We start from the raw sequence: 54832 nt of genomic DNA, 5'->3' as shown, positions 1-54832 counted from the left end.
CGGTCCACCTTGATGTCGGGATAATCCTGCTGGTTGCGGTTGAGCGCATTGAGCGCCCGCTGGAGGAAGCCGGTCGCGGCGGCGACGCCCATATTGACGCCGGTGTCGAACAATTCGGCGGCGATCGGCCCGCTCATCTCGGCGACGAAGGCATAGCCGGGCCGTTCCCAGTAAATTCGGCGGTAGATGTCCTGGGCCACGCTGCGCGGCATCGCCTGCATATCGCCAGCATAGCCATTGGCGCGAGCGACGCCCAAGGTGATGCCCATATTGGTCGGGCCGCCGCGATCGGCGGGGTGATTGCTATAGCCGCCTTCGCGGGCGATGACCTCTTCGATCAGGTCGTCAATATCCATATTCGCCTCCTTCATAGATGAGGCGAATCATTTATCCCATATGGTTCGTTGTAGGACAGGGGAAATGTGGCCCTGTTCGGAGCGATCAGTCGCGGGGTTTGCGATCATCATCTTTCGATGTGACTTCGATATGGCGCTTCATCCAACGCTGAATATGCGTCAGGCTGAGCCGCAGGAGGATCAGCAGGATGGCGCCAAGCGCGGCGCCGGTCATCATATACATAAGGCTGTTTTCCCGGCACCACGGGCGAGGCCGCAACGCCACCGCCATCGTCGCATGGTGGCGTGACCATGTCGATCGACTGTCGGTCATATAGGCGTGCCGGTCGTAAGGCCCAAATGAAAACGCCGCCTTCTGCATATGCGCAGAAAGCGGCGGCTTTCTTGGTCGGGACGAGAGGATTCGAACCTCCGACCCCCACACCCCCAGTGTGATGCGCTACCAGGCTGCGCTACGTCCCGACCGGAGGGCGCCCAATAGTAGCACAAATGGGAAGTTGCAAGCGCTCAATCGCATCTCTTTGCGCCGACCGCCGCAATCCCTAATCATATTGCCTCTGCGCCCCCATCTGTGTTAGCCGCCCGCCCTTGATCCGTGGACGCCGAGAGGGCGTGCGCGACCGACAGACAATGAGGCAGTCCCACCCATGTTCATTACCCCAGCCTTTGCCCAGACCGCGGGCGGGCAAGCCTCCGGCGCCGGAATCCTGGTGCAGATGGCGCCGCTGGTCCTGATCTTCGTCGTCTTCTATTTCCTGCTGATCCGTCCGCAACAAAAGAAGATGAAGGCGCATAAGGCGAAGATCGACGCCGTGAAGAAGGGCGATCAGGTCATCACCGGCGGCGGCCTGGTCGGCAAGGTGGCGCGCGTGGACGAAATTTACGCCGACATCGAACTGGCGCCGGGCCTGAAGGTCAAGGCGGTCAAGGCGACCCTGACCGAGGTGATCGATCCGACCGCCGCCAAGCCCGCGAACGACTGAGCGCCTTCATGCTGAACTTCTCGCGCTGGGCGGTCTTCGCGATCATCCTGCCTCTGGCGATCGGCGTGTTGTGCGCCGTGCCCAGTTTCCTGCCCGACAGCGTCGTGACGAAACTGCCCGGCTTCATGCAGACGCGCGTCAATCTGGGCCTCGACCTGTCGGGCGGCAGCCATCTGCTGCTGGAAGCGTCGACGCAGGATGTGGCCAAGCAGCGCCTCACCAACATGGAAGAGCAGGTCCGCACCGAATTGCGCCGGGGCGATCCCAGGATCGCGATCGGTGATATTTCGAGCCGCGACGGGAAGCTGAGCTTCATGGTGCGTGACCCGTCGCAGGTCGATGCCGCCGTCGAGCGCATCCGCCCGCTGACGCAGGGCGCGGGCCTGACCGGGCAGCGCGATTTCAATGTCGAGGTGGTCAACAGCTCCACCATCGTCATCACGCCGACTGAGGCGGGCATCAAGAATGCGGTCAAGAGCGCGATGGAGGTTTCGACCGAAGTCATCCGCCGCCGCATCGACGAAATGGGCACGCGCGAACCGACGATCCAGCAGCAGGGCGACAATCGCATCGTCGTGCAGGTGCCGGGCCTGCAAGATCCCAAGGCATTGAAGGCGCTGCTGGGCCAGACCGCCAAGCTGGAATTCAAGCTGGTCGACACGACCGCCAACCCATCCGAAGTGGCGCAGGGGCGTGCGCCGGTGGGCAGCGAAGTGCTGCCCTATGTCAACAACCCGTCGGGCGTGCCGTTCATCGCGGTCAAGCGCCAGGTGATGGTGTCGGGCGAGGATCTGACCGACGCGACGCAGGGTTATGACCAGAGCAACCAGGCGATCGTCAACATCCGTTTCAACAGTTCGGGTGGCCGCAAGTTCGGGCAGGTGACGTCGCAGAATGTCAACCGCCCCTTCGCCATCATCCTGGACGGCAAGGTGCTGTCGGCGCCGAACATCAACGAACCGATCCTGGGCGGCAGCGCGCAGGTCAGCGGCAGCTTCACCGTGGAAAGCGCCAACCAGCTGGCCATCGCTCTGCGATCGGGCAAGCTGCCGGTGAACTTCGTGGTGGTGGAAGAGCGCACCGTGGGGCCGGGGCTGGGCGCGGATTCGATCCGGGCGGGCCTGATCGCATCGGTGGTCGCGGTGGTCGCGGTCGCGGTCTTCATGTTCGTAAGCTATGGCCGCTTCGGCATGTATGCGAACCTGGCCGTCGCGATCAACGTGCTGGTCATCCTGGGCGTCATGGGCATATTGGGCGCGACGCTGACGTTGCCCGGCATCGCCGGTTTCGTGCTGACCATCGGCACGGCGGTCGACGCCAACGTGCTGATCTACGAACGCATCCGCGAAGAGCGGCGACGGGGGCGCAATGTCGTGGCGGCGATCGAACATGGTTACAAGGAAGCGAGCCGCACGATCTTCGAGGCGAATGTGACCCACGCCATCGCCGGCGGCATCATGCTCGCGCTGGGGTCGGGGCCAGTCAAGGGCTTCGCCATCGTGCTGCTGATCGGCATCGCGACCAGCGTGTTCACCGCCGTCACCTTCACCCGCATGGTCGTCGCGAACTGGGTGCGCCGCACCCGTCCGACCGACATTCACATTTAAGAGGGGCGGGAGGACACACCCATGAAACTTCTCAAGCTCGTCCCCGACAACACCAATATCGGCTTCGTTGCGATCCGCAAATGGGCCTTCGCCCTGACCGCGCTGCTGACCGTGCTGGCCGTGGGCGCGACCGCGCACAAGGGCCTCAATCTGGGCGTCGACTTCGTCGGCGGCCTGATGATCGAGGCGAAATTCCCGCAGGCGGTGGATACCGACAAGGTGCGCTCCACCATCGGCCGTCTGGGCGTGGGCGAAAGCTCGCTCCAGCAGTTCGGCGACGCCAATACCGTGCAGATTCGCCTGCCATTGCCCGATCAGGGCGGGGCCGGCGCGGCCAATGCTGTGGTGGAAAAGACCCGCCAGGCGATGGTCGCGCAATTCCCCGGCGTCACCTTCTCCCGCTACGACACGGTGTCGGGCAAGGTGTCGGGCGAGCTGATCCAGAATGGCGTGCTGGCGGTCGTGCTGGCGATCCTGGGCATCGCGGTGTTCAGCTGGTTCCGCTACGAATGGCAGTTCGGCGTCTCGACCTTCGTCGCGATCGTGCATGACGTGCTGATGACGCTGGGCTTCTTTGCGATCACCCAGCTCGAATTCGACCTCAACATCATCGCCGCGGTGCTGACGATCGTGGGCTATTCGATCAACGACAAGATGGTGATCGACGACCGTATCCGCGAAAATATGCGCAAATATCGCAAGATGGACATGAAGGCGCTGATCGATCTGTCGGTCAACGAGACCCTTCCCCGGACCGTGATGACGTCCGTCACCATCCTGCTGGCGCTGGGCGCGCTGCTGCTGCTGGGCGGCCATGTGCTGCGCGGCTTCACCGCCGCCATGATGCTGGGCATTATCGTTGGCACCTATTCGTCGGTCTATGTGTCGTCTTCGCTGCTGATTTCGCTGGGTCTGACCCCGCAGACATCGGATAAGAAGGCGGCCAAGAAGGGCGACTATGCCGGCACCGCCGAGCGGGTCGGGCCGCGCGACGATGGGGCCAAGCCCTGAGCGACGCCGGGATCAAGGTTCGCCGGGACGATGACGGTCAGGGACCGATCGTCACCGGCTTTCAGGGCCGGGGCTTTCGGGTGCGCGATGACGTGTTTCCCGACGGCCTGCTGCTCAGTCCGGTGCGGGCAATGGCCTGGGCCGATGCGCCGGATGTCGAGGCGCTGACGGTGAAGGCGCTGGGCGACTTGTTCGATGCCGATCCGAAGCCTGAATTCCTGCTGCTGGGCACCGGCGCCGGATTGCGGCAGCCGCCGCGCGCCTTCGTCCGCGCGGTCGAGGCGTTGGGGATCGGCGTGGAGGCGATGGACAGCCGCGCCGCGGCCCGCGCCTGGGGCGTGCTGCGCGCCGAGGAGCGGCAGATCGTGGCGGCGTTGCTGCCTTTGTAATGGATGGTTTCGTGTTCCCGCCTGCGCGGAAACACACACGCTTTGCTAGAAGCCTTGCCGTCCCGTCGCCGCTCCGCCAAGCTGCGCACCTCTTCCATCCAAGGGGCTTTTCCATGGCATTTCGTCGTCCCGCCGCCGCGCTGATCGCGGCGCTTCTCGTCACCACCAGCGCCCACGCCGCGACCCCCGATGCGCAGGCGCGCGGGGGCGAGGCCGCTTTCCGGGGTCTGTACAAGGAACTGGTCGAAACCGATTCGAGCTGGCCCGATGGCAGTTGCACGCTGGCGGCCGAACGGATGGGCGCGCGGTTGAAGGCGGCGGGCTATGGGACAAGCGACGTAGCGATCATCGTCGATCCGGCGCATCCCAAGGAAGGCAATCTGACCGCCATCCTGCGCGGCAGCGACGCCAAGCTGCCCGCCATCCTGCTGCTCGCCCATATCGACGTGGTCGCGGCCAAGCGCAGCGACTGGGAGCGCGATCCGTTCAGCCTGATCGAAGAAGGCGGCTATTTCTACGGGCGTGGCACGTCCGACGACAAGGCGATGGCGGCGGCCTTCACCGACCAGATGGTCCGTTACAAGACCGAGAGCTACACGCCAAAGCGGACGATCAAGCTGGCGCTGACCTGCGGCGAGGAGACGGAGAAGGCGCTGAATGGCGTCGAATATCTGCTCAAGACCAAGCCCGATGCGATGTCGGCCGGATGGGCGCTGAACGAGGGCGGCGGCGGGTCGCTGGACGAGAGCGGCAAGCCGGTGAGCCAGGGCGTGCAGGCGGGCGAGAAAGTCTATCAGGACTTCACCTTGACCGCGACCGCGCCGGGCGGCCATAGTTCGCGCCAGACCCCGCATGTCAATGCGATCGGGTGGATGGCGGCGGCGCTGGCGCGGGTCAACGCCTATGATTTCCCAGTGAACCTGACCCCGGCGGCCAAAGCCTATTTCGGCGCGTCGGCGTCGCTCTATCCCGCCAAGGTGTCGAGCGCGATGGCGGCGATCGGCGCGGGCAAGGCAAGCGCGGCCGACTATGCGACGGTGTCGGCCGAGAGCGCGAGCTGGAACGCGACGCTGCGCACAACCTGCATCCCGACGCTGATTTCCGGCGGCCATGCGCCCAATGCCCAGCCGCAATCGGTGACCGCCAACGTCAATTGCAGGATCATTCCGGGCGAGGCGGTGGACGCCGTGTTGGCGCGGTTGAGCGAGGTGGCGGCCGATTCGAAGGTCAAGGTGACGCTGGCCGATCCGCCGCAGCCCAAATCCTCCGCGCCCGAACTAACGCCGCAGATCATGGGGCCGATTGAAGCGCTGACCAAGGAGATGTGGCCGGGCGTGCCGGTGATCCCGCGCCTCGCCACCGGGGCGACCGACGGGCGTTTCACCAATGCGGCGGGCATCCCCACCTATGGCGTGTCGGGCATGTTCGCCGACCCGGACGGGCAGGGGGTCCATGGCCTGAACGAACGCATCCGCGTCAAGTCGATTCTGGACGGGCGGGCATTCCTGTACCGGCTGGTGAAGCTGTATACGCAGTGAGGTGCGAAAAGCCATCTACGCTCGAAGCGGACGGACGTTCATGATCCTGTCCCACCGCCACCCCAACGAAAAAGGGCCGCCCCATCGGGCGGCCCTTTCCTTTCGGCTGGGAGCCGGAAATCAGAAGCGGAATTTCACCGCGGCGCGATAGCTCTGATATTTCACGTCGCTGCGCCACAAGGTCGTGTCGGCCGACAGGCTGAGATCGACATTGCCCGTGGTGATCGTCAGGCCGCCGCCCACCTCACCCCAATTGCGGTCCGAACCGCCGAGCGCGAAGGGCGCCAGGCTGCCGGTGCCGCCGACCAGATTGGCCAGGAAGAAGGCCGGCTGATCGTTGAATTCATGGACGAAGTTGGCGGTGACATAGGGTTTGAAGCTGCCGGTGTTGGCCTTCACCGTAGCGCCCAGGCGGCCCTGGGCGCTGCGGATGGCGTGACGTTTGATCACCAGCGCGGCGTCGCCGCCATATTCGGCCAGGTTGCCCGAGCTGATGTAAGCGCCACGGATCGAGGCGCGCGGCACGATGCTGAAGGCGTCGCCGCCCAGCGCCTTGCTGAGCCCCAGTTCGCCCGACAGCGCCAGTTCCTGGTCGCTGCCATAAAGGGTGTAGGGGGTGACGCCGACGGCGAAGGAACGGCGCGAGCGGGTGGTGAGGGTGCCGGCGCTGCCGACGCCGTCCAGCTTGACGCCGCCCAGGTCGAAGGCGCCATAGACGGTGCCCTGATAGAGCCGCGCGCGCGCCGTGTCATTGGCGCCCGTATCGCCCTTCAGCTCGCTGAACGAGGCGGCCAGGCCGATCACGCCATTGTCGCCAAACGCCTTTTCGACGCCCGCCGCCGCATACCAGCCATCGAACTGGTCACGGCCGAGCGGGATGGCGGTGCGCATCGGCGCGCTCTTGCCGTCCAGATAGCCGCCCGCCAGAAAGGCGCTCATGTCGTCGGGCAACACGCCTTCGCGGGTCGTCGTGTCGCCGCCGCCGCCCTGGTCCATGCCCAGGTCGATATTGTTGAGGCTGGCGGAGGCGAGCTGGATCGGCTGGCCGGTCATGGTCAGCGTGCCGCCCATCGAACCGCCGTCCAGCTTGGTCAGGCGGTCGCGATAGAAGCGCGCCATATTGTCGTTGAGCACCTCGGCCATCGACGTCTTGAGCGTTTCGGTGCGCGGCGCCATCGCCTCGAACGTCGCCTGCACGCCGGCGACGCTCAGCAGGTCCGCTTCGCCGTAGAGGGCGGCGTAATTGGCGTAGAGCGACCGGTTCTGGTCGAGCAGCTGGGCGAAGCTGGTCTGGTTCTGCGCCGCCGGATTGACGACGTCGGCATAGAGACCCGCGTCGATACGCACGCTGACGGAATTTTCGCCATAGATCAGCACCGGCTTGAGCACCGCGGACAACTGCGCCGGGGCGGTGAAGGTGCCGTCGATGCCGCCTTCCGCCGTTACGAACGTATATTGGTTGCCGAAACGGATCTTGGCGCCGGCAGCCTGGCCGAAGGCGACCTGGCCGCCCAGCGCCGCGATGCCGTCGATCGGATCGCCGACCGCGAGGAGCGACACGTCGCCATCGGCCTGCGCCGCGGTGATCGCAGCGGCGCTGCGCTGTTCCTCCGTGCTGCCGCCGCCATCGCCGCCGCCGGTGTCGGGATTTTCGCCTTCGCCTTCGCCACCATCATCCGTGACGAACTCGGTCGCCTTGACCGCCAGCACGTCCGACACGCCATTGGCGCCCAGGTCGATCTGGAGTGTGCTGCCCGACGTCAGCAGCGCATTGCCCTCGACCGTCAGCGTGCCGATGGTGCCGATGCCACCGGGAGCGACGGTGCCCAATATGTTGGTGAAGAAGGGCGTGCGCAGCGTGCCGCTGCCCGACAACAGGCCGGTCAGCAGGAAATAGTCGCCGGGCGTTTCGATCGTGCCGTTGACATTCACCACCCCGGACAGGTGGGAAATGTCCATCAGGCTGGTCAGCGAGCCGTCCGCCGTGACGTCCAGCGCCGCGCCGGTGCCGGCGATGGTGAAGCGATCGACGGTGACGTCCGTGTCGAGCGTGGTCTTGCCCGCCGCGCTGAGCGTCACGTCATAATAGCGGCCGATAATCCCCTGCGACGCCAATGGGTCGATATTGTTGGGGACGAAATCGGATGCGCCGGGCAGGCCGTTGGCCAGCGTCGGGCTGGGCAGGACGGCCTGGGTAGTGACTTCGCCGTCATCGGCTTGCGCGTCCAGGATGGCGGCGTCGGCCAGGGTGGCGCCGTCGCCATTGGGGCTGCGATCGGCGATGTCCACCTTGCCGATGGCGTTGGTCAGGGTGGCCGATCCGGCCGGGGTCGCGGTGGTGCGGTCATCTTCGGTGACGGGCTGGCCGTTCACGATCAGCGTGTCGGTGCCGACATCGTAGCAGACATCGTCCGGGCTGTAGCAGAGCTGGCCGAATTTCGGGGCGCTGTCTTCGCCAAAGGCGCCCGCGCCGGGCGTGGTGGGCACGCCGTTGACCAGGGCGCCGTTGCTGTCGATGATCCGGTAATTGGGATCGAGCGCCGTGATCCAGTGAGAGGCGTCGCTCCACTTGCCATCGCCAGCCTTGGCGGTGGCGTAGCGGTAGGGGTTGTTCTGCGCGATCCAGTCCCAGAACAGATAGAGCGGCTGGTAGAAGGACGAGCCGCCATAGGAACTGGCGGGCTGTTCGAAGAAGTAGCGGCTGCCGCCCGACAACACGCCCAGCACGACCTGTTCGTTGAACGTCTGGTCGAGAATTAGCGGGCCGCCCGAATCGCCGCCCGCGGTGCTGCCTTCGTTGGGCAGCGCGTCATCCTTGAACAGGTTGAAGTCGAACGGGTTTTCGCGCGTCGGATCGTCGAAATCGGTGTGATAGAGATTCTGGGTATAGCCCCCGCCGCCGCCGAAGAGGAAGGTGTCAACATCGTCGAGCGACCCCAACATGCCCAGGAAATTCTCCGCCGTCTTGCGGCGGAAGTCGATGCCATAGCTGTTGCCGGTGGTGCCGCTGCCGCTGCGGCCATAGCCGGTGATGGTCACATGATAGCCGGTGCCGCTCGTCTCGCTGATCGACGACGGGGCGGGCAGGGCGGAAAACAGCATCGCCCAGGTGGGGACGTCGGACGCGGGCGTGTCCAGCGTCGCCATCGCGACGTCGCCATAGAGGAAGCTGAGCGCCGGGGGATCGAGCGAATCCGGGTGATAGGCGATATTGTTGACATTATAGACGCTGAGCGCCGTGTTGGTCTGGAACCCGTTGCTGAGCCAGTCGATCAGGCCCGGCCGGGCGTCGTTCTGGAACGCGAAGGCAACGGGCACGCCGCCATTGACGGTGCTGTAGTCGGCCGACGTCTGGTCGTTGACGCAGTGGGCGGCGAAGATGACGGTGCGCGGGTTGATCAGCGTGCCGGTGCAGACGAAGCCGTCGGCGCGATACATGATGCCCACGCCGTTGACATCGCTGCCGTCGATGATGTCGGTAGGGCTTTTGTCGTCGGTCGGTACGACCGCCTGCGCCATCGGCGCTACGGCGAGGGCGGCGATGGCCGCGGACGCCAGCAAGGCAGGACGACCGACGCGCGCCAACAGGCCCACGCCATTCTTGCGAATGTGCATGATATAAACTCCCCAAAGACCGAGCGGGAAGCTAATCCACTGTATTGACCAAGACAATCGGCCAATTATGAAAACTTATGTCATGTATCCAAAACGTCACAGCATGTCTGTTTTGTCCTAAAGGATGATGGCGTCGACAGGCGGTCTTGTTCTTTGTTCATCCGAAACGAACCTTCCTTTTTAGGGCTGTGCAGGGCGTATCGCTAATCCTGATCAAGTCTTGCATCAGCGGCCATACCGGCCGCGCCTTGCGCAACGCCCCATATCTGCTTAAGCATGAGGGCAAGTTCCGGTCGCCCTTTGGCGGCTGGCGATTATAGAAGCGAGTTACGGCATGGTGCAGCAGAGCCGCCCATCGCCGCAGAGTTCCGGCCCGACCGGCCGTTATGCGGGCAAGCGCGCCCGCCCCGGTCCGGGCGATGGGAGCAAGGCTGCGGCCATTCCGCCCCCGTCGACGCAACGGGGTTTTCCGCTCCATGGCGGACGTGAGCGGCGGTCCTATGCCGCCATCGACCTGGGCACCAATAATTGTCGCCTGTTGATCGCCAAGCCGTCCGCCGACGGCTTCATCGTTATCGACGCCTTTTCGCGCATCGTCCGGCTGGGCGAGGGGCTGGCCGCGACCGGCCGGATCAGCGATGCGGCGATCGACCGGGCGATCGCGGCGCTGTCCGTCTGCGCCGACAAGCTGCGCCGCCGCCATGTGACGTTGGCGCGATCGGTCGCGACCGAAGCCTGTCGCCGGGCGGCGAACGGGGCGGAGTTCATCCAGCGCGTCTATCGCGAAACCGGCATCGCGCTCGACATCATCAGCGCGCAGGAAGAAGCGCGGCTGGCGGTGCTGGGGTGCCATGCGTTGCTGGAGCCGGGCGAGGGACCAGCGCTGATCTTCGACATCGGGGGCGGATCGACCGAGTTGGTGCTGGTCGATGCCCATGGCGATGGCGCGCCGCATATCGTCGATTGGGTGAGCGCGCCCTGGGGCGTGGTGTCGCTGACCGAGAGCGAGGCGTTCGAGCATGATGATCCGGCGCAGCGGCGTGCGGCCTATGACCGGATGCGTGCGCGGGTGAGCGAGGCCTTTTCGCCGCTGGCCCGGCGGCTGCCGCAGGGGGCGGAGGATATTCGCCTGCTCGGCACGTCGGGCACGGTGACGACGCTGGCCAGCCTGCACCTCAACCTGCCGCGTTACGACCGGCAGGCGATCGACGGGCTGATCGTGCCGTGCGAATCGATGCGCGCCATTTCGGAGCGGCTGTCGACCATGGCGCTGGCGGAGCGGCAGAAGCTGCCCTGCATCGGCACCGAGCGCGCCGACCTGGTGGTGGCGGGCTGCGCCATATTGGAATCGATCCTCGACATATGGCCCGCCGCGCGACTGGGCGTGGCCGACCGGGGGATTCGCGAAGGCATATTGCGCGGGTTGATGGACCGCGACGGGAGAGTGATGTGAGGGGCGCTGGCGCAGGCAGGGTGCGGGTGAAGACCGCCAAGGGGCGCACGGCGCAATCCGTGCGCTGGCTGGAGCGGCATCTGAACGATCCCTATGTCAAAAAGGCCAAGGCGGAAGGGTGGCGCAGCCGCGCCGCGTTCAAGCTGATCGAACTGGACGAGAAATTCCATTTCGTGAAGGGATCGAAGGCGGTCGTAGATTTGGGCGTTGCGCCGGGCGGCTGGGCGCAGGTGGTGCGCAAGCTGGCGCCGAAAGCTGCGGTGGTGGGCATCGACCTGTTGCCGGTCGATCCGATTGCGGGCGTGACGCTGTTCGAAATGGATTTCATGGACGACAAGGCGCCGCAGATGCTGTGTGATGCGCTGGGCGATGCGCCGGACCTGGTGATTTCCGACATGGCGGCCAATACGGTCGGCCATGCCGCGACCGACCATCTGCGCACCATGGGGCTGGTGGAAGCTGCGGCCTGGTTCGCGGTGGAAAATCTGCGCAAGGGCGGGACGTTCGTCGCCAAGGTGTTTGCGGGCGGGACCGATGGCGAGTTGCTGGTGCTGCTGAAGAAGAATTTCACGACGATCAAGCATGCCAAGCCGCCGGCCAGCCGCAAGGGCAGCGTCGAATGGTATGTGGTGGCGCAGGGGTTCAAGGGGCGACCCGACGAGCCTGTGCGGGATCGGACCGGGGAGCCGGTAGAGGAATAGTGCGGCAATAGACTGGCGGGGCAGCGGGAAAAGGCGGGGGCATTTGGTCGCAACGGTATCGACGGTCGCCTATCTGGGGTTGGAGGCGCGCGCCGTGGAGGTGCAGTGCCAGCTAGTGCCGGGCCTGCCCAATTTCATCCTGGTCGGCCTGCCCGACAAGGCGGTGGCGGAGAGCCGCGAGCGGGTGCGCAACGCGATCGCCGCGATCGGGCTGTCATTGCCGCCCAAGCGGATCACGGTGAACCTGTCGCCCGCCGATCTGCCCAAGGAGGGATCGCATTTCGACCTGCCGATCGCGCTGGCTTTGCTGGGCGCGATGGGGGTGATCGATGCCGAAACGCTGGCGGGCTATGTGGTGGTCGGCGAACTGGGGCTGGACGGGCGGACCGCGCCGTCGCCCGGCGTGCTGCTGGCGGCGCTCCATGCGGGCAGCCAGGAGATGGGACTGGTTTGTCCGGTCGCGCAGGGAGCCGAAGCGGCCTGGGCCGGGGAAGTGGAGGTCGTCGCCGCGCCGGATTTGCTGGGTTTGCTCAATCATTTCAAGGGGACGTCGGCGCTGTCGGCGCCGCAGCCGGGCGTCGTGGATGCGCCGGTGCGGGGCGCGGATCTGAAACAGGTCAAGGGGCAGGAGGTCGCCAAGCGCGCGCTGGAGATCGCGGCGGCGGGCGGCCATAATCTGCTGATGGTCGGGCCGCCGGGCGCGGGTAAATCGCTGATGGCGAGTTGCCTGCCGGGGATATTGCCCGACATGACGCCGTCCGAGGCGCTGGAAAGTTCGATGGTGGCGAGCGTCGCCGGCACGCTGGAGGGCGGGCGGATCAGCCGGGCGCGGCCGTTCCGCAATCCGCACCATAGCGCGTCGATGGCGGCTTTGGTCGGCGGCGGATTGAAGGCGCGGCCGGGCGAGGTCAGCATGGCGCATCTGGGCGTGCTGTTCCTGGACGAATTGCCGGAGTTCCAACGGACCGTGCTCGATTCGCTGCGCCAGCCGCTGGAGACGGGCGAGGTCACGGTGGCGCGGGCCAATGCGCATGTGACTTTCCCCGCGCGGGTGCAGTTGATTGCGGCGATGAACCCGTGCCGCTGCGGGCATCTGGGCGATCCGGCGCTGGCCTGCTCGCGCGCGCCGCGCTGCGCGGCGGATTATCAGGCCAAGGTGTCGGGGCCGTTATTGGATCGCATCGACCTGCATGTCGAGGTGCAGGCGGTGACGGCCGCCGATCTGGTGCTGCCGCCGCCCGCCGAAGGATCGGCCGAAGTGGCGGCGCGGGTCGCGGCGGCGCGGCGCGTGCAGACCGCGCGCTATGCCGGGACCAAGGTGCGGACCAATGCCGAGGTGGATGGCGAGCGGCTGGAGGACGTCGCCGGGCCGGACGAGCCGGGGCGGCAATTGCTGGCGCAGGCGGCTGCGGCGATGAAGCTGTCGGCGCGGGGCTATACCCGCGTGCTGCGTGTGGCGCGCACGATCGCCGATCTGGCCGGGTCCGAGCAGGTTGGGCGGGTGCATGTGGCGGAGGCGCTGAGCTATCGGCGCAGGGTGCCGGTGAATTGAGGATGTGCTTGTGGCCGCAATCGACCGGAAGCTGACCTTGGCCGACCCTTGCAATCCGTCGCCCTGAGCGAAGTCGAAGGGCCACACTGAGCATCGGCGAAGTGCCTTCACTGCGTTCAGGCGAGGACTTCGACTTCGCTCAGCCCGAACGGAAGGAGGTGACCCTCTTGTTATCACCGTGGGCCTTACCCCGCGCTGTCGTTGGCGATCAGCTTCAATTCGGCGGTCGGGGCGTCGCTGTCCCTGGGGCGGAAGCGGCCTTCGATGCGGCTGCCCGGCTCGATCGTGATGCGTTCATAGACGACGTCGCCGGTTATCCGGGCGCTGCTTTCCACCACCAGTTCGCCAGCGGCGATCGAGCCGTCGACCAGGCCCGCGAGGCGCGCGCTTTGCGCCGTCACATGGCCGGTGATGCGGCTGTCCGGTCCCTGCACCAGCGCGGCGCAGCTTATGTCGCCCTCGATGGTGCCATCGACATGCAGGTCGACCGACGCGGCGAGATTGCCGGTGATCGTCACGTCGCTGCCGATCAGCGAGAAGGGCGTGTGCTTAGCTCCGGTCGCGGACATCGGCGAAACGGGCCGTGGCGATTTGCTGGACTTGGAGAACATCTTTGCGGGCCTCCAGAAAAGGGCGGGGATTGACGGCCTGGCCGTTCAGGCGGACTTCGAAATGGAGATGGGTGCCGGTCGATCGGCCGGTCGATCCCATGCGGCCGACCGTGTCGCCGCGCGCGACCTTTTGCCCCACATGGGCAGCGAAGCCGGAGAGGTGGGCGTAGCGGGTCATGATGCCATTGCCATGTTCGACCTCGACCACATTGCCATAGCCCTGACGCTGGCCGACATAGCTGACCTTCCCATCGGCAGCGGCGGTGATCGGCTGGCCGTAGCGGCCGGGAAAGTCGAGGCCGGCATGGAAGGCGGCATGGCCGTTGAAGGGATCGCGGCGATAACCGTAGGAGCTGGTCAGCATCGGCGCGGCGGTGGGCTGACCCGACGGGATGGTGAGCAGGCTGCGTTCCAGAAACTCCATCCGCGACATGGCGTCGGCGAGGGTTTCCAGTTCGTTCGTCAGCGCGCCTTTGTCGCCCTTCCACGGAACGAAGGGGCCACCTTGGGCGCGGGCGGCGCTGCGCGCGAGATGGTCGGGGTTGAGGCCGAAGCTGCGGATCGCGGCGGCGGCCTTGTCCGCGCGGCGTTCGACCGCGGCGGTCAGCAGGGTGGCGAATTGCCGCTGGCGCGCTTCCAGCCGGACCAGCGGGGCGGCTTCGGGCGCCAGGCTGATCTTGGCGGTCAGCGCGTCGGATTTATCGGCTTTGGTCGGGGCGGCCATGTCGCTGCCGGGCGCCTTGTCGTCCTGGTCGCCGAAATGCGTCTTGTAGAGATCGTCCATGAAGTCCTGACGGGCTTCCAGATCCTGCGCCAGATCCTGAACCGACTTGCGATAGCCTTCGACCTTGGTGGCGGCGGTGGCGACCGAGCGGCCCTGTTGCGCCAGCGCGGCGCGTTCCTGCGCGATCGATGCGCTGCCGGCCAGCATCGAGAGGGTCATGCCGCCCCAGCCGAGCAGCGCGACGGACGCCACGCCGATCGCGGCCAGCTGCGCGCGGCGGGAAATGCGGACGAACTTCACCTGGCCGCCGGACCGGAGAAAAATCTCCCGCTCAGGGCACAGGGCGAGCAGCCGTTCCCGGAGGGGAGCGATCCCCTTCTTCTTGTGATGCAACAATGCGACCCCGACTCTTTTTAGTGAGGGGGCCGGTAGCAAAGCTCCGCCTTTTCCGCGAATCCGTCGTTGCGGAGTCGTGACGAGTCGAGCGCTGAATGCGGCGAAATGATCGATCGGACCTTTTGTTCCCTATGCCGAACGATCTTTTGCAGATTATTTCAGCTTCGATGGGACTGATCCTGCTGGCCGAGCATGGCTTCCACATCTGCGGCGGGGATGGCGGCGCTGAAATGAAAGCCCTGGGCCATGTGACAGCCGCCCGCGCGCAGATAATCCAGTTGCTGCCGGTTCTCGACCCCCTCCGCCACGGTGCGGATGCCCAGGCTGTAGGCCAGGTTCAGCACGGTGCGGACGATGGCGGCGTCGTCCGGGTCGGTTTCGAGGTCGCGAACGAAGCGCTGGTCGATCTTGATGACATCGATCGGGAATTGCTTGAGGTGCGAGAGGGACGCATAGCCGGTGCCGAAATCATCGAGCGCGATGGCGACGCCCGCTTCGCTCAAGCGCTGGAGCAGGCGGCCGACCCGGTCGGCATTGCGCCCCAGAAACACCGATTCGGTCACTTCCAGTTCGATGATCGACGGCGGCAGGTCGGCGTCCGTCAGACGGCGGAGCAGGCGGTCGGCGAAATCATCGTCATTGAGGTCGGCGCCCGACACGTTGAAGGCGACATGGCCGAAGGGCAGGCCAGCGTCGCGCCAGCGGCGGCAGTCGGCCAGGATGCCGTCGATCATCTGCGCGGTGATGGCGGGGCCAAGTTCGGGATGTTCGAAGGCGGCGGCGATGTCGCCGGGCATGATGGTCGCGCCCGTCGCGGTGGGGCAGCGGAACAGCGCCTCGAACCCGACCGGCGCGCCGGTGGCGAGGTCGATCTTGGGCTGATACCAGGGGCAGGGGCGTTCCTGCGCCAGCAGGTGGCGCGCCCGGTCGAGCATGGTCGCTTCCCGCTCCCAATTGACGAGCAGCGTCGGTTCGAACAGGGTGGCGCGGCCGCGGCCGCTATTCTTGGCATGATAGAGGGCGATGTCGGCATGTTTGATCAAGGCGGTGACATCGCCGCCATGGTCGGGGAACAGCGCCACGCCAATGCTGACCCGCGCCTCGATCGGCCGACCGCGAAAGCTGAGCGGGGGATGGAGATGTTCGGTGATGCGCGCCAATATGGGCGCCAGCGCGTCGACGTCGGGCAGGCGCGTCAGCAGCACCGCAAATTCGTCGCCGCCCATGCGCGCGACCAGGTCGCCCGGCCGCAGCGCCGCGCGCAGGCGATCGGCCACGGCGCAGAGCAGCGCGTCGCCCGCATCATGGCCGGCGGTATCGTTGACCCGCTTGAATTCATCCAGATCGATCAGCAAAATCGCCGATTGGGCCGAATCCACCAGTCGGCTGGCCGGGCCGCTCGTCGCCTGGGTCACGGCAGCCATGAAATGGGCGCGGTTGGCAAGGCCAGTCAGTGCGTCGGTCATGGCCAGCCGCTCGAGATGTTGTTCGGCTTCCTTGCGTTCGGTGATGTCCACGACGCTGGTCACGATGCAGGGCGTGTCGTCGACGACGATCGGGCGCGAGGACAGCAATGTGTCGCGAATCTGTCCGTCCGCCCGGCGCAGGCGGCATTCGAAATTGTCGACGCGCTCTTCCCGCTGCAACATCCCGAACAGCAGGTTGCGGATCGGCAGGTCGACATAGGTCTGCTCCACATGCGCAAGCGGGATGTCGCTGCCGGCGGCAAAGGCGTCCTGCGCGGCCTGGTTCAGGCGCAGGATGCTGCCGTCGCGCCGGGTGACGAGCAGGGGGATGGGCACGGCCATGAACATCCGCTCCAGCGCGTCGAGGCTGTTGGCCAGCGCCGCCTGCGCCACCTGCGCCAGTCGGCCGGCGGTCCATTCCTGCCGTTGCAGCCGGTTGTGCCGGGTGATGGCCATCCACATGCCGCAATGCAGGATCAGCATCGCCAGGATCATGCCGATCGCTGTCTGACTATGCGGCGCAGGGGCAAGATAGCCGGTCAGCATCGCGACCGCGCAGGCGAGGCCGCCGCCGGCATTGCCGCGGAAGCTGGTGGGCACGACGAGGTAGAAGACGAGCGGCAGCATGACCAGCACGAAGAGGGCAATGTCGCTGCGCGAACTGACGAGCAGCGCTACGCCGATGGCGGTGATCCCCTGCCACAGGAAGCAGAGTCGCTCCAGCGCGGAGAAGCTGCGGGTGTAGCGCCACAGAGCGAGGCACAGCAGCGATCCGGCGACCACGGCGAGGCGGGCGGGAATGGCGACCCAGAAATGGGGGGTGCCGGCAAAGCGCCAGTCGCTGATCAGGAAGATGGCGTTCAGCAGCGCCGACAGGGCGAACAAGGTTCTGGCATGGCGGCGGGTTTCGGGGAGTCGTTCGGCCTGGAACGCCGATTCCCGGTCGGGATCGCGAAACTCGCCGGTTAAAGGGGATAATATCGTCACGTCGCGTCCAGGCTCAGCGGGTTGTCATCATAGGACTGTTAAGGTTATCAATTTACTAAGTGCCTGAAAAAGCGTGTACCTGAAAAGCGCCGATCGCCGCCGACGCTGCTCGCTTGACCGGCCGGACGTCGATGGCTATAGGCGCGGCTGCCCAGCGGCCTTGCCGTGCGAAGACTCGTCTCCTCGCGTCATATCAACTGGGCGACACTAGAGCTGAACATTGCCGGGTGCTCTTGCGGCTCCAGGGGGCTTATGCCCACCGGGGCCTTTGCCGTTTGGACGAATCATTCCTCCAGGCGGTGCGAGACGCGGGGATGCCCAGGTAAAGTAACTGAAAAAGGTGAAGGGCTTCATGCCAACAATCAATCAGCTGGTCCGCAAGGGCCGCGAGCTGCAGAAGACCAAGAGCAAGGTCCCTGCAATGGATGCAAACCCGCAAAAGCGCGGCGTTTGCACCCGCGTCTATACGACGACCCCGAAGAAGCCGAACTCGGCGCTTCGCAAGGTGGCCAAGGTTCGCCTGGTCAACCAGCGCGAAGTCATCACCTATATTCCGGGTGAAGGCCATAACCTGCAGGAGCACAGCGTCGTGCTGATCCGCGGCGGCCGTGTGCGAGATCTTCCGGGCGTGCGCTATCACGTTCTTCGCGGCGTTCTGGATACCCAGGGCGTCAAGGATCGCAAGCAGAGCCGTTCGAAGTACGGCGCGAAGCGTCCGAAGTAAGGGGAGAACAATAATATGTCACGTCGTCGTCGCCCCGAAAAGCGCATCATCCTGCCCGATCCCAAATATGGCGATCAGGTTCTGTCCAAGTTCATGAACTCCATCATGCAGGACGGCAAGAAAGCCGTTGCTGAATCGATCGTTTATGGCGCCCTCGAAACCGTCGAGGCCCGCGCCAAGAAGGATCCGATCGGCATGTTCCATGACGCGCTGAACAACATCAAGCCCGGCATCGAGGTCCGCAGCCGCCGCGTCGGCGGCGCCACCTATCAGGTGCCTGTCGAAGTCCGCCCGGAGCGGTCGCAGGCCCTGGCCATCCGCTGGCTGATCACCGCTGCGCGCAATCGCAGCGAGACCACCATGGCCGCTCGCCTGTCGGGCGAGTTGATGGATGCCGCCAACAACCGCGGCAATGCGGTCAAGAAGCGCGAAGACACGCACCGCATGGCGGAAGCGAACCGCGCTTTCTCGCACTATCGCTGGTAAAAATGATCAACGGAACAGGCGCCTTGCGGTGTCTGTCCCGTTTTTCGCTCTAAAAATCCATCCGTTCGTCGTGGGCCTACCCATGGCGGACGGATTGGTTTAGGGGCACGCCCAGATCTAACGAATCCCCAACCGCCGGCGCGCCGGCAACGGAGAAGCATCATGGCCCGCAGCCATCCGCTCGAGAAATATCGCAACTTCGGTATCATGGCGCATATCGACGCCGGCAAGACCACCACGACCGAGCGCATCCTTTACTATACCGGCAAGTCCTACAAGATCGGCGAAGTCCATGACGGCGCCGCGACCATGGACTGGATGGAGCAGGAGCAGGAGCGTGGCATCACCATCACGTCGGCTGCGACGACCTGCATCTGGAACGACCACCGCCTGAACATCATCGATACCCCTGGCCACGTCGATTTCACCATCGAAGTCGAGCGTTCGCTGCGCGTGCTGGACGGCGCGGTCGCCGCGTTCGACGGCGTCGCCGGCGTTGAGCCGCAGTCGGAAACCGTGTGGCGCCAGGCGGACAAGTATAAGGTTCCGCGGATGTGCTTCATCAACAAGCTCGACCGCACCGGCGCCAATTTCTATTATTGCGTGCAGACGATCATCGATCGCCTGGGCGCAACCCCGGCCGTTCTCTATCTCCCCATCGGCGCGGAGAGCGAGTTCAAGGGCCTGGTCGATCTGGTCGAGGACCGCGCCATCATCTGGAAGGATGAGAATCTGGGCGCCGAATTCTCCTATGAAGAGATTCCGGCCGACCTCGCCGACAAGGCCGCCGAATATCGCGAAAAGCTGATCGAACTCGCCGTCGAACAGGACGACGAGGCGATGGAAGCCTATCTCGAAGGCAATCTGCCCGACACCGCGACGCTGAAGGCGCTGATCCGCAAGGGCACGCTGAACCAGTCGTTCGTGCCGGTGCTGTGCGGCTCGGCGTTCAAGAACAAGGGCGTTCAGCCCCTGCTCGACGCGGTCGTGGACTATCTGCCTTCGCCGCTGGACATCGAAGACGTGCAGGGCATCAATCCCGACACCGACGAGCCGGATAGCCGCGCGACGGCGGACGACGCGCCTTTCTCCGGCCTGGCGTTCAAGATCATGAACGATCCGTTCGTAGGCTCGCTGACCTTCCTGCGCGTCTATTCGGGCACCCTGACCAAGGGCACCTATCTGAACTCGGTCAAGGACAAGAAGGAAAAGATCGGTCGTATGCTGTTGATGCATGCGAACAGCCGTGAAGACATTGATGCGGCCTATGCCGGCGATATCGTCGCGCTGGCCGGCATGAAGGAAACCACGACCGGGGACACGCTGTGCGCCGAGCGCAAGCCGATCATCCTGGAGCGAATGGAATTCCCTGAGCCGGTCATCGAACTGTCGGTCGAACCCAAGACCAAGGCCGACCAGGAAAAGATGGGCGTCGCGCTCAACCGCCTGGCCGCCGAAGATCCGTCCTTCCGCGTGTCGACCGACCACGAATCGGGTCAGACCATCATCAAGGGCATGGGCGAGCTTCACCTCGAAATCCTGGTCGACCGCATGAAGCGCGAGTTCAAGGTCGAGGCGAACGTCGGTGCGCCGCAGGTGGCCTATCGCGAATATCTCAAGAAGGCCGTCGACGTCGATTATACCCACAAGAAGCAGTCGGGCGGCACCGGCCAGTTCGGCCGCATCAAGGTGAAGGTCACGCCGGGCGAGCGCGGTGCGGGCATCATCTTCAAGGATGAGATCAAGGGCGGTAATATTCCCAAGGAATATATCCCGGCGATCGAAAAGGGTATGCGCGAAACCGCAGCGACCGGTTCGCTGATCGGCTTCCCGATCATCGATTTTGAGATCAACCTGTATGACGGCGCCTATCATGACGTCGATTCGTCGGCGCTGGCGTTCGAAATCACCGGTCGCGCCGCGATGCGCGAAGTCGCGCAGAAATCGGGCATCACGCTGCTCGAACCGGTCATGAAGGTCGAAGTCGTCACCCCGGAAGAATATCTGGGCGACGTCATCGGTGACATGAACAGCCGTCGCGGTCAGATCCAGGGCACCGATACGCGCGGCAACGCGCAGATCGTGGAAGCGATGGTGCCGCTGGCCAACATGTTCGGCTATGTGAATTCGCTACGTTCGTTCACCCAAGGGCGTGCGAACTATTCGATGACCTTCTCGCATTATGACGAAGTGCCGCAGAATGTGGCGGATGAAGTCAAGGCGAAGATGGCCTGATGACTTTCCCATGCCGAGCCGTGCGAACGGCTCGGTTAGGGGCTGGTAATCTGTAAATTTGCTGCTATGGACGCGCCTTCGCGAGGCGCGGCCGAGCGGTCAGACCCAAGCTGATTTTGATTAGAAGGTAGGATAAAATGGCTAAGGCTAAGTTTGAGCGGAACAAGCCGCACTGCAACATCGGAACCATCGGTCACGTCGACCATGGCAAGACCTCGCTGACCGCAGCGATCACGAAGGTTCTGGCCGAAACCGGCGGCGCGACCTTCACCTCGTACGACAATATCGACAAGGCGCCCGAAGAGCGCGAGCGCGGCATCACCATTTCGACCGCCCACGTCGAATATGAAACTGAAGCCCGCCACTATGCGCATGTCGATTGCCCTGGTCACGCTGACTATGTGAAGAACATGATCACCGGCGCCGCCCAGATGGATGGCGCGATCCTGGTCGTGTCGGCCACCGACGGCCCGATGCCCCAGACCCGTGAGCACATCCTGCTCGCCCGTCAGGTCGGCGTTCCCCAGTTGGTCGTGTTCATGAACAAGGTCGATCTGGTCGACGACGCCGAAATTCTTGAGCTGGTCGAGCTGGAAATCCGCGAACTGCTCAGCAGCTACGATTTCGACGGCGACAACATCCCCGTCATCCCCGGTTCGGCCGTCGCCGCGCTGCAGGATAAGACCCCGGAAATCGGCCATGACGCCGTTCTGGCTCTGATGGCTGCCGTCGATAGCTGGATTCCGCAGCCTGAGCGTCCGGTCGACAAGCCGTTCCTGATGCCGATCGAAGACGTGTTCTCGATTTCCGGTCGCGGCACCGTCGTCACCGGCCGCGTCGAAACCGGCATCATCAAGGTTGGTGAAGAAGTCGAGATCGTCGGCCTCAAGGACACCACCAAGACGACCGTGACCGGCGTGGAAATGTTCCGCAAGCTGCTCGACGAAGGTCGTGCTGGCGACAATATCGGCGCCCTGGTGCGTGGCACGAAGCGTGAAGACGTGGAGCGTGGTCAGGTTCTGGCGAAGCCGGGCACCATCACCCCGCACACCGAGTTCGACGCCGAAGTGTACGTCCTGTCGAAGGAAGAAGGCGGCCGTCACACCCCGTTCTTCGCCAACTATCGCCCTCAGTTCTATTTCCGCACGACGGACGTGACCGGCGAAGTGATCCTTCCCGAAGGCACCGAGATGGTCATGCCTGGCGATAACGTGAAGCTCGGCGTCAAGCTGATCGCTCCGATCGCGATGGATGCCGGTCTGCGCTTCGCGATTCGCGAAGGCGGCCGCACCGTCGGCGCAGGGGTTGTCGGAACGATCTCGAAGTAATATAGGACCGCAGCGGCGCGAATCGCCTGATTCGCGCTGCTCGGAATTTTAACCGCCCCGGATCGCCTTTCTCCGGCTCGCAAGAGCTAGAAGGGTAATATACGGGGCGGATATTTTTTGGTTGGCGCATTTTCACAAATCATCGGCTGCTCCGGCTGATTTTTGAAAATGCTCTGAGTTTTTGGCTCTTTCGCATCGGTACAGGAACTATGGACAGCAACATCCGCATTCGTCTCAAGGCGTTCGATCATCGCGTGCTTGACCAGGCGACCGGCGACATCGCCGACACCGCCCGCCGCACCGGCGCCCTTATCCGCGGTCCGATTCCCCTTCCGACGCGCATCGAAAAGTTCACGGTCAATCGTGGCCCGCACATCGACAAGAAGTCGCGCGAGCAGTTCGAGGTCCGCACTTACAAGCGTATGCTTGACATTGTGCAGCCGACGCCGCAGACGGTCGACGCGCTGATGAAGCTGGACCTGGCTGCCGGCGTGAACGTCGAGATCAAGCTGGCCTAAGCCGGCAAGTCCCTGCTCTCCGTAAGGTGGGCAGGGTATCGGGTATTCCGGGAAACCGGAAGCTCAAACGACACAAGGGATACCGCACAGAGCTGGGCAACCAGAGGGTCTGTGGTTCTGGTCCCCCGTCGCCGTTCCTGAGAAGGAGTGGCATCCAACCCGGACGGGGTGATCTGCACATTGGGTTGGCCGCGAAGGAGAAATCCTGAGCGGTTTTTTCGTTGGATACGCCCGTTGCCCAGAATGACTGGAGCTGCGGGCCTCTATGGGAGTAACAAGTGATGCGCACAGGCGTGATCGCTAAGAAAGTCGGGATGACCCGTCTGTTCCAAGAGGACGGACGTCATATTCCGGTTACGGTTTTGGCCCTTGAGGGCAATCAGGTCGTGGCGCGCAAGGATGTCGACAGCGACGGCTATATCGCCGTTCAGCTCGGCGCCGGTGTCGCCAAGGTGAAGAATGTCGCCAAGCCGCAGCGTGGCCACTTCGCCAAGGCGGAGGTCGAGCCCAAGGCTCGCCTGGTCGAATTCCGCGTCGCCGAGGATGCGCTCCTCGACGTCGGCGCTGAAATCGCCGCTGACCATTTCATCGACGGCCAGCTGGTCGACGTGTCGGGTCACACGCAGGGCAAGGGCTTTGCCGGCGCCATGAAGCGCTGGGGCTTCGGCGGTATGCGCGCCACCCACGGCGTGTCCATCAGCCACCGTGCGCATGGTTCGACCGGCAACCGCCAGGATCCGGGCCGCGTCTTCAAGAACAAGAAGATGGCCGGTCACATGGGCGACCGCGAGCGGACCCAGCAGAATCTCGAAATCGTCCGCACGGACGTCGAGCGTGGTCTGATCTTCGTAAAGGGCAGCGTTCCGGGTGCCAAGGGCACCTGGTTGACCATCAAGGATTCCGTCAAGGTTCCTCGTCCGGCCGACGTTCCCTATCCCGCCAGCCTGAAGAAGGCTGACAACAGCAACGACGCTCCGGCGAACACCCCGGCGGAAGACGCCGCGGCTCCCGAAGCGACCGAAGGCCAGGAGGGCTAAACCATGAAGGTCAAGGTACAGACCCTCGACGCAGCGGAAGCTGGCGATCTGGAGCTTAACGACGCCGTGTTCGGTATCGAGCCCCGCGCCGACATCCTGCACCGCGTCGTCACCTGGCAGCTCGAAAAGCGTCGCGGCACCGCCCGCGGCACCCGCGAGCGTAGCGACGTCGCCCGCACCGGCAAGAAGTTCGGCCGCCAGAAGGGCGGCGGCACCGCCCGTCACGGCGATCGCCGCGCGCCGGTGTTCATCGGTGGTGGTAAGGCGCACGGCGCCCGCGTCCGCGACTTCAACCCCTCGCTGAACAAGAAGGTTCGCGCGCTGGGTCTGAAGATGGCGCTGTCGTCGAAGGTCAAGAGCGGCACGCTCACGATCATCGACAGCTTGGACGTCGCCGACGGCAAGACCAAGGCGCTGGTCGCCAGCCTTGCCAAGCTGAACCTCACCAAGGTGCTGTTCATCGACGGCGACGCGGTGAACGTCAGCTTCGCGAAGGCTTCGGCGAACATCATCGGCGTGGACCTGCTCCCCGCCGTTGGCGCCAATGTCTATGACATCCTGAAAGCCGACTCGCTGGTGCTCACCCGCGCCGCGGTCGAAAAGCTGGAGGCTCGTTTCAATGGCTAAAAAGCAAGCCGGAACCGTCGACAACCGTCATTATGACGTCGTTGTCGCGCCGCACATCACCGAGAAGTCGACCCTTCTCAGCGAAAACAACGCCGTGGTCTTCAAGGTGGCGGGCACTGCCTCCAAGCCTGAGATCAAGGCCGCTGTCGAGGCGATCTGGGGTGTGGACGTCAAGAGCGTCAACACGCTGGTCACGAAGGGCAAGACGAAGCGCTGGAAGGGCAAGCCCTACAAGCGTTCGGACGTGAAGAAGGCGATCGTCCGCCTGGCCGAAGGCCAGTCGATCGATATCACCGAGGGAGTCCGCTGAGATGGCTCTGAAGCATTATAACCCGACGAGCCCCGCTCGCCGCGGCCTGATCCTGGTCGACAAGTCCAGCCTGCACAAGGGCAAGCCCGTCAAGGCGCTGACCGAAGGCAAGCGCAAGACCGGTGGCCGCAACAACAAGGGTCATGTGACCTCGCGCGGGATCGGTGGCGGTCACAAGCAGCGCTATCGCATCATCGACTTCAAGCGTCGCTTGTGGGATGTCGAAGGTACGGTCGAGCGTCTGGAATATGACCCCAACCGCACCGCGTTCATCGCGCTGGTCAACTATCCCGACGGCACCCAGAACTATATATTGGCGCCGCAGCGTCTTGCCCCCGGTGACAAGGTCATCGCGGCCAAGAAGACCGACGTGAAGCCGGGCAACGCGATGGAACTGGGTCAGATGCCGGTCGGCACGATCATCCACAACATCGAGATGAAGCCGGGCAAGGGCGGTCAACTCTGCCGTTCGGCGGGTACTTACGCCCAGCTGGTCGGTCGCGATCGCGGCATGGTGATGGTGCGTTTGTCTTCGGGCGAGCAGCGCTACATCCGTTCGGACTGCATGGGCACCATCGGCGCCGTCAGCAACCCGGACAATGGCAACACCAACCTGGCCAAGGCAGGCCGCAACCGTTGGAACGGCATCCGCCCGCTGACCCGCGGCGTCGCCAAGAACCCGGTCGATCACCCTCATGGTGGTGGTGAAGGCCGGACTTCGGGCGGCCGTCATCCGGTTACCCCATGGGGCAAGCCGACCAAGGGTGCTCGCACTCGTCACAACAAGTCGACCGACAAGATGATCATCCGGTCGCGTCACGCCAAGAAGAAGAGGTAATCCGCGATGGCTCGTTCCGTCTGGAAAGGTCCTTTCGTGGACCTCAGCCTTCTAAAGAAGGCAGAAACGGCGCAGGACGCCGGTGGCCGCGCCCCGATCAAGACCTGGTCGCGTCGTTCCACCATCCTGCCCCAGTTCGTTGGCCTGACGTTCAGCGTCTATAACGGCCGCAAGCATGTTCCGGTGTCCGTGAACGAGGATATGGTGGGTCATAAGCTGGGTGAATTCGCCCCGACCCGCTTCTTCCCCGGCCATGCCGCCGACAAGAAGGGCAAGCGCTGATGAGCAAGGAAAAAGCTCCCCGTCGCGTCGCCGACAATGAGGCGCTGGCCGTTGGCACGCAGATCCGTGGTTCGGCCCAGAAGCTGAACCTGGTCGCGACGCTGATCCGCGGCCGCAAGGTCGAGGACGCGCTGAACATCCTCGCCTTCTCCAAGAAGGCGATGGCTGTCGACGTGCGCAAGGTGCTGGCTTCGGCCATCGCCAACGCGGAAAACAACCATAATCTCGACGTCGATTCGCTGGTCGTCGCGGAAGCATCGGTGGGCAAGGCCTTCACCCTGAAGCGCTTCCACGCTCGCGGCCGCGGCAAGTCGACCCGTATCCTCAAGCCCTACAGCCGCGTGCGCATTGTCGTGCGTGAAGCTGGCGAAGAAGCGGAGGCGTAAGCACATGGGTCACAAGAGCAATCCGATCGGTCTGCGTCTCCAGATCAACCGTACCTGGGACAGCCGCTGGTTCGCCGAAGGCGCCGACTATGGTCGCCTTCTGCTGGAGGATCTCAAGATCCGCCAGTTCATCTTCAAGACGCTGCCGCAGGCCGCGATCTCCAAGGTCGTGATCGAGCGTCCGGCCAAGCTGTGCCGCGTGTCGATCTATGCCGCCCGTCCGGGCGTCATCATCGGCAAGAAGGGTGCGGACATCGAAAAGCTTCGCAAGAAGCTGGGCGCGCTGACCTCGTCCGACGTGTCGCTGAACATCGTCGAGATCCGCAAGCCGGAAGTCGATTCCAAGCTCGTCGCACAGGGCATCGCCGATCAGCTGGAACGCCGCGTGGCATTCCGTCGCGCCATGAAGCGTGCGGTGCAGTCGGCCCTGCGTCTGGGCGCCGAAGGCATCAAGATCACCTGCGGCGGCCGTCTGGGCGGCGCAGAGATCGCGCGCGTCGAATGGTATCGCGAAGGTCGCGTTCCGCTGCACACGCTGCGTGCGAACGTCGACTATGCCGAAGCCACGGCGCATACCGCCTATGGCGTTTGCGGCATCAAGGTCTGGATCTTCAAGGGCGAGATTCTCGGCCATGATCCGTTCGCGACCGACCGGCTGATGCTGGAGGCTCAAACCTCCGGCGTGCGCCCGGCGCGTTGAAGATAAGAAGGTAATAGCGTCATGCTGCAACCGAAGAAAATGAAGTTCCGCAAGACCTTCAAGGGTCGGATCAAGGGCGATGCCAAGGGTGGCTCGGCTCTGAACTTCGGTTCCTATGGTCTCAAGGCCATGGAACCAGAGCGCGTCACCGCGCGCCAGATCGAAGCGGCCCGCCGCGCGATCACCCGCCATATCCGCCGTCAGGGCCGGTTGTGGATCCGCATCTTCCCCGACGTTCCAGTGTCGAAGAAGCCTGCCGAAGTCCGTCAGGGCAAGGGCAAGGGTTCGGTCGAATATTGGGCCGCCCGCGTGAAGCCGGGTCGCATCCTGTTCGAACTGGACGGCGTGCCCGGTCCGCTCGCAGCAGAGGCCTTCTCGCGCGCCGCGATGAAGCTGCCCATCAAGACCAAGGTCGTTGCCCGCCTCGGCGACACCTCGCATCTGGAGGGTTAAGCACATGGCGAATGTTGCAGACCTGAAGACCAAGACGGACGACGAACTGTCGACCGAACTGAACAACCTGAAGCGCGAGCAGTTCAATCTGCGTTTCCAGGCGGCCACCAACCAGCTGGAAAAGCCCAGCCGCGTCAAGGAAGTCCGTCGGTCGATCGCGCAGATCAAGACCCTGCAGACGGAGCGTAACAGCTCCGCTGCCAAGTAAAGGAACCACACGATGCCCAAGCGCGTGCTGACGGGAACTGTGGTTTCCGACAAGACCGACAAGACGGTGGTCGTTCGCGTGGAGCGCAAGGTGAAACATGCGCTCTACGGCAAGATCATCCGCCGTTCGAAGAAGTATCACGCCCATGACGAGGGCAATGTCTACAAGGAAGGCGAGACGGTCCGAATCGAAGAGACCGCCCCGATTTCCAAGCTCAAGACCTGGAAGGTCATCGAGCGCGTGGACACCCACAAGTCGCCGGAAACGGCGTCCTGAGGGACGGCTCGCTGAGCCTTTGACTCTAAATGCGACGCGGGGCTGGCCTTTTCCTTCGGAAAGGGTTACAGGCCCGCGCTTCGCGTAGAGTCACCGGGCTCTAGGCACGAAATTCGGAACCGCCGGGAATAACCCCGGTAGGCCAAATGAGAAGGAACCGGATCTATGATCCAGATGCAATCCAATCTTGACGTCGCTGACAACAGCGGCGCCAAGCGCGTCCAGTGCATCAAGGTGCTGGGCGGCTCGAAGCGTCGCTTCGCGGGCGTTGGCGACATCATCGTCGTCTCGATCAAGGAAGCCGCGCCGCGTGGCAAGGTGAAGAAGGGTGACGTGCATCGCGCCGTCATCGTGCGTACCGCCAAGGATATCCGCCGTGCAGACGGTTCGGTCATCCGCTTCGACGGCAACGCCGCTGTGCTGATCAACAAGAACGAGGAGCCGATCGGCACTCGTATCTTTGGCCCGGTCGTTCGCGAACTGCGCGCCAAGAAGCACATGAAGATCATCAGCCTTGCTCCAGAGGTGCTGTAATGAGCGCTGCTAAGATCAAGAAGGGCGACAAGATCGTCGTCCTGGCTGGCAAGGACAAGGGCCGTACCGGCGCCGTCCTCGCGGTGATGCCCAAGGACGACAAGGTTCTTGTCGAAGGCATCAACGTCCATGCCAAGCATCGCAAGCCCGATCAGGCGAACCCTCAGGGCGGCATCGAGCGCAAGCCTGCGCCGCTGCACATTTCGAATGTCGCTGTCGCTGACAAGGATGGCAAGCCGACCCGCGTTCGTTTCGAGGACCGCGACGGCAAGAAGGTCCGCGTCGCCGTCAAGTCCGGTGAGGTGCTGTAATGAGCGACAAATATATCCCGCGCTCCAAGGCGCAGTATGACGCTGAAATCGCCAAGGCGATGACCGAGAAGTTCGGTTACAAGAACGTCATGGAAGTCCCCAAGATCGACAAGATCACGCTCAACATGGGCGTGGGCGAAGCGACCCAGGACAAGAAGAAGGTCACGCAGGCCGCCGAGGAAATGGAACTGATCGCCGGCCAGAAGCCGGTCATCACCAAGGCGAAGAAGTCGATCGCGCAGTTCAAGCTGCGTGAAGGCATGCCCATCGGCGCCAAGGTCACGCTGCGCCGCGAGCGCATGTATGAATTCCTGGACCGCATGATCAACATCGCTCTGCCCCGCGTCCGCGATTTCCGTGGTCTCAACCCGAAGAGCTTCGATGGCCGTGGCAACTATGCCTTCGGCATCAAGGAGCAGATCATCTTCCCTGAGATCAGCTATGACCGTGTCGACAAGGTGCGCGGCATGGACATCATCGTGACCACCACCGCGAAGACGGACGACGAAGCGCGCGAACTGCTGCGCCTCTTCGGCTTCCCCTTCCCGCAGGAAGAAGAGAAGCAGGCGGCCTAATTTAGGCCCCGCTTCTCTCCCAACGCTAAAGCTAAGGAAGAGAACTTAAGTCATGGCGAAACTGAGTTCGATCAACAAGAATGAGCGCCGCAAGAAGCTGGTCAAGAAATATGCCGGCCGTTATGCGAAGCTCAAGACGATCGCGAACGATACCAGCGCAGACGATAGCGACCGTTTGATGGCGCGTCTGAAGATGGCGGAAATTCCCCGCAACGGCAACCCGACCCGCGTTCGGAACCGCTGCGAGATGACCGGCCGTCCGCGCGCCTATTACCGCAAGTTCCGGCTCTGCCGTATTCAGCTGCGCGATCTGGCCAACAAGGGCCTGATCCCCGGCGTCACCAAGTCGAGCTGGTAAGGATATCATCTCATGGCATTGACCGATCCCTTGGGTGATATGCTCACCCGCATCCGCAACGGGCAGCAGGCGAAGAAGGACAGCGTTATGTCCCCGGCGTCCAAGCTGCGCGCCCGCGTGCTCGACGTGCTTCAGCGTGAAGGCTACATCCGTGGCTATTCCGAAGAAGCCCTTGGCAGCCATCCCGGCTTGCGCATCGAGCTGAAATATTTCGAAGGCCAGCCGGCGATCAAGCATGTCGCCCGCGTGTCCAAGCCTGGTCGCCGCGTCTATTCGGGTTCCAAGGAACTGCCGATCGTGCGCAACGGCCTTGGCATCACCATTGTCTCCACGCCTCGCGGCGTTCTGTCCGATGCCGAAGCGCGCGAACAGAATGTCGGCGGCGAAGTGCTGGCGGAGGTGTTCTAATGAGCCGCATCGGTAAAAAGCCGGTTGCGATCCCTGCAGGGGTGACCGCGACCATCGAAGGCGGGCAGCTGTCGGTCAAGGGTCCCAAGGGCACCCTGGCCCTGCAGATGCGCGACGAGATCAGCTATACGCTCGAAAATGACGGCATTTCGGTGCAGCCCGCCAACAAGACCAAGCAGGCGCGCGCCTTCTGGGGTATGCAGCGGACGCTGGTGCAGAACCTGATCACCGGCGTGACCGAGGGCTTCTCCAAGAAGCTGCTCATCACCGGCGTCGGCTACCGCGCCAACTCGCAGGGCAAGAACCTGAAGCTGCAGCTTGGCTACAGCCATGACGTCGATTTCGCGATCCCCGACGGGATCGAGATCAAGACCCCGGATAACACCACGGTCGAGATCAGCGGCATCGACAAGCAGCAGGTCGGTCAGGTAGCGGCCGAAATCCGTCGCTGGCGCAAGCCCGAACCCTATAAGGGCAAGGGTATCAAATACGCCGGCGAATTCATCTTCCGCAAGGAAGGGAAGAAGAAGTAAGATGGCAAAGCTTTCCCTCTTCGCGCGGCGTCGTCGCCGCGTTCGCACCGCGCTCAAGGCTGTTTCGGGCACCCGCCCGCGCCTCAGCGTTCACCGTTCGGGCCGTCACATCTACGCCCAGGTCATCGATGACGCGCAGGGCAAGACCGTTGCCGCCGCATCGACCCTGGACAAGGACGTGCGCGGCAAGACCGGCGCCACTTCGGAAGCGGCTGCCGATGTCGGAAAGCGCGTCGCCGCCGCGGCGACCGCTGCCGGCGTCACCCGCGTCGTGTTCGACCGTGGTGGCTTCCTGTTCCATGGCCGCGTGAAGGCGCTGGCCGACGCGGCTCGTGAAGCCGGGCTGGAGTTCTGATCATGGCTGACGAAAACACCAACGAAGTCGTCGCACCCGTCGAGGGCGCAGAAGCGACAGCACCGACCGAGGGTCGTGGTCCCGGCCGTGGCCGTGGCAACCGCGGCGGCGGCGGCAATGATCGCAACCGTGGCGATCGCGGCGGCCGTGGTCGGCGCGATGATCGTCGTGGCGGCAACCGCGACGAAGATCAGGGCGAAGAACTGATCGAGAAGCTGGTCCACATCAACCGCGTGTCCAAGACCGTGAAGGGCGGCAAGCGCTTCGGTTTCGCGGCGCTGGTCGTCGTAGGCGATGGCAAGGGCCGTGCAGGCTTTGGCCATGGCAAGGCGCGCGAAGTGCCAGAAGCCATCAGCAAGGCGACCGCCGCCGCCAAGAAGGCGATGGTCCGCGTTCCGCTGAAGGAAGGCCGCACCCTGCATCATGATGGCCTGGGCCATTTCGGTGCGGGCAAGGTGACGGTTCGTTCGGCCCCGGCCGGTACGGGCATCATCGCCGGCGGTCCGATGCGCGCCGTGTTCGAAAGCCTCGGCGTCGCTGACGTCGTGACCAAGTCGAACGGCACGTCGAACCCCTATAACATGATCCGTGCGACCTTCGCGGCGCTGGTCGAACAGACCAGCCCCAAGTCGGTGGCGCAGCGTCGCGGCAAGAAGGTCGCCGACCTTCTGCGTCGTGGTGGTGCATCCGCTGACGTCGCGCAGGCTGATGCCGAAGCGATTGCGGAGTAACTGATATGGCGAAGATCAAGATCAAGCAGATCGGTTCGCCGATCCGCCGTCCCGCCGACCAGAAGAAGATTCTGGTCGGTCTGGGCCTTGGCAAGATGAACCGTGTGGTGGAGCTTGAAGACACGGCGGAAGTCCGCGGTGCGATCAAGAAGCTGCCGCACATGGTTGCGGTCGTCGAAGGCTGAGCCTTTCGACCCGATGAAAAGAGGCGAAGGAGGGGGCGACCCCTCTTTCGTTTTTTTCAGAGGCGCGCTACAGGCGCGCTTCTGAAAATCCCAGCACAGGCTGGGATCTCATGCCGGATGGCGCGTCCTTGCCAAAGGAAACCCCCGGTTCTCAATCGCTGGCTGCATCCGCAAGGGTGCGTCCAGATCAACCCGGCCCCAGCCGTCGCTGGGGCGGCATGATTGTCCAAGGACAACCATGCCTCGCGCGAACCAAGCGAAAGCGAGTGCACGATATGACTTTCAAACTGAACGACATCCGCGACAATGATGGCGCCCGCAAGGGCCGCATGCGCGTTGGACGCGGCATCGGTTCCGGCAAGGGCAAGACCGCCGGTCGCGGCCAGAAGGGCGCCAAGGCGCGTTCCGGCGTTGCCATCAATGGCTTCGAAGGTGGCCAGATGCCGCTCCACATGCGCATCCCGAAGCGCGGCTTCAACAACATCTTCGCGAACGACTATGCGATCGTAAACCTGGGCGCCGTGCAGAAGGCGATCGACGCCGGCAAGCTGGACGCTGCCGCGACCATCGACCAGGCCGCTTTGAACGCCGCCAACCTGACCCGCGGTGGCAAGGACGGCGTCCGTCTGCTGGCCAAGGGCGAACTGACAGCCAAGGTCAGCTTCCTGGTCGCCGGCGCGTCGCAGAGCGCGATCGACGCCGTGGCGAAGGCCGGTGGCAAGGTCGACGTGATCGCAGTCGTTCCGGCCGCCGACAAGGCGAAGGCCAAGAAGGGCGCCACCCTGGCCGCCAAGAAGGCCGCCCATAAGGGCTGATCTGCCTGTCGCAGACTTGCAAGCCCAGACTTGCAACAACGGCCCCGCTGCCCGATATGGGTTGGCGGGGTAATGCGTATCGGGGGGAATCCATTTGTCGCGCAGGCGGCAACTCCCCGTTCGACACGCTGAACCCGTCCCGCTAAGGGATGAGCGATTCCGCTCCGGGGCTTGATGCCCCGGCAAGAGTGATTTGAAGGGCAGCCACCATGGCATCGAGAGCCGACCAGCTCGCATCCAATCTCAGCCTCGCAAAGTTCAGCCAGGCGACCGACCTCAAGAAGCGCCTGTGGTTCACGCTGGGCGCCTTGATCGTCTTCCGTTTCCTCAGCTTCGTGCCGCTGCCCGGCGTCGATCCGACCGCGCTGTCGCAGCTTTACAGCCAGACCAATGGCGGCATTCTCGACATCTTCAACACCTTTTCGGGTGGGTCGCTGTCGCGCATGAGCCTGATCGCGCTGGGCGTGATGCCCTATATCACCGCTTCGATCGTGGTGCAGCTGGGCGCCAGCCTCTCGCCGCAACTCGCGGCGATCAAGAAGGAAGGCGAAAGCGGGCGCAAGAAACTGAACCAATATACCCGTTACGGCACGGTCGGCCTGACTGCGGTACAGGGCTATTTCATCGCCGTTGGCCTGGAAAGCTTTGGCGCGCAGTCGGGCGTCGCGGCGGTGATCGAGCCTGGTGTGTTGTTCCGCCTGACGGCGGTCGTATCGCTGATCGGTGGCACCATGTTCCTGATGTGGCTGGGTGAACAGATCACCTCGCGCGGGATCGGCAACGGCGTGTCGCTCATCATCATGGCGGGCATCGTCGCCCAGTTGCCGGTGACGCTGAGTAACCTGTTCAAATCGGGCAGCGAGGGGTCGATTTCCGGCCTGCTCATCATGTTCGTCATGGTGATGGCGCTGGGCCTGATCCTGCTGATCTGCTTCATGGAGCGGGCGCAGCGCCGTGTGCTGATCCAATATCCCAAGCGCCAGACACGCCAGGGCCTGATGCAGGCCGATCGCAGCCATCTGCCGCTCAAGGTCAATACCGCCGGCGTCATCCCGCCGATCTTCGCGTCGTCGCTGCTGCTGATGCCGCTGACCATTTCGCAGTTCGCGGGGCAGACGGTCGCGGGCGAAAGCAAGTGGGGCGATTTCGTCCTGACGCTGAACCAGTATCTGTCGCATGGCAGCCCTGTCTATATGGGGCTTTATGGCCTGGGCATCGTCTTCTTCTGCTTCTTCTACACCGCCGTGGTGTTCAACCCGGAAGAGACGGCCGATAATCTCAAGCGCAATGGCGGCTTTATTCCGGGCATCCGTCCGGGCAAGAACACCGAACATTATCTGGATTATGTGCTGACGCGCATCACCGTCATCGGCGCGGCCTATCTGGCCTTCATCTGCCTGGTGCCGGAATTCGCCATCGCGCGGGCGGGCATTCCCTTCTACCTTGGTGGGACTAGCCTGTTGATCGTCGTCAATGTTACGGTCGATACCGTGACCCAGATTCAAAGCCATCTGCTCGCTCACCAATATGGGGATCTGATCAAGAAGGCGAAGCTCAAGGGTCGCCTGCGCTAAGGCGACCACAAACAAGGGCGCACAACAGGGGAGTATGCGCGCAATGAACATCATTCTGCTTGGACCGCCGGGGGCGGGCAAGGGAACGCAGGCGAGTCGGCTGGTCGAGCAACGCGGCATGGTGCAACTGTCCACGGGCGACATGCTGCGCGCCGCGGTGAAGGCGGGGACGCCGGTCGGGCTTCAGGCCAAGGTGCTGATGGAATCGGGCGCGCTGGTTCCCGATGAAGTGGTGTCGGGCATCATCGGCGAGGCGCTCGACGCGCTGGCGCCGGAGACGGGCGTCATTTTTGATGGCTATCCGCGGACGGAGGCCCAGGCCCATTCGCTCGACACCATCCTGTCGGACCGCCGCCGCACGCTCGATCATGTGATCGAATTGGAAGTGGATGAGGACGCGCTGGTCGAGCGCATCACTGGCCGCTTCACCTGTGGAACCTGTGGCGCTGGCTATCATGACCTGTTCCACAAGCCCAAGGTCGAAGATACGTGCGACAAATGCGGCGGTCACGAATTCAAGCGTCGGCCGGACGATAATGAGGAAACGGTGCGCACCCGCATGGCCGAATATCGCGCCAAGACCGCGCCGATCCTGCCGATATACGAAGCGCGCGATATCGTATCGCGGGTGGACGGCATGGCCGACATGGGCGATGTGAGCACGGCGATCGCGGCCATATTGGACGGCGAGCCGGCTTGAGCTAAACTCCTCCCTTCGAACGAGGGGACGGCATGACATGCGCATGATCACATTATTGGGATGGGCTGGTGCAGCGATGGCTGCGCCGGCCCATTCCGTCGTTATGGTGACCAGCGACGTCGGTTTCGTTATCGAAAGCGAAGTCGAGATCGCGGCGGACGCCGATGCCGTCTATGCGCTGCTGCTGACGCCCGGCCGCTGGTGGAACGACGCCCACAGCTATAGCGGCGATTCGGCGAATATGACGATCGATGCCCATGCTGGCGGCTGTTTCTGCGAGACGATTCCGGCCAAGGCCGGCGCGGCCGGCTCGGTCGAGCATGGCCGCGTCATCTATGTCGTGCCGGGGCGGCAATTGCGTCTGTCCGGCGCGCTGGGACCTTTGCAGACCGATGCGGCGATCGGCACGCTCGACCTTGTGCTCACGCCGGCAGGCAAGGGAATGACGGTCCGCATGACCTATGTGGCCGGGGGCTATTTGCGTACCCGTCCCGCCCAGATCGCGCCCATGGTCGATCAGGTGCTGGGAGAACAATTGCAGGGCCTGAAACGGGTGGCGGAGACGCCGCTATCCTGATTGGCTTACCTCTGGTGAAGGATGTGGCGCAGCCTGTCGACGCCTTTTGGAAAGGAAGCAGCAAAGAAAAGCGCATTCGCTGCCCTCATTAACCACGATCTTAACGGATTTATTGCTCCGTTGTTGCTAAGAGGCGGCATGGACGGATCGCTGCGTAGTCGTGGCCGCTTGACGGAAATGGACGCATTGCGCGGCATAGGGGCGCTGTGCGTGTTGATCTTCCATTATTCCACCCGCTTCCACGAACTGTTTCCGCAAGCGGCGCATGTGCCGTTCAGTTTTCCCGGCGGCAATTATCGCGTCCTGTTGTTCTTCACCATTTCCGGTTTTGCGATCTTCTTCACGCTCGATCGCATCCGCACCGTGGCCGATTTCGTCGTCAATCGCTTCGCCCGTCTGTATCCCGCCTATCTGGTGGCGATGCTGCTGACGCTGGGCATCGAATATCTGGCGCAGGCGACGCAATTGTTGGTGGGACCAGTCGCGATCCTCGCCAATTTCACCATGCTCCAGGGCTTCGCCTTCATGCCGGAGGTGGACGGCGCCTATTGGACGCTGACGGTCGAGATCGCCTTTTATTTCTGCATGGTCGCGATCTGGAAATTCGTCGGCATTCGGCGGCTGGAGCCGGTGCTGGCACTCTGGCTGGCGGTGCGTTGGCTGTTCTGGCTGTGGCCGGACATGCCGGAACGGATCATCATGCTGCTGGTGCTGCGCTACACGCCCTTCTTCGTGATCGGGATGCTGGCCTACCGCCTCTGGTCGGGGCAGCGGACTCTGGCGCAGCAGGCTCCCTATGCGGCGCTCGCGCTGCTGTCTATCGCGACCATGGAGACATGGGACGTGACGATCGTGGGTTGTGTGCTGATGGCCGCCTTCCTGGCGCTGATCCACGGCCATCTGCGCTTCCTCAGCCTTCGCCCGCTCGTCTGGCTGGGTGGGATCAGCTACAGTTTCTACCTGATCCACCAGCATGTCGGCTTCGTCGTCATGCTGGAATTCGCCAAGGCGGGCTATAGTCCCTGGCTGGGCTTCGCCGCGGCCTTCGCCGTGGCGCTGACATTGGGCACAGTCATCAACCGGTTGGTGGAGCGGCCCGCTGGCGAAGCCATCATCGCTTGGTGGAAGCGCCGCCGCGACGCCCGATTGGCGATAGCGAGCGCAGCGACCATTCAGGGTTGAAGCACAAAAAGCGCAGCCGTTGCCGGCCGCGCCCTTTTTAATCCTATAGCTTTACTGTGCGACGGGCGCCGCGGCGGCCGCATTTTCGGGCAGGCCGCCCATCTGCGTCACCATCTTGGTATAGGCGTCCAGATAGGCCAGCACGATCACCTGGCCGATATCGGTATTCTGATAGCCGCCGCCGCCGACGGCGGCGAGGCCGCCCATCCAGCCAAGGCCGCCGCCACCGCCGAAGCTGAGGTCGGATTTGCGGAAATAGCCCTCGGCCATCACCTCCTCCTCGGTGGTGCGGGCGTTGACGACCGACAGCATGACATTGGCCTCGCTCTTCTTGATCGATATGCCGCCCGCCAGCGCGCCCAAGGTGCGCCCGCCCAGGAAGCCGCCGACCAGACCGCCAAGGGCGTTGCCGCCGCTATTCTTGTTGGTGGTCACGATATCGGGCTGAATGAAATAATCCGCCGCCTTGACCTGGCCCTTGCCCAAATTCGACCCAGCCTGCAGTTCCCCGGAATCCGCCATAGCCCGTTCCATATTGCGGCTCGCCATGGAGCGGCCGCGATTGACGATGCCGAAACAGCCCGATTGCTGCACGAACAACTTGATGATCGCTTCCGGACTGCCCAGGTTCAGTTCGCGCCACCATTGATTGTCGGGCTCGACGATCGCGACGGTGCCCAGGCGCTTGGTGCAGCGGGGAATTTCCATCTGCTTCTTGGTTTGGGCCTGCCGACCCGACGACCCCTTGTCCGCCGCGATCGCCTGCGGCGTCGCCATCGCCAGGCAGACCATGGCCGCCGTCAGCTTGTTCAATCCACGCATTTCAAGAACCCCGTTTGTTGCTTGATAGAGAGAATGTCGCGCGCCCCGTCTTTTGCGAAAGCTTATCACAGGGCAGGGATGCTTCCAAGCAATGCGGGCGGTCTATGACGGTCATTGTCATGGAATGCAGGCCTGGCGCGCGATCCTGCTGACAGGGCGCGCAACTGCTGCTATCGGCGCGCAATGACCGATCTCAGCCATATTCGCAATTTTTCCATCATCGCCCATATCGACCATGGCAAGTCGACGCTGGCCGACCGCCTGATCCAGCGCACGGGCGGCCTGACCGACCGCGAAATGAGCGCACAAGTCCTTGATAATATGGACATTGAGAAAGAGCGCGGCATCACCATCAAGGCGCAGACGGTGCGCCTTGATTATGTCGCGAAGGATGGGCAGACCTATGAACTGAACCTGATGGACACGCCGGGGCATGTCGACTTCGCCTATGAAGTCAGTCGCTCGCTCGCCGCGTGCGAAGGCGCGCTGCTGGTCGTGGACGCGGCGCAGGGCGTGGAGGCGCAGACGCTGGCCAATGTCTATCAGTCGATCGAACATGACCATGAGATCGTGCCGGTGCTCAACAAGATCGACCTGCCTGCCGCAGAACCGGAAAAGGTGCGCAAGGAAATCGAGGATGTGATCGGCCTCGATGCGTCCGAAGCCGTGCTGGCGTCGGCCAAGTCGGGTATCGGTATCGACGAAATCCTTGAAGCCATCGTCCGCAAAATTCCCCCGCCCAAGGGGGACCGCAACGCCCCGCTGGAGGCGATGCTGGTCGATAGCTGGTACGACCCTTATCTGGGCGTCGTCATCCTGGTCCGCGTGGTCAATGGCGTAATCAGGAAGGGCCAGGCGATCAAGTTCATGATCGGCGGCACCGAACATCTGATCGACCGGGTCGGCTGTATGCGCCCCAAGATCGAGCAATTGCCCGAACTGGCGGCGGGCGAAATCGGTTTCATCACCGCGCAGATCAAGGAAATCGCGCAGACCCGCGTCGGCGACACCATCACCACGGTCAAAAATGGCGCGAGCGTGCCGCTGCCGGGCTTCAAGGAAGTGCAGCCGGTGGTCTTCTGTGGCCTGTTCCCGGTCGACGCCAATGATTTCGACAAGCTGCGCGACTCCATCAGCAAGCTGCGCCTGAACGACGCCAGCTTCAGTTTCGAAATGGAAAGCAGCGCCGCGCTGGGCTTCGGCTTCCGCTGTGGGTTCCTGGGGTTGCTCCATCTGGAGATCATCCAGGAGCGGCTGACGCGCGAATATGACCTGGACCTCATCACCACCGCGCCGTCGGTGGTGTACAAGATCCAGTTGACCTATGGCGCGGGCGAGATCGAACTGCACAATCCCGCCGACATGCCCGACCCCACCAAGATCGACGAGATCGAGGAGCCATGGATCGAGGCGATCATTTATTGCCCCGACGAATATCTGGGTTCGATCCTCAAACTCTGCCAGGACCGGCGCGGCATCCAGAAGAACCTGACCTATGTTGGCGGCCGCGCGCAGGTGACTTATGAACTGCCGCTCAACGAAGTGGTGTTCGACTTCTACGATCGCCTGAAAAGCATCAGCCGGGGCTATGCCAGCTTCGACTATCACCAGATCGGCTATCGCGAGGGCGATCTCGTCAAGATGAGCATCATGGTCAATTCAGAGCCGGTCGATGCGCTGTCCATGATCGTCCATCGCGGCACCGCCGAATCGCGTGGTCGCGGCATGTGCGAACGGCTCAAGGATCTGATTCCCCGCCATCTGTTCAAAATCCCGATCCAGGCCGCGATCGGCGGCAAGGTGATCGCGCGCGAAACCATAGCCGCGATGCGCAAGGACGTGACCGCGAAATGCTATGGCGGCGACATCAGCCGCAAGAAGAAGCTGCTCGACAAGCAGAAGGAAGGCAAGAAGCGGATGCGCGAATATGGCAGCGTCCAGATCCCGCAGGAAGCCTTCATTGCCGCGCTGCGCATGGGCGACGAGAACTGATCGACCCGCACGCTGCGCTTCTGGGCCAGTTGGCCCGGATCGAACGGGCGGCGGCGTTTCTGGCCAACGGCATGTCCTGGGGCGTGTGTCCGCAAGCGGCGGGCAGGCGGCGTGACGCCATGCCCGCCAAGCTGATCGGCAATGGCTTGCGCGAACTTGACCTGTTCCTGACCGACCTGATCGTGGAGGCGGGGCGCGTCCACCGACTGGGCGTGGCGGCGGGGCGCGATCCGGGCATCCATCCGGGCCGCCGCATCTATAGCGCGGCGGAAGCCTGGCGGCGGGCCGGGCCGCAACTGGGGTTGGCGGTGGAAGCGCAGGCGCGTTTGCGCGAAATGCGCGCGGCGCAGAACCGCCATTGTTTCGGACGTTTGCGCGGCGAAGGGGCCGAGGCCGCCATGCAGCGCGCTTGCGCCGATTATGCGCGGCTGGCGGGCGAGGTGCTGGCGGCGGTCGGGGCGCGCGGGGGGTAGGGCATATTTCCCGTTCAGTTCGGCGATCAGCCGGCGCACCAGCCGATCGGGGTGCGCGACCAGGCTTTGGCGTGGCCTTTGAGGATCATCAACTGGCCGATCGACACGCCGTCGCGGAGCAGCAACCTGGCGGACGGATCAGGGTCGGCGGTATCTGGCCGGGCTTCGAACGCGCCGCCATTCAGCATCGCGGCCAGCGCGGCGCGGCCCCTCTGCGCGCGGTCGGCTTCGGCCGGACAGCGGGCGTCGGTCGCGCTGGGCACATGGATGTCGGCGATATGATAATGGCGGCCGCGCCAGGCATAAGTGCTGGCGGACAAGACGCAGGCGTCGCCCTTGGCGTCGTCGCACAGCGCGAACTGGTCGGTGATGGTCATCGGCGCAGCGTCCGCGTTCATGGGTTCGCCGTGGGCGGGCAGGATCTTGGCCAGCAACAGGGCCACGGCGATCGCCAGCGCCAGCGCGACTAGCAGAAGGCCGATCGGCACGACGCGCGTGCGCGTTTCCTGCTTCTCGTTCAGCCAGGCGCCGCTCTCGTCCGGGTGGCGATCGCCGACGTCGTACAGATTGCGTGCCATGATTCGTCCCAAATGGAGCGGACGCTTTACCATCGCTTATGGAAAATTTCGGTTAACCAGATGGAACGGCGCCGTGGGACAGCGTGCGCCTTGACGCCCCGACCGAGCCATGGTCAAGTCGCCGGGCTATAGCGACGGAGGCGGCGTGAGCGATACCTGGCTGTATGACGAGCATCCCGCGATGTTCCGGGCGCATCCTTTCCTGTTCCTGTTGCTGCTGGTTTCGGTGGTCGGCATCGTCGCGATCGCGATCTGGTGGGTGCTGCGCAAGGGCGAGCGGCTGGCTCTGAGCGAGCGGGACGTGTTGATGGAGCGCGGGTTGCTGGCCAAGCAGCGGACCGAGATTGCGCTGTCCAGTATACGGTCGGTGCGCATCACCCAGAGCCTGGGCCAGCGCGTCTTCGGCGTTGGCCATGTCGAACTGTTCAGCGCCGGGGACATGGCGGAAATCGCGATCAAGAACATGCCGCGGCCCGACCGTATCCGCGCGATCGCCGCCGCGCGCAACGTCGATCTGTTGCCGCAGAGATAGACTATTTCGTCCAGCCCCTTGACTTGAGCCGATATATTTCAACGATAGGGTGACTAAAGAGGGGTCGCAGAGCCTCAATTCGCAAGAGGACGCCATGTCAGGAACGTCCGTTCACAAAGGGGTGAACGGCGGGATAAGGGGTCGTCTTCCATGGTTGGTTTGCGAGTGATGCCGTCTTTGCCGGATCTTACGGCCGAGCAGCGCGCCGAAATCCGCCACGCTTGCGGCTTCGCCTGCGTGCGTTGCGGCGTCACCATCTATCGCTATCTGGGATTGCCGGACGGACCGGGGGCGACTTTGCTATGCCCGACCTGCCACGGGCTGGTGGAGGAGGGGCGCTTGACCGCGACCCAGGTGCAAAGCTTCCATGCCAATCCGGTGGTGCGCCAGCGCCATTTCGCGCGCGACCGGCTGCCCTTTTCCGCCGAGTTGCCGCAGCTTATCGTCGGCGGATCGCGGTTGTTGCGCGACACGCCGATCCCGATAACGCTGGAGGGCGAACCGATCCTGATCTTCGCGCCGCCGCGCCGGACCAATGGCGCGACGCGGATCAGCGTGCGGCTGGGCTCACCCGACGGGGTGGCGACCCAGATCATCGACGGCAATGAATGGAAGCCGACCGACGGCAGCTGGCATTTCCTGCTGCGCGGCGACCGTTACAGCATGATGGCGGCGCGGGGCGACGGGCTGGCGGTGCTGCGCATCGTCGCGCGCAACCGAATCGCGGTGGAGCATCTGCGCACCACGATCAACGGCCGCCGGCTGGAGGTGACGCCCGACTGGTTGGAGATTGACGGCAAGCGTCATGTCGACCGGATCGGCAGCGGGACGCTGATCGGGTTGGAGCTTTAAGCGGAAAACAGGTTCGCACTTTCCAGCGCGATGCTCCAGCGGATCAAATCTGTTCTACCAGAGCCGCAGGATTTCGTCGCATATGTTTTGGTCGAGCCTGTTGCGGCAGTTTGACCGTCAATCTCGGCGCTTATCCACAGCATCGCGGCGAAGCCAGTCGAAGTGGCATGCACATGCTGCCGACAATCTGTTCCATCGTGTCTTCCAGCGCATTGGGAAAGGATTCCCCAAAACCGGCTTCATCCGTGCCATGATGTCGCATCAAGATATTGAGGAACATGAGACTGACGCTGATCAGCCGTCGTTGCGCCACATAGGGGGGGAGGTAATCGACGCGCTCGCGCATCAACTGTAGTGCTTCGGTCAAATGGGGCGGTTCCGATCCGCTAAAGTCGCCAAACTCTGGCGATCGGCTTTGCAGCAGATATTGGCTCAGGAAGCTCGCATAGGAGTGGTTGCCGTCGGCGTCGTGCAGATGAAGCTGTGGTAGCAGGATGATTTCGAGGATGGTCCGCGCATCCTTGAGGCTGCCGGTTGTCCTGGCGCGCTGGAGCATGGCGCCGCGTTCCGCCTCCATCTGCTCCATGCGATAGTCGAAAATGGCGCGTACCAAGCCTTCGCGCGATCCGAAATGATATTGCACGGCAGCATGATTGCCTTGGCCCGCTTTCGTCGCAATCTCCCGCATGGACGCACCATTGATGCCATTTTGGGCGAAAAGCTGCTCCCCCGCCAGAATCAGGCGCGTTTTTCCGTCCATGGCTTCGATGGTCAGCGGGGCGCTCATTTCAATGTCCACGTTCGCCATCGCAATATCCTAAAACAAGTGTAATATTTTTGACTGCCTGCATGGAGATGTCGTGAGTCCGAAAGGCGACCTATGCGTTCGCCAGCTTGCATGAAATATCAGAAAATTCAACTTTTCTCGAATTTCAGGGTCTGAATGACGCGCTCCGGCGAATTTTGCGCCGGGGACACCTCCCGACAAGCCAAGAACGCATTTACACTTGACTTAAATTGGTCGATGCGATTATTCCCTAATCGTCATTAGACAGGTCCTGCCGACGCCGCGCCAAGACGGTCAAAAACGGCATGACGCGACAGACGCTCAAGGAGAGACTTTCATGGCGATGGAAACCGGCCTTATCTTTCACCCCTATATGCGTCCAGGACGTACCGCGAGGCAGACTTTCGAATGGGGTGTCCAAAATAGCGTAGCCTGCGACAAGGCGGGCTTCACCTCCATGATGATCTCCGAACATGCGTCGCAGATATGGGAAAATATCCCCAACCCCGAACTGATCATGGCCGCCGCGGCGCTGCAGACGAGCCAGATCAAATTCGCGCCAATGGCGCATATTCTACCGCACCAGCATCCCGCAAAACTGGCCATCATGGTCGGCTGGCTCTCGCAGATTCTGGAAGGCCGCTATTTTCTGGGTATCGGCGCGGGCGCTTATCCGCAAGCATCCTATATCCATGGCATCAAGGATGCCGAACCGCAGATGCTGAACGATATGGTCCGCGAGTCGCTGAGCATCATGGAGAAGATCTGGAAGCGCGAGCCCTTCTTCTTCGAAGGCAAATATTGGGACGCGGGCTATCCCGAAGAGGCGCCTGCGGAAACCGAGGACGATGAGCAGCACATGCTCGCGAATTTCGCGCCCTATAACGGCGCGTTCCCGGAGATCGCCGTCACCGGGTTCAGCGCCAACTCCCCGTCGATGAAACTCGCCGGCGAAAAGAACTTCAAGCCCGTCTCGATCTACTCAGGGCTTGATGCGCTCAAGCGTCATTGGGAGATTTACGCGGAAGCCAATACCAAGGCGGGCTTCACCCCCATCCGCCAGCGTCATGCGGTATCGCAGACCGTATTCTGCGCCGATACCGATGCGGAAGCCAAGCGGCTCGTGATGGAAGGGCCGATCGGCTATTGCTTCAACAAATATTTGATCCCGATCTGGCATCGGTTCGGCATGATGGACGGCTTTGCCAAGGACGCGGGCATCGATCCGGCCGACGCCGACCTGGAATTCCTGGTGGATAACGTCTTTGTGGTCGGATCGCCCGATACGGTCGTCGACAAGCTCAACACACTGTTCGAGGCGACCGGCGGCTGGGGCACGCTACAGGTCGAATCGCATGACTATTATGATGATCCCACGCCCTGGTGGAACTCGCTGGAACTGATCGCCAAGGAAGTGGCGCCGCGGGTCAAACTGCCCGGTGCCAAGTCAACCGCTGCGGAAACGGTGGCCGCCTGACAGGCAATAGGGAGGGGGGGATGAATTCTCCCCTTCCCATGCTTGTCCTAGACGGTCCCGCTGGCGAATCCATGTAGCAAAAGGTCGGCTGCCTGCTCGGCGATTTGCGCTGGTCCCAACTTGCCTGGCCGATACCAGGATGAACTGGAATCGAGCATCGCGATCAGAAATTTCCTGACCACGGTTGGGTCCAGTGCGGCGCTGGCGCTGCCGTCTGCCTGCGCAGCGACGATGAGGTCGCGCCAATAATTGTCGAAGCTGGAATAGGCGGCCAAAACCCGTCGACGCATTTCATCCGGCAAATCGTCGAACACGCGCGCTACGGCGGAGGAATAATCGTCGCCCGACAAAAGGAAGTCGATATGGGCCACGATCGCGGCGCGCAGGCGCACCAAGGGAGACGCTTCGAGTCCCAACACCTCGACACGGGCGACGATGTGGCGGCTGTTGCGGTAAATTCCTTCCATCATCACATCTTCGACCAGATGGTCCTTGGAAGGGAAATGATGATAGATGCTGGGCGCCAGCATCCCGGCGCCCTTGGCGATCTCACTGAGTTTCGCGCCCGCCAGCCCCTTTTGACGGAGGACTGTCGCGGCCGAGTCCAAAATGCGCGTTCGGCCATTATCTGCGTGTGCCATGGCGTCCCTTAGCAAAATCATAAGGGAAAGACAGCATCATGAAGCGTGGTTTCCGTCTACCCGGCATAAAGGGAATTAGGGACGCCTGGCGCGGGGGGAGCGAGAATTTCGAATAGGCCGCCGGCGAGCGGCTGTTCGGCAAATGTCGCGGCTGAAAAGCCCTGCGATCCAGTGATGAGGAAGAGCCGCTCATGGTCGCTGCCTCCAAAGGCAGGGCGAAGACCGCGCCGCACCGGCAGCCGTCGTTCCTCCAGCAATGTCGCGTCCGGCGCAAAGCGGCGCAACACCCAGCTTTCGTAAAAGGCCATCCAGATGCAGCCTTCGACATCGACAGCCATTCCGTCGGGATAGCCGTCTTGCGGCTTGAAGTTCAGGAAGTCGCGGCGGTTCGATAGCGTGCCATCGTCGGCGACGTCATAGGCCCAACTGACCAGCGGCATGGAGTCGTTCACATAGGCGGTCCGACCATCGGGACTGAAAGCCGGCCCATTGGCAGTGACGATATTGCGTTCCTGCGTGCTGACGCCGCCATCGGCGTCCAGGCGATAGAGTTCGCCGGTGTTGCGCACGTCGAGTTTGCCGAGCGTGCTTTCCTTGTCATCGGTGGTCGTGCTTTCGTCCCACTGGCTGGAATCGCACGAACCGGACCAGTACCGTCCCTTGCGATCGGTGACGCCATCGTTGAGCCGGGCGATCTTGGGGTTGGGTATCGGATGGATGAACGGCGCATAAATCTGTTTGTGGGGATCGACATGGGCAAAGCCGTCGGCACAGGAGGCAACGAAGCCGCCGCTGGCGCGCGGCGCGATCGCGCTGATCCAGGCCGGCGCGTCCCAGCGTCCCGTGCGGCCGCTGTCGAGATGAAACCAGTTGATGCTGGGGGCTTCGATATCGACCCAGTAGATGCAGCCGTCCCGATCGTCCCAGACCGTGCTTTCGCCCAATATCGCCTTGGCGTCCCACAGGCACCGCCAGCCTTCGCCTTCCATCATCGACTCATCCTGTCTGCTGTTATAGTTTGATCACCGGGTCGCCAAAGGGATCGTCGCGCTGGCGGACCGCCGCCTTCAATCCCTCGTTACGCACCGTTTCGTTGAACCGGGTGCGGCTGGCGGCCAGATGGCCACGCGCATCCATTTCGGCGGCCATGCGCTGCAAGGTGCGGGCGCCCATCAGTTCCAGACCAAGGTTCACGATCCGTTTGTTGGCGCTCAGCAGGTCGGCGTCGATCAGGGCAAGGCGCGCGGCGAGCGCGGCGACCTCCGCGTCGAGCTGGTCGGCAGGGACCGCTTTGAGCGCCAGCCCGATCTGCGCGGCGTCGTCTCCGCGGATCGAATCGCCGGTCAGAAGGAGCCGCTTGGCCCATTGCGGACCGACCAGATAGAGCCACATGTGGCTGGGGAGGGAACCCTGCGAACGGGCGGGCGGGAAACCGAACAGCGCATCGTCGGCGCAGATCACCATGTCGCACAAGAGCGCCAGGTCGGTGCCGCCAGCCAGGCAGCGGCCATGGACCTGGGCGATCACGGGCTTGTGCATGTCGAACAGCGCCATGCGCAGCCGCTGCGCTTTTTCCTGATGCCAGCTATCGTCGTCGAATTTCGCGCGCCCGCGCTTATGATCGACCTGACCCGGTATGGGCTGATCATATTTCTGGAGGTCGTAGCCGGAGCAGAAATCCGGGCCAGCCGCTTTGAGGACGACGGCGTGAACGCGATTATCCTCATCGGCTTCCCATAGCAGAGCGCTCAGTTGCTCCTGCAACGGCTCGCTCAGCGCATTGCGCTTTTCGGGACGATTGAGGGTGATCCAGGCCGTTCCGTCACGGACCTCGTACAGCAGCAGCTGTGCGGCGTCTTCCATGTTCATCCTCTCTATCTTCCCCGTCGCGGCATCTGGCGCGCCGCGACGGATGGTAACAGCTCAGGCGACCGATTGCAGGGGGCTGGGCGCCACGGCCGGAGCGGACACGTCGATGTCCTTGAGATGCGGGAGAACCTTGCGGGCGAACAGCTCGTAATTGTCGCGGCCGACATCAAAGGGCATGTCGCCAAACTGGGTATAGATGATGAAGCTGCCGACATCGAATCGATCGACCATGGCTTTGAGCTTTTCCACCACCTCTTCCGGGCGGCCCCATATCTGGAGATCGGCCAGGAAATTGTTGAATTTCTCGATGCCATGCTTTTCGACGCTGCTGGCCAGCGCGCCATAATATTCATAGCCCTCGATCTTCTCGAATTCCTTGTTCCCGAACTGGTAGAAGGACGATGTGGATCGGGCATATTCGACGAGATATTTGTCGCGCATCTCCTGCGCCTTGGCGGCATCCTCGTTCACCGCGACGAAGGCGACGACCACGGGCTTGGGCGCAGGGCGTCCCTGCATCGCAAAGAAGCGGTCGCGATAGCTTTTTACATCTTCGGCAACCCGGTCCCACGGCTTTTGCGCGATGATCATCAGGCCGACGTCGAGGTTCGCCATCAGCTTGACCGACTCCGGCGATACCGCCGACGCGAATACGCGGCCGCGATAGCTGGCATAGGGGCGCGGGCGCAGTTCGACGCGCGGTTGTTGCAGATATTTCCCGTCATATTCCATGACGCCCGTTTCCAGCGCGTTGAGCAGCGCTTCGGCATATTCGCGGAACCGGTGGCGCGCTTCGCCCATCGGCACCTGAAAGCCGTCAAACTCGCCTTTGCCCAGGCCACGGCCGATGCCCAATATGGCACGACCTTCGGATAATTGGTCCAAAAGCAAGAAGCTTTCGGCGATGCGGACAGGATTTTGCCACGGCAGTACGGTGACCGTGGTGCCCAGCTTGATCTTGCTGGTCTTGGCGGCGACCCAGGACAGGAATTGGGGGACGTTGGGCGTCATCATGTAGCCGGTGAAGTGATGCTCCGGGGTCCACACCGAGTCGAAGCCGCGATCCTCGGCCTCAGCCGCAAGCGCCAGTTCATGTCTGAAAACCTCGATATCGCTGACTTGATCCTTTAGATTTTGGAACGTCAGCCCCAAACCCACATCCATAAACGCCTCCAAAATATGCCGATGGAGATAAACTAATCAAAATTAGGCTACTTTGGCAAGCCCAAGATCAAATCTTTGGCGCTGGAACATCGCGATCGGGCCGGATGCTATCATGTTGAGGTATTCGTCTTTTTCAATAATATATAATATTATCAATGATTAATGACGATTTTCGTCCCTCGCGACGAGGGCATGGCAGCCAACTCGTCCACTTTCTGGGGCAGGACGACGCTTGACGCAAATTGCCAATGTTGGCATATTAACCGCTATTAGGCAGAGGAGGAGAGCCGCGTTGAACGAGGCCATAGCGGAACGACGGCAGGCGATGTCGGATCGGCACCCCGTCTGGGAGGAGATGACGCTGGATGCCTATCTTGCGCGCGCGCAGCGCCATTTTGCGGCAAAACCTCTTGTCATCACCGATGACGAAACGCTCGACTATGCTGCAGTCCGCCAGCAGTCGGAGCGTCTCGCGGCGGCTCTTTGCGGCCTCGGTGTCTCTAGGGGCGATCGCGTAGGGCTGCTGCTGGCCAATTACCCGATAACGGTGTCATTGATGTTCGCCATCTGGCGCGCGGGCGGCGTCGCCGTTGCGATCAACACGCTCTATGCGGCCAAGGATCTGGAATATGCGGTGCGGGAAGCGGGCTGCAATGTCCTGATCAGCATGGCGCGCTTTGGGTCGCGCCGTTATGATCTGGAACTGGACGCCCAAATCCCCGGCTGGCGCACCGGCGATTGCGCCGCCCTGCCGGAACTGCGCGCGGGTCTGGTCTATGATGCGGAAGCGCCCCAGACCTTTTTCGACGCTCTGCCGGCAGGCGTGTTGCCGTCACAAGGGGCGGAGCCGCATGATCCCGCCGTCATCATGTTCACGTCGGGCACGACCGGATCGCCCAAGGGGGTCGTGCAGACCCATGATAATCTGCTGCGCGCGGCCTATGCGGGAGCCTATCATCAGGCATTCGACGAAGGGCGGCGCGCGGTCTTTTCGCTGCCCCTCTATCATGGCTTCGGACTGGTCGTGGGCCTGCTGTCCGGCATGATCGTTGGCGGGTCGATCGTCCCTCTGCTCCGTTTCGATGCCGACGCGCTGCTGGCCGCGACACAGCGTCACCGCGCGACCTATCTGATGGGCGTCCCCACCATGACGATCGCGATGATGGAGCGGGCGAAGGTCAAATCCTATGACCTTAGTTCGCTTACCGCCGTCCATAGCGCGGCGGCGCCAACCCCAAGCTGGGTCTGGCGGGACATTCAGGAAACCTTCGGGTGCGAGGAGATTTTCACCAGCTACGGCCAGACCGAAGCGACGGCGACGATCGTCTGTACCCAACCGGGTGATCCGATCGAGGTCGTGGCAGAGACGCAGGGCTGTATCGTTCAAGCAGGCGTCGCCGGGATCGCCGCGCAGGATGGCCGTATCTGCGAATTCAAGACCATCGACCCCGTTACCGGCGCGGACCTGCCGCCCGGTGCCGCGGGCGAACTGTGCACGCGGGGACCAATGAACAGTCTTGGCTATTTCCGCCGACCGGAGGAAACGGCAAAGCTGTTTCTGCCGGGCGGATGGCTGCGCACCGGCGATCTGGGGCAGTTTCGGCCTGACGGCAACCTGTTCCTGACCGGGCGGTCGAAGGAATTGTACAAGAGCCGGGGCGAGTTGGTGTCGCCCAAGGAACTGGAACAGCTCGTCACCACCCACCCCGCTATCGGGCAGGCCTTCTTCATTGGTATGCCCGACGATCGCTGGGGCGAATGCGGCTGCGCGTGGATCGTCCGCGCCGAGGGCCATGTCGTGTCGGACGAGGATATTCTGGCCTGGTTGAAGCCGCAGGTGGCCGGATATAAATTGCCGCGCGACATCTGGTTCATCGCCGACGCCGATCTGCCGAAAACCGGGACGGGCAAGGTTCAGAAGAATATATTGAAAGAGATGGCGCTGGCCCACCTCGCCACGCAACGCGGCGCGGCCTGAAAGCAGCCAAGACATGAAAGACGGATCGATGAGTAGCGAAGGCATTTCGTCCATAGAGGACATTATTCACGACGCGATAAATGGGCTGCCCTATATATTGGTCGATGCCGACGATCGCGAAAATGAAGGCGATGTCATCATACCGGCCCAATTCGCGACCCCGCGCCAGATCAACTTCATGGCCAAACACGCGCGCGGACTGATCTGCCTGGCGATCACCAAGTCGCGGGCGGAACAGCTTAAATTGCCGCCCATGGCCATCAACAACCAGTCCGGTCATGGCACGGCCTTTACCATATCCATCGAGGCGCGCGAGGGCGTGACCACCGGCATATCCGCGCAGGATCGCGCCCACACGATCGCCGTGGCGGTCGATCCGACCAAGACATCGGCGGACATCGTGTCGCCGGGGCATGTGTTCCCCCTTACGGCGCGTGACGGTGGCGTATTGGTGCGGGCAGGCCACACCGAAGCGGCCGTGGACATATCCCGCCTGGCCGGTCTGACGCCCGCCGGCGTCATCTGCGAAGTCATGAACGACGATGGCAGCATGGCTCGGCTGCCCGAACTGCTGGTCTTCGCCAAGGAACATGGGTTGAAGGTCGGCACGATCGCGGACTTGATCGCCTATCGACGGCGGTTCGAAAAGCTGATCGAGCGGGTTGCGAGCGCGCCCTTCCACAGCTTCTATGGTGGCGATCTGACCATCCATGTCTATCGCAACCTGGTCGATGGCGGCGAGCATGTCGCACTGGTCAAGGGCGACATCCGCCCCGATCGCGACACGCTGGTCCGCGTGCATCAAGTCGACATGGCGACCGACATGCTCGGCTGGTCCCAGGCGCATCCCGATTATGTGCCGCAGGCTCTCAAAGCCATCGCCGCGCATGAGGGGCAGGCCGTCGCGGTGTTCGTGCGCGATCCCAGCCCGGATTCCATCTCCAAACGGATCGAGGGAGGACGCAAAACCTATCATGATGCCCATGCCACCCGCGACTATGGCATAGGCGCGCAGATACTCCTGGACCTGGGCGTGCGGCAGATGACCTTGCTGACATCAAGCAAGGCGAAGCTGGCGGCGCTCGAAGGCTTTGGCCTGACGGTGGGGGATCGCATTCCGTTGCGGGACGCCAACGTCGCGCCCGCGCCTATATTGGCCGATTGAGGCGAGGGGCGAGATTGGTCCGCCCCTCGCTCCATATGGTTACAGCAAAGGCGACACTTTGCCGTAACGCCCCTTGTGGAACAGCAAGGGCGCGCCGGGATGGTGGATGTCGAGCGCGTGGACCTCGCCGATGGCGATATAATGGTCGCCCGCCTCATGGATCGCATGGAAGGAACAGTCGATCCATGCCAGCGCCCCGTCCAATATCGGTGCGCCGCGCGCCGACAGATGATGCGGCACGCCGTCGAACTTGGCAGGGTCTTTGGACGCCAGCGTCCGGCACAAACCCTCCTGATCGTCCGCCAGCACATTGACGCAAAACCCGTCACAGGCTTCGATCTTGGGCCAACTGGATGAAGCCTTGTCGGGGAAGAAGGCGACCAATGGCGGGTCGAGCGAGACGGAGGTGAACGACCCGACGATCATCGCGGCGGGGGTGCCGTCCGTCTGCGTGGCGGTGATGGCGCACACCCCGGTCGGATAATGGCCCAATATTTGCCGGAAAGTATCGGCGTCTGCGACGATGGACATGCTTTTCCTCAAACTTTCCAGACCAGCGGAATATCCTCCACCGCAGATACGATACCGGCGTGATAGACGGGTGCAGCCCCTTCTTTCAGGGCAAAGCGGGGGATGCGGGCCAGCCATTCCTGCAACATGACCAGCACTTCCATGCGCGCCAGGTGCATACCCGCGCAACGGTGCGGCCCCTGCGCAAAAGTCGAATGGGCGACATTGCGGCGGGACAGGTCAACCGTCATGGGGTCTTCATGCTGGCTATCGTCCAGGCCATGCAGCGCCGTTGGCAGCAGGATGAGGTCGCCAGCCTTGAGTTGCGTGCCATGATATTCCATGTCCGCCACCACATAACGCGCATCGGACACGACGGCGAAGCGACGGAACATTTCCTCCACGCCGCGTTGCAGCTTCATCGGATCGGCGATCATCTCGTCGACGGTTTCGGGATGGCGCGCGAGGTAGATCATCATGAAGCTGAGGAAATTGACGACGGTATCCAGGCCGCCCAGCAGCAAAAGCGACACCAGCCCAAGCATCTTGTCTTCGGGCATCGGTGCGCCGTTGATTTCACTGTTCACCATCTGCGTGATCAGGTCAGTGCCGACGCCACCGCGTCGTTCCGCGATAATCGGCGCGACATAGGCGAAAAAGCCTGCATTCGCCTCTCTCAACGATCGTCCCTGCTCCTCCGGCGTATTGCCCGATGGCCGGGTCATTTCCTTGGCCAGCGCATTAAGGCCCGCCGCGTCCTCCATTGGCAGGCCCGCAAGCGCCAGGAAGACCTTCACCGGGAAGATATTGGCGAAATCTTTGGCGAAGTCGCAATGGCCCTGCGCCGCGAAACCCTCGATCAGGTCGATTGCAACCGCCCGCACATCGCTTTCGACCTTGCGGATCTGGGCCAGGTTCAGCCCCTTGTCGATCGCCTTGCGATAGGGCGTATGTTCGGGCGGGTCCATCTTGGTCGGGACCATGTCATAGGCCTCGCCCGCCTCGCGCGGCACCCAGATGACCCGGCTCGAAAAGCGATCGGGGCTGCGATAGATGTCATCGATCAGCGCGCCGCGCGTCGCGATCCAGTGGCCGCCGGTAAAGGGCGTCCAGACCAGCGGCGGGGTGTCGGGCTGCTGCACCTTCTTCCAGGCTTCATGCACGCCTTCCTCAATGCCATCCAGATCGTAGATGTCGATGTCGCGCACGAGTGACGCAGGCACATAATCGGGAATGGGCATACGGTGCTTGGCGGATGGCGGGGCGATCGTATCGACGTTCATGCCTACGTCCTCTCAGCTTATCGTGGGATCAATGACGGCTTTGGTGGCGACGCCATTCTTGGTGACGGTCAGCGCCTCTGCCGCCTGGCTGATGCCGAAGCGATGGCTGACTAGCGCGGCCAGCGGCACTTGATTCTGCACCCGCGCCGCGAACTGCATCCCCTGATAATAATTTTTGGGCGCCGGGAAGGATGCGCCGCCGATCGTCAGGTTTTTCAGCGTCAGGTCGCGCGGAGAGATGGGCTGCGTACCGATCGCGCCCCACAGGCCCAATATGATGTAACGGCTGTGGATGCCGCTAATGTCCACGCCCTCCGGAAATGCGGGCAGCGCGCCCGCCGCCTCGATCACGATGTCCGGTCCCTGCTTGCCGATCCGGTCATAGATCATGCGCTTGCGCTCGTCAGGGGACAGGCTGAGCGACACGGTGGATGTGGCGCCCAGCGTCATGGCGGCGTCCAGCCGGGCCTGCGCGCCGTCGATGACGATGATCTCGCGCGCGCCGGCCTGCGCCGCGACCAGGATGGCGGACAGGCCGACCGGTCCTGCGCCTTGCACGACGACGGAGTCGCCGAAACGCACCGGACCGCAGCGATCAAAGCCGCGCAACACCGTCGGCAGGGCGCAGCCGAGCGCAGCGATCGCTTCGGGCTGCGCGCCGTCGGGCAGGCGATAGAAGGGCATGTTGTTGGGTAGCCAGGCATAGTCTGCATAACTGCCCCAATTGGGCTTGGCCGCATCCTCGAAATATTGGCTGTTCTCGCACGGCGTCTGTTCCAGCACGGTGCAGGAATAGCAGCGATGGCACAGGGCGATCGGCGACCAGATCACCAGATCGCCAGCCTTGACCGGCGTTCCGGCATAGTCGGTGGAAACGCCGGCACCCAACTGCGTGATTTCGCCGACGCCTTCATGCCCCAATATGATCGGGAAGGGCATTTCGCCGGCTTCGCCGGTCAGGATATGGACGTCGCTGCCGCAGACGCCACCCAAGATCGTGCGGACGAGCGCGCCGCCCGGTTCCGGCGCATGGACCTCGACATCCCATGTTTCCAAGCGGTTTTTTTCAACCAGTACTGCGGCTTTACCGTGCATGGCCCATCCTCTCGATGCCAACCCAATTTGGTCCCACCATCTCGCCGACCCAAAGATACCGCTGACATGGTGTCGCGCCCGCTTAACCCGGCGTTCGATTGATATAAAACTAATCAGAATTAGATAAAATATGCAACAGCAATCTCGACAGGGTGCCGATCCCAATGCGCAGGCCGCTCAATGTAATAACCGGATAATGGCATATATATCTGATATATAAGAAATATATTTCATTCCATGGGTCAATTTTCGGTCAGAACGATCCTGGCGGCTGCCCCGTCCTTGACTTTCCGATCAACTCGCGCTTTGTATAACTGTAATTAGGCTTAAACGGCCAAACACCCAGATATAGGAGAGAATATGGGCCGCCTCACAGGAAAAACCGCCATCATCACGGGCGCGGCGCGGGGCATGGGGGAATCGCACACGCGCCTCTTCGTGCAGGAAGGCGCGAATGTCATCCTGACCGATCGCAATGTCGATGGCGGGCAGGCGCTGGCGGCCGAACTGGGCGCCGCTGCAACCTTCGTGGCCCATGATGTCACCCAGCCGGAATCCTGGGCCGATGTTGTCGCGGCGGCGGTGGGTTCCTTTGGCAAGATCGACATTCTGGTCAATAATGCGGGCATATTGGGTCCGATGGCGGCGACTGTCGACCTGACCGAAGAAGGCTATGATCAGGTCTGCGCCATCAACCAGCATAGCGTCTTCTACGGGATGAAGGCGGTCCTGCCAGTGATGGTCAAGGCCGGGCGCGGGTCCATTGTCAATATTTCGTCGATCGCGGGCATGGCCGCCAATTACGGCTTTCCCAGCCTGGCCTATGTGGCGAGCAAATTTGCCGTGCGCGGCATGACCAAGGCGACGGCGATGGAATATGGCAAGCATAATATCCGGGTCAATTCCGTCCATCCCGGCTTCATCCAGACGCCGATGATGGTCGAGGCGACCGACGAGGTAGGCGGCGATGCGCTTGCCC

Annotated in this window: 61 protein-coding genes and 1 tRNA gene (2 of these 62 only partly in view); 45 read left to right on the top strand and 17 right to left on the bottom strand. The window is 63.0% G+C overall.

The annotated features are described in order from the left end of the window. From V473_RS14885 to V473_RS14880, 3 genes are all read right to left on the bottom strand, one after another. A protein-coding gene (locus V473_RS14885) for a glycoside hydrolase family 108 protein (RefSeq protein WP_066607444.1) crosses the window boundary here: on the bottom strand, positions 1-356 show its 5' portion. It extends 184 nt beyond the left edge of the window; only the first 356 of its 540 coding nucleotides appear in the window; its start codon is at positions 354-356; the stop codon falls past the left edge of the window. A gap of 85 nt (positions 357-441) precedes the next feature. Then, on the bottom strand, positions 442-717 hold the full coding sequence (locus V473_RS23650) for a hypothetical protein (RefSeq protein ID WP_129926774.1): 276 nt from the start codon (positions 715-717) through the stop codon (positions 442-444). A gap of 24 nt (positions 718-741) precedes the next feature. Then, a tRNA-Pro gene (locus V473_RS14880) sits at positions 742-818 on the bottom strand. Positions 819-1003: 185 nt separating this feature from the next. On the opposite strand from V473_RS14880, the gene yajC reads away from it, so the two are divergent. The 5 genes from yajC to V473_RS14855 all read left to right on the top strand — a co-directional run bounded on the left by yajC (position 1004) and on the right by V473_RS14855 (position 5884). Beyond that, positions 1004-1339: a preprotein translocase subunit YajC gene (gene yajC / locus V473_RS14875; RefSeq protein WP_066606525.1), complete on the top strand. Its 336-nt coding sequence runs from the start codon at positions 1004-1006 to the stop codon at positions 1337-1339. A gap of 8 nt (positions 1340-1347) precedes the next feature. Further along, on the top strand, positions 1348-2946 hold the full coding sequence (gene secD / locus V473_RS14870; RefSeq protein ID WP_066606523.1) for a protein translocase subunit SecD: 1599 nt from the start codon (positions 1348-1350) through the stop codon (positions 2944-2946). A 21-nt stretch (positions 2947-2967) separates the two neighbouring features. Beyond that, entirely contained in the window at positions 2968-3957 is a 990-nt protein-coding gene (gene secF / locus V473_RS14865) for a protein translocase subunit SecF (RefSeq protein WP_066606520.1), read from the top strand. Positions 3958-4004: 47 nt separating this feature from the next. Beyond that, positions 4005-4346, top strand: coding sequence for an Mth938-like domain-containing protein (locus V473_RS14860; protein ID WP_082679152.1), 342 nt, complete (start codon positions 4005-4007; stop codon positions 4344-4346). Between the two features lie 113 nt (positions 4347-4459). After that, positions 4460-5884, top strand: a complete 1425-nt coding sequence (locus V473_RS14855) for a M20/M25/M40 family metallo-hydrolase (RefSeq protein WP_066606513.1) — start codon at positions 4460-4462, stop codon at positions 5882-5884. Positions 5885-6004: 120 nt separating this feature from the next. On the opposite strand, the gene V473_RS14850 is transcribed toward V473_RS14855, so the two are convergent. After that, the gene (locus tag V473_RS14850) at positions 6005-9499 is read right to left on the bottom strand and encodes an autotransporter domain-containing protein (protein ID WP_066606510.1); all 3495 of its coding nucleotides are present in this window, start codon (positions 9497-9499) and stop codon (positions 6005-6007) included. Positions 9500-9833: 334 nt separating this feature from the next. On the opposite strand from V473_RS14850, the gene V473_RS14845 reads away from it, so the two are divergent. From V473_RS14845 to V473_RS14835, 3 genes are read left to right on the top strand one after another with little or no spacing between them, the layout of a single operon-like run. Further along, on the top strand, positions 9834-10952 hold the full coding sequence (locus V473_RS14845) for a Ppx/GppA phosphatase family protein (protein WP_066606507.1): 1119 nt from the start codon (positions 9834-9836) through the stop codon (positions 10950-10952). Next, the gene (locus tag V473_RS14840; RefSeq protein WP_066606504.1) at positions 10949-11653 is read left to right on the top strand and encodes an RlmE family RNA methyltransferase; all 705 of its coding nucleotides are present in this window, start codon (positions 10949-10951) and stop codon (positions 11651-11653) included. Before V473_RS14845 ends, V473_RS14840 begins: the two co-directional genes overlap by 4 nt. Before the next feature lie 43 nt (positions 11654-11696). Next, complete coding sequence (locus tag V473_RS14835; protein ID WP_066606502.1) at positions 11697-13205, top strand: YifB family Mg chelatase-like AAA ATPase; 1509 nt, start codon at positions 11697-11699, stop codon at positions 13203-13205. Positions 13206-13390: 185 nt separating this feature from the next. Here the strand turns inward: V473_RS14835 and V473_RS14830 are convergent, their stop codons facing one another. The 3 genes from V473_RS14830 to V473_RS14820 all read right to left on the bottom strand — a co-directional run bounded on the left by V473_RS14830 (position 13391) and on the right by V473_RS14820 (position 17389). Then, positions 13391-13774 carry a bactofilin family protein gene (locus tag V473_RS14830; protein ID WP_201785528.1) on the bottom strand — a complete coding sequence of 128 codons (384 nt, stop codon included), beginning with the start codon at positions 13772-13774 and terminating at the stop codon, positions 13391-13393. Then, positions 13755-14936, bottom strand: coding sequence for a M23 family metallopeptidase (locus V473_RS14825; RefSeq protein ID WP_244884430.1), 1182 nt, complete (start codon positions 14934-14936; stop codon positions 13755-13757). Before V473_RS14825 ends, V473_RS14830 begins: the two co-directional genes overlap by 20 nt. A gap of 158 nt (positions 14937-15094) precedes the next feature. Then, on the bottom strand, positions 15095-17389 hold the full coding sequence (locus V473_RS14820) for a putative bifunctional diguanylate cyclase/phosphodiesterase (RefSeq protein WP_066606498.1): 2295 nt from the start codon (positions 17387-17389) through the stop codon (positions 15095-15097). A gap of 352 nt (positions 17390-17741) precedes the next feature. Here V473_RS14820 and rpsL point away from each other — a divergent pair, with 352 nt between their 5' ends. From rpsL to V473_RS14675, 29 genes are all read left to right on the top strand, one after another. Then, positions 17742-18113, top strand: coding sequence for a 30S ribosomal protein S12 (gene rpsL, locus V473_RS14815; RefSeq protein WP_004208728.1), 372 nt, complete (start codon positions 17742-17744; stop codon positions 18111-18113). Between the two features lie 15 nt (positions 18114-18128). Next, entirely contained in the window at positions 18129-18599 is a 471-nt protein-coding gene (gene rpsG / locus V473_RS14810) for a 30S ribosomal protein S7 (protein ID WP_066606496.1), read from the top strand. 162 nt (positions 18600-18761) lie between these two features. Continuing rightward, positions 18762-20834 (top strand): elongation factor G, encoded by a 2073-nt coding sequence (gene fusA / locus V473_RS14805; RefSeq protein ID WP_066606494.1) that lies wholly within the window; start codon positions 18762-18764, stop codon positions 20832-20834. Positions 20835-20971: 137 nt separating this feature from the next. Beyond that, a complete protein-coding gene (tuf, locus tag V473_RS14800; protein WP_066606490.1) occupies positions 20972-22162 on the top strand; it encodes an elongation factor Tu in 1191 nt (396 codons plus the stop codon). A 209-nt stretch (positions 22163-22371) separates the two neighbouring features. Continuing rightward, positions 22372-22680, top strand: coding sequence for a 30S ribosomal protein S10 (gene rpsJ, locus V473_RS14795; RefSeq protein ID WP_007686587.1), 309 nt, complete (start codon positions 22372-22374; stop codon positions 22678-22680). A 281-nt stretch (positions 22681-22961) separates the two neighbouring features. Next, positions 22962-23717: a 50S ribosomal protein L3 gene (rplC, locus tag V473_RS14790; RefSeq protein ID WP_066606487.1), complete on the top strand. Its 756-nt coding sequence runs from the start codon at positions 22962-22964 to the stop codon at positions 23715-23717. 3 nt (positions 23718-23720) lie between these two features. Further along, the gene (gene rplD / locus V473_RS14785) at positions 23721-24344 is read left to right on the top strand and encodes a 50S ribosomal protein L4 (protein WP_066606481.1); all 624 of its coding nucleotides are present in this window, start codon (positions 23721-23723) and stop codon (positions 24342-24344) included. Continuing rightward, positions 24337-24654 (top strand): 50S ribosomal protein L23, encoded by a 318-nt coding sequence (locus V473_RS14780; protein WP_066606478.1) that lies wholly within the window; start codon positions 24337-24339, stop codon positions 24652-24654. The genes rplD and V473_RS14780 overlap by 8 nt, the downstream gene beginning before the upstream one ends. 1 nt (position 24655) lies before the next feature. After that, the gene (gene rplB, locus V473_RS14775) at positions 24656-25492 is read left to right on the top strand and encodes a 50S ribosomal protein L2 (protein WP_066606476.1); all 837 of its coding nucleotides are present in this window, start codon (positions 24656-24658) and stop codon (positions 25490-25492) included. A 6-nt stretch (positions 25493-25498) separates the two neighbouring features. After that, entirely contained in the window at positions 25499-25774 is a 276-nt protein-coding gene (gene rpsS, locus V473_RS14770) for a 30S ribosomal protein S19 (RefSeq protein ID WP_066606472.1), read from the top strand. Next, entirely contained in the window at positions 25774-26160 is a 387-nt protein-coding gene (gene rplV / locus V473_RS14765) for a 50S ribosomal protein L22 (protein WP_066606469.1), read from the top strand. The genes rpsS and rplV overlap by 1 nt, the downstream gene beginning before the upstream one ends. Positions 26161-26164: 4 nt before the next feature. Continuing rightward, on the top strand, positions 26165-26860 hold the full coding sequence (gene rpsC / locus V473_RS14760) for a 30S ribosomal protein S3 (protein ID WP_066607441.1): 696 nt from the start codon (positions 26165-26167) through the stop codon (positions 26858-26860). Between the two features lie 21 nt (positions 26861-26881). Next, positions 26882-27313 carry a 50S ribosomal protein L16 gene (gene rplP, locus V473_RS14755; RefSeq protein WP_056691692.1) on the top strand — a complete coding sequence of 144 codons (432 nt, stop codon included), beginning with the start codon at positions 26882-26884 and terminating at the stop codon, positions 27311-27313. Positions 27314-27317: 4 nt separating this feature from the next. Then, a complete protein-coding gene (rpmC, locus tag V473_RS14750; protein ID WP_056691689.1) occupies positions 27318-27521 on the top strand; it encodes a 50S ribosomal protein L29 in 204 nt (67 codons plus the stop codon). Between the two features lie 12 nt (positions 27522-27533). Continuing rightward, positions 27534-27797 (top strand): 30S ribosomal protein S17, encoded by a 264-nt coding sequence (rpsQ, locus tag V473_RS14745; protein ID WP_066606468.1) that lies wholly within the window; start codon positions 27534-27536, stop codon positions 27795-27797. Positions 27798-27962: 165 nt separating this feature from the next. After that, positions 27963-28331, top strand: coding sequence for a 50S ribosomal protein L14 (gene rplN / locus V473_RS14740; protein WP_056691686.1), 369 nt, complete (start codon positions 27963-27965; stop codon positions 28329-28331). Then, positions 28331-28642, top strand: coding sequence for a 50S ribosomal protein L24 (gene rplX / locus V473_RS14735; protein ID WP_066606466.1), 312 nt, complete (start codon positions 28331-28333; stop codon positions 28640-28642). The genes rplN and rplX overlap by 1 nt, the downstream gene beginning before the upstream one ends. Beyond that, complete coding sequence (gene rplE / locus V473_RS14730) at positions 28642-29217, top strand: 50S ribosomal protein L5 (protein WP_066606463.1); 576 nt, start codon at positions 28642-28644, stop codon at positions 29215-29217. Before rplX ends, rplE begins: the two co-directional genes overlap by 1 nt. Positions 29218-29269: 52 nt before the next feature. Beyond that, on the top strand, positions 29270-29575 hold the full coding sequence (gene rpsN, locus V473_RS14725) for a 30S ribosomal protein S14 (RefSeq protein WP_066606461.1): 306 nt from the start codon (positions 29270-29272) through the stop codon (positions 29573-29575). 12 nt (positions 29576-29587) lie between these two features. Next, on the top strand, positions 29588-29983 hold the full coding sequence (rpsH, locus tag V473_RS14720) for a 30S ribosomal protein S8 (protein ID WP_066606458.1): 396 nt from the start codon (positions 29588-29590) through the stop codon (positions 29981-29983). Continuing rightward, the gene (rplF, locus tag V473_RS14715) at positions 29983-30516 is read left to right on the top strand and encodes a 50S ribosomal protein L6 (RefSeq protein WP_066606456.1); all 534 of its coding nucleotides are present in this window, start codon (positions 29983-29985) and stop codon (positions 30514-30516) included. Before rpsH ends, rplF begins: the two co-directional genes overlap by 1 nt. Before the next feature lies 1 nt (position 30517). After that, entirely contained in the window at positions 30518-30871 is a 354-nt protein-coding gene (rplR, locus tag V473_RS14710; protein WP_066606453.1) for a 50S ribosomal protein L18, read from the top strand. Between the two features lie 2 nt (positions 30872-30873). Further along, positions 30874-31602: a 30S ribosomal protein S5 gene (rpsE, locus tag V473_RS14705; RefSeq protein ID WP_082679150.1), complete on the top strand. Its 729-nt coding sequence runs from the start codon at positions 30874-30876 to the stop codon at positions 31600-31602. A 5-nt stretch (positions 31603-31607) separates the two neighbouring features. After that, on the top strand, positions 31608-31787 hold the full coding sequence (gene rpmD, locus V473_RS14700) for a 50S ribosomal protein L30 (protein WP_066606451.1): 180 nt from the start codon (positions 31608-31610) through the stop codon (positions 31785-31787). A gap of 275 nt (positions 31788-32062) precedes the next feature. Then, a complete protein-coding gene (gene rplO / locus V473_RS14695) occupies positions 32063-32602 on the top strand; it encodes a 50S ribosomal protein L15 (protein WP_066606450.1) in 540 nt (179 codons plus the stop codon). A 209-nt stretch (positions 32603-32811) separates the two neighbouring features. Then, a complete protein-coding gene (secY, locus tag V473_RS14690) occupies positions 32812-34176 on the top strand; it encodes a preprotein translocase subunit SecY (protein ID WP_066606448.1) in 1365 nt (454 codons plus the stop codon). Positions 34177-34219: 43 nt separating this feature from the next. Then, a complete protein-coding gene (locus V473_RS14685; protein ID WP_066606444.1) occupies positions 34220-34876 on the top strand; it encodes an adenylate kinase in 657 nt (218 codons plus the stop codon). Between the two features lie 43 nt (positions 34877-34919). Beyond that, the gene (locus V473_RS14680; protein ID WP_330219421.1) at positions 34920-35453 is read left to right on the top strand and encodes an SRPBCC family protein; all 534 of its coding nucleotides are present in this window, start codon (positions 34920-34922) and stop codon (positions 35451-35453) included. A 138-nt stretch (positions 35454-35591) separates the two neighbouring features. Next, positions 35592-36635 carry an acyltransferase family protein gene (locus tag V473_RS14675; protein ID WP_066606439.1) on the top strand — a complete coding sequence of 348 codons (1044 nt, stop codon included), beginning with the start codon at positions 35592-35594 and terminating at the stop codon, positions 36633-36635. A 51-nt stretch (positions 36636-36686) separates the two neighbouring features. On the opposite strand, the gene V473_RS14670 is transcribed toward V473_RS14675, so the two are convergent. After that, positions 36687-37457, bottom strand: a complete 771-nt coding sequence (locus V473_RS14670; protein WP_066606434.1) for a CsgG/HfaB family protein — start codon at positions 37455-37457, stop codon at positions 36687-36689. 183 nt (positions 37458-37640) lie between these two features. Here V473_RS14670 and lepA point away from each other — a divergent pair, with 183 nt between their 5' ends. Then, entirely contained in the window at positions 37641-39449 is a 1809-nt protein-coding gene (gene lepA / locus V473_RS14665; protein WP_066606429.1) for a translation elongation factor 4, read from the top strand. 29 nt (positions 39450-39478) lie between these two features. Next, entirely contained in the window at positions 39479-39922 is a 444-nt protein-coding gene (locus tag V473_RS14660; RefSeq protein ID WP_242496118.1) for a hypothetical protein, read from the top strand. A gap of 26 nt (positions 39923-39948) precedes the next feature. Here V473_RS14660 and V473_RS14655 read toward each other — a convergent pair whose 3' ends face one another. Continuing rightward, complete coding sequence (locus V473_RS14655) at positions 39949-40500, bottom strand: nuclease (RefSeq protein WP_066606427.1); 552 nt, start codon at positions 40498-40500, stop codon at positions 39949-39951. A 145-nt stretch (positions 40501-40645) separates the two neighbouring features. Here V473_RS14655 and V473_RS14650 point away from each other — a divergent pair, with 145 nt between their 5' ends. Further along, complete coding sequence (locus V473_RS14650; RefSeq protein ID WP_066607437.1) at positions 40646-41032, top strand: PH domain-containing protein; 387 nt, start codon at positions 40646-40648, stop codon at positions 41030-41032. Between the two features lie 168 nt (positions 41033-41200). After that, positions 41201-41884 carry a hypothetical protein gene (locus V473_RS14645; RefSeq protein WP_201785538.1) on the top strand — a complete coding sequence of 228 codons (684 nt, stop codon included), beginning with the start codon at positions 41201-41203 and terminating at the stop codon, positions 41882-41884. 130 nt (positions 41885-42014) lie between these two features. On the opposite strand, the gene V473_RS14640 is transcribed toward V473_RS14645, so the two are convergent. Then, positions 42015-42692: a TetR/AcrR family transcriptional regulator gene (locus V473_RS14640; protein WP_066606422.1), complete on the bottom strand. Its 678-nt coding sequence runs from the start codon at positions 42690-42692 to the stop codon at positions 42015-42017. A 316-nt stretch (positions 42693-43008) separates the two neighbouring features. On the opposite strand from V473_RS14640, the gene V473_RS14635 reads away from it, so the two are divergent. After that, complete coding sequence (locus V473_RS14635) at positions 43009-44148, top strand: LLM class flavin-dependent oxidoreductase (protein ID WP_066606420.1); 1140 nt, start codon at positions 43009-43011, stop codon at positions 44146-44148. A 47-nt stretch (positions 44149-44195) separates the two neighbouring features. Here the strand turns inward: V473_RS14635 and V473_RS14630 are convergent, their stop codons facing one another. From V473_RS14630 to V473_RS14615, 4 genes are read right to left on the bottom strand one after another with little or no spacing between them, the layout of a single operon-like run. Further along, positions 44196-44789 (bottom strand): TetR/AcrR family transcriptional regulator, encoded by a 594-nt coding sequence (locus V473_RS14630; protein ID WP_066606416.1) that lies wholly within the window; start codon positions 44787-44789, stop codon positions 44196-44198. A gap of 56 nt (positions 44790-44845) precedes the next feature. Beyond that, positions 44846-45781 carry an SMP-30/gluconolactonase/LRE family protein gene (locus V473_RS14625; RefSeq protein ID WP_066606414.1) on the bottom strand — a complete coding sequence of 312 codons (936 nt, stop codon included), beginning with the start codon at positions 45779-45781 and terminating at the stop codon, positions 44846-44848. Positions 45782-45800: 19 nt separating this feature from the next. Continuing rightward, positions 45801-46658 (bottom strand): crotonase/enoyl-CoA hydratase family protein, encoded by an 858-nt coding sequence (locus tag V473_RS14620; RefSeq protein WP_066606411.1) that lies wholly within the window; start codon positions 46656-46658, stop codon positions 45801-45803. 54 nt (positions 46659-46712) lie between these two features. After that, entirely contained in the window at positions 46713-47822 is a 1110-nt protein-coding gene (locus tag V473_RS14615) for an LLM class flavin-dependent oxidoreductase (protein ID WP_066606410.1), read from the bottom strand. 292 nt (positions 47823-48114) lie between these two features. On the opposite strand from V473_RS14615, the gene V473_RS14610 reads away from it, so the two are divergent. After that, positions 48115-49800 carry a class I adenylate-forming enzyme family protein gene (locus V473_RS14610; protein WP_082679149.1) on the top strand — a complete coding sequence of 562 codons (1686 nt, stop codon included), beginning with the start codon at positions 48115-48117 and terminating at the stop codon, positions 49798-49800. A gap of 28 nt (positions 49801-49828) precedes the next feature. After that, entirely contained in the window at positions 49829-50965 is a 1137-nt protein-coding gene (gene ribB / locus V473_RS14605) for a 3,4-dihydroxy-2-butanone-4-phosphate synthase (protein WP_066606405.1), read from the top strand. A 39-nt stretch (positions 50966-51004) separates the two neighbouring features. On the opposite strand, the gene V473_RS14600 is transcribed toward ribB, so the two are convergent. The 3 genes from V473_RS14600 to V473_RS14590 are packed head-to-tail and all read right to left on the bottom strand — an operon-like array spanning position 51005 to position 53853. After that, positions 51005-51496 (bottom strand): flavin reductase family protein, encoded by a 492-nt coding sequence (locus V473_RS14600; RefSeq protein ID WP_066606403.1) that lies wholly within the window; start codon positions 51494-51496, stop codon positions 51005-51007. An 8-nt stretch (positions 51497-51504) separates the two neighbouring features. Continuing rightward, complete coding sequence (locus tag V473_RS14595) at positions 51505-52758, bottom strand: cytochrome P450 (RefSeq protein WP_066606400.1); 1254 nt, start codon at positions 52756-52758, stop codon at positions 51505-51507. Positions 52759-52770: 12 nt separating this feature from the next. After that, complete coding sequence (locus V473_RS14590) at positions 52771-53853, bottom strand: zinc-binding dehydrogenase (protein WP_066606397.1); 1083 nt, start codon at positions 53851-53853, stop codon at positions 52771-52773. Positions 53854-54213: 360 nt separating this feature from the next. Here V473_RS14590 and V473_RS14585 point away from each other — a divergent pair, with 360 nt between their 5' ends. Further along, positions 54214-54832: the 5' portion of an SDR family NAD(P)-dependent oxidoreductase gene (locus V473_RS14585; protein ID WP_066606394.1), read on the top strand. It continues 128 nt past the right edge of the window; only the first 619 of its 747 coding nucleotides appear in the window; its start codon is at positions 54214-54216; its stop codon lies beyond the right edge, outside the window.

Source organism: Sphingobium cupriresistens LL01 (genome assembly GCF_001046645.1).
GTDB classification, from domain to species: Bacteria; Pseudomonadota; Alphaproteobacteria; order Sphingomonadales; family Sphingomonadaceae; genus Sphingobium; species Sphingobium cupriresistens.
This window is presented reverse-complemented; position numbering and strand designations above follow the sequence as displayed.

Bases quoted from the DNA above. Each gene is read 5' to 3' on its own strand.
- V473_RS23650 (WP_129926774.1), bottom strand. From the start codon at position 717: ATGCAGAAGGCGGCGTTTTCATTTGGGCCTTACGACCGGCACGCCTAT.
- yajC (WP_066606525.1), top strand. From the start codon at position 1,004: ATGTTCATTACCCCAGCCTTTGCCCAGACCGCGGGCGGGCAAGCCTCC.
- secD (WP_066606523.1), top strand. From the start codon at position 1,348: ATGCTGAACTTCTCGCGCTGGGCGGTCTTCGCGATCATCCTGCCTCTG.
- secF (WP_066606520.1), top strand. From the start codon at position 2,968: ATGAAACTTCTCAAGCTCGTCCCCGACAACACCAATATCGGCTTCGTT.
- V473_RS14855 (WP_066606513.1), top strand. From the start codon at position 4,460: ATGGCATTTCGTCGTCCCGCCGCCGCGCTGATCGCGGCGCTTCTCGTC.
- V473_RS14850 (WP_066606510.1), bottom strand. From the start codon at position 9,499: ATGCACATTCGCAAGAATGGCGTGGGCCTGTTGGCGCGCGTCGGTCGT.
- V473_RS14845 (WP_066606507.1), top strand. From the start codon at position 9,834: ATGGTGCAGCAGAGCCGCCCATCGCCGCAGAGTTCCGGCCCGACCGGC.
- V473_RS14830 (WP_201785528.1), bottom strand. From the start codon at position 13,774: ATGTCCGCGACCGGAGCTAAGCACACGCCCTTCTCGCTGATCGGCAGC.
- rpsL (WP_004208728.1), top strand. From the start codon at position 17,742: ATGCCAACAATCAATCAGCTGGTCCGCAAGGGCCGCGAGCTGCAGAAG.
- rpsG (WP_066606496.1), top strand. From the start codon at position 18,129: ATGTCACGTCGTCGTCGCCCCGAAAAGCGCATCATCCTGCCCGATCCC.
- fusA (WP_066606494.1), top strand. From the start codon at position 18,762: ATGGCCCGCAGCCATCCGCTCGAGAAATATCGCAACTTCGGTATCATG.
- tuf (WP_066606490.1), top strand. From the start codon at position 20,972: ATGGCTAAGGCTAAGTTTGAGCGGAACAAGCCGCACTGCAACATCGGA.
- rpsJ (WP_007686587.1), top strand. From the start codon at position 22,372: ATGGACAGCAACATCCGCATTCGTCTCAAGGCGTTCGATCATCGCGTG.
- rplC (WP_066606487.1), top strand. From the start codon at position 22,962: ATGCGCACAGGCGTGATCGCTAAGAAAGTCGGGATGACCCGTCTGTTC.
- rplD (WP_066606481.1), top strand. From the start codon at position 23,721: ATGAAGGTCAAGGTACAGACCCTCGACGCAGCGGAAGCTGGCGATCTG.
- V473_RS14780 (WP_066606478.1), top strand. From the start codon at position 24,337: ATGGCTAAAAAGCAAGCCGGAACCGTCGACAACCGTCATTATGACGTC.
- rplB (WP_066606476.1), top strand. From the start codon at position 24,656: ATGGCTCTGAAGCATTATAACCCGACGAGCCCCGCTCGCCGCGGCCTG.
- rpsS (WP_066606472.1), top strand. From the start codon at position 25,499: ATGGCTCGTTCCGTCTGGAAAGGTCCTTTCGTGGACCTCAGCCTTCTA.
- rplV (WP_066606469.1), top strand. From the start codon at position 25,774: ATGAGCAAGGAAAAAGCTCCCCGTCGCGTCGCCGACAATGAGGCGCTG.
- rpsC (WP_066607441.1), top strand. From the start codon at position 26,165: ATGGGTCACAAGAGCAATCCGATCGGTCTGCGTCTCCAGATCAACCGT.
- rplP (WP_056691692.1), top strand. From the start codon at position 26,882: ATGCTGCAACCGAAGAAAATGAAGTTCCGCAAGACCTTCAAGGGTCGG.
- rpmC (WP_056691689.1), top strand. From the start codon at position 27,318: ATGGCGAATGTTGCAGACCTGAAGACCAAGACGGACGACGAACTGTCG.
- rpsQ (WP_066606468.1), top strand. From the start codon at position 27,534: ATGCCCAAGCGCGTGCTGACGGGAACTGTGGTTTCCGACAAGACCGAC.
- rplN (WP_056691686.1), top strand. From the start codon at position 27,963: ATGATCCAGATGCAATCCAATCTTGACGTCGCTGACAACAGCGGCGCC.
- rplX (WP_066606466.1), top strand. From the start codon at position 28,331: ATGAGCGCTGCTAAGATCAAGAAGGGCGACAAGATCGTCGTCCTGGCT.
- rplE (WP_066606463.1), top strand. From the start codon at position 28,642: ATGAGCGACAAATATATCCCGCGCTCCAAGGCGCAGTATGACGCTGAA.
- rpsN (WP_066606461.1), top strand. From the start codon at position 29,270: ATGGCGAAACTGAGTTCGATCAACAAGAATGAGCGCCGCAAGAAGCTG.
- rpsH (WP_066606458.1), top strand. From the start codon at position 29,588: ATGGCATTGACCGATCCCTTGGGTGATATGCTCACCCGCATCCGCAAC.
- rplF (WP_066606456.1), top strand. From the start codon at position 29,983: ATGAGCCGCATCGGTAAAAAGCCGGTTGCGATCCCTGCAGGGGTGACC.
- rplR (WP_066606453.1), top strand. From the start codon at position 30,518: ATGGCAAAGCTTTCCCTCTTCGCGCGGCGTCGTCGCCGCGTTCGCACC.
- rpsE (WP_082679150.1), top strand. From the start codon at position 30,874: ATGGCTGACGAAAACACCAACGAAGTCGTCGCACCCGTCGAGGGCGCA.
- rpmD (WP_066606451.1), top strand. From the start codon at position 31,608: ATGGCGAAGATCAAGATCAAGCAGATCGGTTCGCCGATCCGCCGTCCC.
- rplO (WP_066606450.1), top strand. From the start codon at position 32,063: ATGACTTTCAAACTGAACGACATCCGCGACAATGATGGCGCCCGCAAG.
- secY (WP_066606448.1), top strand. From the start codon at position 32,812: ATGGCATCGAGAGCCGACCAGCTCGCATCCAATCTCAGCCTCGCAAAG.
- V473_RS14685 (WP_066606444.1), top strand. From the start codon at position 34,220: ATGAACATCATTCTGCTTGGACCGCCGGGGGCGGGCAAGGGAACGCAG.
- V473_RS14680 (WP_330219421.1), top strand. From the start codon at position 34,920: ATGATCACATTATTGGGATGGGCTGGTGCAGCGATGGCTGCGCCGGCC.
- V473_RS14675 (WP_066606439.1), top strand. From the start codon at position 35,592: ATGGACGGATCGCTGCGTAGTCGTGGCCGCTTGACGGAAATGGACGCA.
- V473_RS14670 (WP_066606434.1), bottom strand. From the start codon at position 37,457: ATGCGTGGATTGAACAAGCTGACGGCGGCCATGGTCTGCCTGGCGATG.
- lepA (WP_066606429.1), top strand. From the start codon at position 37,641: ATGACCGATCTCAGCCATATTCGCAATTTTTCCATCATCGCCCATATC.
- V473_RS14655 (WP_066606427.1), bottom strand. From the start codon at position 40,500: ATGGCACGCAATCTGTACGACGTCGGCGATCGCCACCCGGACGAGAGC.
- V473_RS14645 (WP_201785538.1), top strand. From the start codon at position 41,201: ATGCCGTCTTTGCCGGATCTTACGGCCGAGCAGCGCGCCGAAATCCGC.
- V473_RS14640 (WP_066606422.1), bottom strand. From the start codon at position 42,692: ATGGCGAACGTGGACATTGAAATGAGCGCCCCGCTGACCATCGAAGCC.
- V473_RS14635 (WP_066606420.1), top strand. From the start codon at position 43,009: ATGGCGATGGAAACCGGCCTTATCTTTCACCCCTATATGCGTCCAGGA.
- V473_RS14630 (WP_066606416.1), bottom strand. From the start codon at position 44,789: ATGGCACACGCAGATAATGGCCGAACGCGCATTTTGGACTCGGCCGCG.
- V473_RS14625 (WP_066606414.1), bottom strand. From the start codon at position 45,781: ATGATGGAAGGCGAAGGCTGGCGGTGCCTGTGGGACGCCAAGGCGATA.
- V473_RS14620 (WP_066606411.1), bottom strand. From the start codon at position 46,658: ATGAACATGGAAGACGCCGCACAGCTGCTGCTGTACGAGGTCCGTGAC.
- V473_RS14615 (WP_066606410.1), bottom strand. From the start codon at position 47,822: ATGGATGTGGGTTTGGGGCTGACGTTCCAAAATCTAAAGGATCAAGTC.
- ribB (WP_066606405.1), top strand. From the start codon at position 49,829: ATGAGTAGCGAAGGCATTTCGTCCATAGAGGACATTATTCACGACGCG.
- V473_RS14600 (WP_066606403.1), bottom strand. From the start codon at position 51,496: ATGTCCATCGTCGCAGACGCCGATACTTTCCGGCAAATATTGGGCCAT.
- V473_RS14595 (WP_066606400.1), bottom strand. From the start codon at position 52,758: ATGAACGTCGATACGATCGCCCCGCCATCCGCCAAGCACCGTATGCCC.
- V473_RS14590 (WP_066606397.1), bottom strand. From the start codon at position 53,853: ATGCACGGTAAAGCCGCAGTACTGGTTGAAAAAAACCGCTTGGAAACA.